Genomic DNA, 57671 nt, shown 5'->3' on the forward strand with positions numbered 1-57671 from the left:
TGTTTTCAGCATAATAAAAGAATTCATGTCGTGGTGAAGGTGCTTCTTCTGTTAACGTTGCTAATTGATTGTAACCATCAATATGTACTTTTTCGGCTTTTAATCGCTCTTTAAGGTCAGTGTCACCAACGGCTGCCATTAGTGTTGGCACCCAATCCTCAGAAGTCATTAATTCCCCCGTAAAGGTTCCAGCTTTTATTTTCTTAGGCCATTGTACTAACATAGGAACACGGAAACCGCCATCCCAGGTTAAACCTTTTTCTCCTCTAAATCCTGCCGTACCAGCATCTGGCCAATGGCTCATATTTACACCATTGTCCGATGTAAAGGCAATAATAGTATTGTCTTTAATTCCTAATTCTTCAACTTTATCTAAAACTTGACCAACAACCCAGTCTAATTGCATTAGTCCGTCTGCATATTCAGAATGGCCCGATTTTCCACGCCATTTTTCACTTACATGTGTTTTTTGATGCATACGAGTAGGACAGAACCATAAGAAGAAGGGGTCTTTATTTTTGTTAGCTTTTTCCATCCATTTAATTGCTTCTGCGCCAAATTCCTCATCAATATCTTCCATGCGCTTTGCACCTAATTGACCACGGTCTTCAATTTTTTGTTTTCCTATTTGTCCCCACCTTTTATCAATGGTGACGTTGTCTGTTGCGGTTGCCCAAGAACGAATTACATTCCTAGGAATTGCAGGATAATTTGGGTTTTTAGGAAATTCTGCTTGCTCAAAATGTTCCATCACATTTAAGTGATACAGCATGCCGTAGAATTCATCAAAACCATGTACCGTAGGTAAATACTCATTACGGTCTCCCATATGCCACTTACCAAACAATGCAGTTTGATATCCGTGAGGTTTAAGCAATTCTGCCAATGTAGGATCTTCCTTTTGCAGTCCTATTTTTTGCCCTGGTTGTCCAACTGATGTTAGTCCTGTTCTTATAGGGTATTGACCAGTAATCATTGCTGCTCTACCTGCAGTACAGCTAGGTTGCGCATAATAGTCGGTAATCATTAAACCATCATTTGCAATACGGTCTATGTTGGGAGTTTTGTACGTTGCTAAGCCTCTATGGTAGCAAGAAAGGTCAAAATATCCAACATCATCAACCATAATGAATATAATATTTGGCTTTTCTTGAGCATTAATAGTTGAGACAAATAAACCAAGCAATACTAATAGTGATAGGGCCTTTTTCATTCTAATTTATTTTTTTAACAGGAGGTGCAACATAAGATTGATCTAAGAAGGATTGCTCCGGGATATAAGATCGTAAAAACAAATTGAATGCACCATCTTTAGGTACAGGAAGCCAATTGTTTAAATGTTCTTCAGCAGGAGCGTCAGCTTGTAAATACAGTGTAAGTGAGCCATCATCATTATACTTCATGTTTTTATCGCTTCCTACTTTATAGATGTTTGCTTCATTTGACACTAAATTGAATTTGTCATTATACACCGTTAAGGACCAAAAACTTTTAGGTTGTGGCACTTGATTTTTTTCAAAATGAAGCGTGTATTTATTTGCGCCATGAAGCGTTTCTCCATTTTCATCGTGAAAACTTCTTAGTTTAGATGATTCTTCAATATGATGTTCTACAATACCAGAAAAGGCCTGTGGAGAAGCTCTACCTAAATAATCGAAATCTTGATGCATACGACCCCAGTTTTTTGCTCCATAGAACCAATTATTTTCTTTTTTTGAGTTACCAGTAATAGAACCACCAGCAATCGATACCTCTGACAACAATTTTGAACCATCTTTAGCAGCTCGCATAAGCCCTTTTTTAATTGCAGGATTTAAAGAATCAATTGGTTGCGTGGCATAAGGCCCCACACCAATTTGTGCAAAAAGCTGCATTAGAGTTTCATCTCGGTCTAATGGAGGATTCTCTTTCATTACCGCATTTAATGTTTTAAAAGCACCTAATGGGTCAGTCGGTGGAGCAGGATTTAAGACATCTCTATCATTTGGTGGTGTATAATCCGTTCCCCATTTTGTCAATGGTATTATTTTCATACCATCTTGAATCTTGTTCACAATTTTTAAATCTGCCTCCGTATTGTCCGTATAAGAACGACCTACAACAAACATCCAATTGGTAGGGCAGTGGTATACTTTTTTAAACCCTGTTGGTAATTTTCCTTTAAAATTAGGACCTACAACTAGGTAGTTGCCAGTTGGATTTCCTAAAGTTCTGGTGCCTATATAATCAAAAACATCAGAATACATATCTACAAGTTGTATTGCAAAATACCTATCATCTGGTAGCACTGGTACCGTAAATACCATGGGTTCATTTGTTAAATCTACAAAGGCCAAGGAATAAGGCGTATCTCTGTTTGGTGATCCGCCATATTGATGCTCTGGTACCGCAGACGTTCTAACATGATTATAATTATTTATGGGCATACTTACCAACCCTTGTGGTCTTTCTACCATCCCAAATCTAAGATTAGTATAATATATTGCAGGGTAGCCATAAATAAAGGCTTGTACTCCCATATGGTAGGCATATTCTTCTTGCCAATCGTAGTTATTTTCTTCTGATTTAGTTTCTACCGAATCGTTACTTTTTTCTGCTGTAGTATTTTCTTTTTTACATGATAAAAGCAAGGCAAATATCAAAGAAAGTAGTGCAAATTTGTTAGTCATCTTATTGATTTATTTAGGTATTTTTTTCAGCCATTAGCATACAAGGCTTAAAAATTTAATTATAAAAGTGATTTATATAACCTATATAAATCACTTTTATAATTAATGGTTAGGTTATATTAATACTTGTCTAAGAAGTATTGGTTCTTGTCTAGTTTTAATTATTTCCTCCAAAAGTGTAGGTTAATCTGCCTAATACTCTTCTTCCAATTTTTGGCATATTTGGAAATGCACGGTACTCATCATTAAATATGTTGGTCCCACTAACATCAATAGAAACACCATTTCCAAAAGCATATCCAATACCCATGTCAACTAAAGACTGGGCTTGAACGGTACCAGTGTATTGTCCGAAACCTGCTTCAAACGAACCGTTATACTGGTATCCTAAATTTCCTCTAAACCCTTTTTCTGGAGTAAGTCTAGCCCCAAAGCGTAATTTCTCTGTTGGTACACTTAAGTATAGGGTAAAAGTTTCGTCTTGACCAGTAATTTTTGGTTGAAAAACATTCTTGTTTATATGGGAAAAACTACCATAAAGGGTTAGGTTATCACTAACAAAGTAATTTACACCTAAATCTACACCAGTAAATTTATAGCCATCAAAAACACGGTATCCAGTAGTAAGGTGAGAAACACCATTGTCTGGCGCTTGATCGGCAGCAACTGTTGCATGGTATGGTAAAGCTTGTAGTACCTGTGTTAATGATAACCCATTGAATAATGGACTAGGCGTTGCCAAAGCACCAGCTCCACCTTGTGCATATGCACCAGCTATACTAGGTAATAATGCAGCAACGGTGCCTTCAGCTTGAGCCTGTGGCATACCCGCTTGCGTCATTAAAGCCTGTACTAAGGCTGGTCCTGCAGCATCACCTACAGCAGCTCCCAAATCTCCAGGAAGTGCCTCGTAACCAGTTAATCTATATGCAGGTGATATAGCCGTAAACCTAGACCCATTAGATACATCTTGGTGGTATACATCTAAAGACACGCTTAATTTATCACCAACTAATCCTTTATAACCAAGTTCATAGGTTGTGTATGTAGCAATGCCAGCTTTTCGGCTATCAACTAACGGTAATGCTGTGCCATCAAATAGATTAAATCCTTGACCTAGAGTACCTGTTGTTCCTGCTGGTTGAATACTATTCAATACACCTGTAATGATTGGTACTAATGGTGCTAATTGCGGATTTTGTCCTAAAGCAGCAGCCAAACCTTGTTGTACCTGGTCATTTACTAAAGCAAATGGAACAGCTAATGGTAAGCCGTCAACTAATGGTGTTCCATTTTCACTTACAGGTAAATTAGGTATTAAACCATTAAACCAAGACAATTCTGGATTGTTAAAAGAATACCCATTTTTTAAACCATGGTGCCATATATCAGCAGAACCTGGAATCACAGTATTTAATGGAAAATCTATATTTAAATCTAAAGTTTCATTTACTCTAGATGCTTGGTTATACGTTAATCGAAATGTATGTTTTTCTGTTGGTTTGTATACTAATGCAACTCTTGGAGCAAAAGAACCTTCATCTAAAAAGAAGAATTGATCATATCTACCTGCAGCAACTAGGTCTAATTTTTCACCTAACGCAAACTTTCCTTGTAAATAAGCACCAGCTAAATTATAATCATCATCATCTTCATTTCTACCATATAATAAATGAAAGGTTTCACTAAAAGATTGTCTGTAATCTGCACCAATGGTCCATTGTCCGTTAAGGAAATCAGGAGTGTCAAAATTATATTGTAATTGCCCTTCTAATTGCTTTCTACCAGCTGGCACTCTGTTTCCAGATTGGTATAAGAAAGTAGGTTTGTCTTCCGTACCACCATTATTATTAACATAAAAAACTTGACCAAAGAAGCCACCACTTTGCATTCTAAGCTGAGTCCAATACTCATCTTGTTGAAAAAGACCTTCACCTTGAGAATTGTAGAATACAGATTTAGCTGTATTAAAACCACCTGCTAAAAAATAAGTAGTTTTATCTGAAGGTCTAAATTCTAGGGTTGCATTAACAGATGAATTAAACCAATTATCAGACATCATATTGCCATCACCATCTGGATCTAAATCTTCTTCGGTTAAAAGTATTCTAGCATCAGCTGTGTTCGTAGCATCTACAAATGTTCCTGTTGGGTCTAAACCAGGCTGAATAATTTCATTTTGAAATCTGCTAAGTTGCGTAATAAAATTACCTGCTCCGTTAGTAACCCCTTCAGAACCATCTAAAGTAAATTCATCCCCTTCCTTATAATGAGCATTTATTTTAAATCCAAATTTGTCACTTACTTTGGTAGCATGTCTTATGGCTGCTCCCCATGTGTTAAGTTCTCCACCCATTAATTGTACTGTTGTACCAGGGTAGTCAATAGGATTTTTGGAAATAAAGTGAACAACACCCGAAGTAACATTTGGTCCGTATAACGCAGAGCCAGGTCCGCGAACAATTTCTACGCGTGCTAAATCTATATTGCTTATACCAGCAGCATCAGACTGAAAAGCACCAATACCAGGAGCAATTAGGTTTCTATAATCTAAAATTGGAAATACAGACGTACTAAATAATGAACTGGTTCCCCTCATTTCAATATTAATTCTCGCTGCTGATTGCTGTTGTATTGTAACACCAACCTCATTGTTAAGGTCTCTTAAAGGATTTTCATTGGTTGATACTTCCAGAGCTCTAGAAGAAATTACTGAAATAGAAGCGGGAGCTTCTTGTACTTTTTCTGCTCTTCTAGAGGCAGAAATTACAACTTCATCTAAAGCCAAACCTTCATCTAGCAGAATAATACTAGTGTCAGAAGGACTATTTACGGTAATGTTTTTTGAGTTATAACCAGTATAACTTACCACTAAGACAAAAGGCATTTCTTGTGAGGTTGTAAGGGAATAATTACCATCGAAATCGGCAATTACACCTTCCGTGGTCCCCTGAATATAGACACTTGCACCAGGTAAAGGCGATTGATCATTAGAATCCGCAATCTTACCATTTAGTGTGGTTTGCGAAAAACCAAAAAAACCTGTAAGCGCTAGTAAAAAAAGGCATACAGAATTTTTAAAAATTCTAGTAGTTATTTTCATAATACGATAATTAGTTTGTTAAGCTTTGGCTAAATTTATAAAAAAAAGTGACAATTGTGTCAATTTATGATTTAAATTTTTAGATTTATATAATTTTAAACCTTATAAATTGAGAATATGACAATGTCAAAGCGTGAATATAATAAGGCTAAAATGCGAAAACTTATTCTGGATAAGTCGCTTAATTTGTTTGCATACAATGGGTTAGATAATACATCTATTAGCGATATTGTTACAGCTTGTAAAATTGGAAGAGGTACTTTCTATAATTATTATAAAACTCCAAAGGATGTTTTTGAAGAAATTATAGATGTTCTTAACAAAGAATCTATGACAGCAATAAAAGAGTCACAGATAAACTCTACATCATTTTATGAATTTCTAAATAATTCTTTTAAGACGTATTTTGATTTACTAAGTACAGAGGAGTTAATCATGTTTCATAAAAATAATCAGAACTATATTAGGAGTATCTGTTATAGTAGTCCAAGCATTATAAGTATTGTAAGCCAATTGAGCGAAGATTTTTTAAAATTTGAAGAATTAGACTTAGATGAGAATAAAAGCAAAATGCTGAGTTTCTCTTTGGTTTCTTCGGCTGCTGAGCTATTTATTTGCAAACATCAGGGTTATTTTAATTCTACAAACGAAAAAATGGCTTCCTTTTTAGCAAAGCTTTATTCGCAAGGGGTAGGAATGCCTGTTGAAGTTTCCACCTTAAATATGGTAAATAATGACAAATAGATTTCAAACCCTATTTGATTCTCAAAAAGCTAATCAATACGTTATAGGAAATACTTCCTATAAGGATAGAATAAAAAAATTAAAAGCTTTAAAAAAGGCTGTAGAAGTAACCTATAGAGATGCTCTCCGCCAAGCTTTATATGATGATTTAAAAAAACCCAGCTTAGAAACCGATTTAACAGAGATTTATACCGTTACTGGAGAAATTAAGCATGTTATCAAAAATTTAAAAAGCTGGACCAGAAAGCAAAGAGCGCAAACACCTATTTCTTTATTAGGAGCTTCTTCATGGATAAAATATGAACCAAAAGGTGTATGCTTAATTATTTCGCCATGGAATTTTCCAGTACTTCTTACTTTAGCTCCATTAGTTTCTGCTATTGCAGCAGGAAATACAGCTATTATTAAGCCTTCAGAAATGACCCCAAATACATCTAGAGTATTGGGAGACATTGTTAAAAGTCTTTTTAATGAGAATGAAATTGTTTTGGTAGAGGGAGGAGTTAGTGTATCACAAGAATTATTAAAATTACCATTTAATCATATCTTTTTTACTGGTGCACCTTCTATTGGTAAAATTGTAATGAAAGCTGCATCAGAACATTTAGGATCAGTAACATTAGAGCTAGGCGGCAAATCGCCAACAGTAATAGACAAATCTGCAAACTTAAAATCTGCTGCAAAAAAAATTGCTTGGGGTAAGTTTATAAATAGCGGACAGGCATGCGTTGCGCCAGATTATATTTTAATTCATGAAAGTATTAAAGAAGAGTTTATAACTATCTTTAGAAAACAGCTAAAAGAATACTATGGCAATGATGCTATAAATTCCAATTCTTATTCTCGTATTGTAAATCAAAAACACTTTAACAGGCTAAAAAGTGCTTTGGATGAAGCAAAAAAGAAAAATGCAATTATAGAAATAGGAGGTAAGACAAAAGCAGAGGAGAATTATATGGAGCCTACTGTAATATCTAATCTATCCGAAGATACATCACTTTTACAAGAAGAGATTTTTGGACCTATTTTAGCAATAAAAACATATAGTATAATAGAAGAAGCAATAAACTATATTAATTCTAAAGAAAAACCATTGGCTTTATATGTATATAGTGGTAATAAAACTGTAGCAAATAAAATTTTGAATAATACTCGCGCAGGAAGTACCGCTATTAATAATAATGTAATACAATTTGGAAATCATTATTTACCATTTGGAGGTTCTAATAATAGTGGTATTGGAAAATCACATGGGTACTATGGCTTTCTAGAGTTTTCTAATTTAAGGGCGGTTATGAAGCAGAACTTTAAAGGAACCTTAGAAATGGTGTTCCCGCCATACAATAAGAAAAAGGAAAAATTGGTCGAAACTACAATAAAGTGGTTTTAATAAGACCTTGTTAAGAAATCAAAAAGCAAAGACAAAGACATCAAAATTTAGTTAATTGATTTTCCAGGTAACCTTTGTTACTTTATGGATTGATAATTATTCGTAAGTTTAAACTTCAATCTTAATTCTTTTCATGGAACGTCGTAAATTTTTAAAGAAAACCGCACAAACCTCTGCGTTTACCGTGTTGGGAATGGAAATTGTTTTTGGAAACAACATGCCTAAAGGATATACACCATTGGCATTACAAGACCCAGACCCGTTTAAAATGTTCCAAAAAGACCCGCAGATGGTTGTTTTGAATGACAAGCCTTGGAATATGGAAGCCCAAGCTCATTTGTTGGATGATGCTATTACTCCAAACAAATTTATGTTCATTAGAAACAATGGACTAATTCCAGAAAATATTGATGCTACAAGTTGGACAATCACTTTTGATGGAGAATCAATTTTAAAACCTAAAACCTACACCTTAGCAGAACTAAAATCAAAGTTCAAACAGCATACCTATCAATTAACATTGGAATGTGGTGGAAATGGGCGAAGCGAATTTAACCCACCAGCCAAAGGAAATCAATGGACAATTGGTGCTGTTTCCTGTGCAGCATGGACAGGCGTGCGTTTAAAAGATGTGTTGGATGATGTTGGTGTAAAAAGCGATGCTGTCTACATTGGCTATCATGCGGCCGATGTTCATTTGAGCAGAGACCCCAATAAAGAGCCTATTTCTAGAGGCGTTCCTATGGCAAAAGCCTTACAAGAAGAAACCTTGCTGGCCTTTAAAATGAATGGAAAAGACATTCCTTTAGCGCATGGATATCCTTTGCGTTTGGTAGCAGGAGGATGGCCAGCATCTGCATCTGGTAAATGGGTAGACGGAATTAGTATCCGCAATAAAGTACACGATGGCCCAAAAATGAAAGGTACGGCATATAGAGTACCTTGTAAGACTGTTGCTCCTGGAGAAAAAGTAGCCGATGAAGATATGTGCATTATAGAATCCATGCCCGTAAAATCGTTGATTACCTATCCAAAAACAGGAGCGGTGATAGAGCAAAACAAAGCCTTAAAAATTAGAGGTCATGCCTGGGCTGGAGAACTGCAGGTAAAGGCAATGCAATATTCCATAGATTTTGGCGCTACATGGAAAACCTGTAAAATAGAAGCTCCTGCAAACAGATTGGCTTGGCAGCGATTCTCAGCTACCATTACGTTTCCTAAGAAAGGGTATTATGAGGTTTGGGCAAAAGCAACCGACTCAAATGGGGTAGGGCAGCCCATGGTACTTCCAGGTTGGAACCCAAAAGGATATTTAAACAATGCCTGCCATAGAATCGCAATTAAAGTGAGTTAATGGAGGCGTCAGAAAACAAAAAATCTAAAAATAAGTTCATAGCCGTTTTGGGATTGTTGGTCATTCTTGCGATTGTGCTTTTCATTTTCATAAAACCCAAAGAGGCTACAGATGTTGAAATTTCTAGTGAAGAAGTTACAAGTGACGAAACTATTGATGGAGACCCAGATAAGATTGAAAACGGTATTCATGTTCGTACGGGTTTCGTAGCAGCAGAAGGACTTATGGAAGTGGTGCAAAACTGCACTACTTGCCATTCCGCTAAATTGGTAACACAAAACAGAATGAGTAAGGAACAGTGGCAAGCTACGATTAGATGGATGCAGAAGACTCAAAATTTATGGCCTTTGGGTGATAATGAAGAAATTATAATTAATTATTTGGCAACTCATTATGCTCCAGACAAAAAAGGAAGACGCCAAAACCTTACTGATGTTGAATGGTACACTTTGAATGATAACTAGTATGCAATGGAAAAATATGTAGACGCCTTTACAAATGCTTTTATGGGTTCCTTAGATTGGACATGGAAATCCATTTTGTTTGATGTACCTTGGTACACCAATTATTTTTGGGGGCTTATAGCAATTTCTTTATTGGTTTGGGGCTTGGAAATTTTGTTTCCTTGGCGAAAGGAACAATCTATTTTTAGAAAGGATTTTTGGTTGGATGCCTTTTATATGTTTTTCAACTTTTTTCTTTTTTCTATTGTAATTAGTGGATTTTATAAGGTGTTAGAGGTTTTGTTTAAAGAGGTAGGGATAACAGCCAAAAGCTTGTCCATTATAGAAATATCAGAATGGCCCATGTGGTCACAGCTGTTGGTGTTTTTTATTGTTTTGGATTTTGTACAATGGTTTACCCATGTTCTATTGCATAGGTTCCCTGTATTGTGGAATTTTCATAAAGTGCACCATAGTGTTAAAGAGATGGGTTTTGCAGCGCATTTACGCTATCATTGGATGGAAAACGTACTCTATAAACCTTTAAAAACCTTTGGGGTTATGATTTTAGGTGGTTTTGAGCCCGAACAAGCCTTTATTGTACATTTTATATCCATTGCTATTGGGCATTTTAACCATTCTAATATAAAGATTACATGGGGCCCTTTAAAGTATGTTTTTAACAATCCAGTAATGCATTTGTACCATCATGCCTATGCCTTACCAAATAAATACGGGGTGAATTTTGGAATAAGCCTAAGTCTGTGGGACTATATCTTTAAAACCAATTATATACCTGAGAATGGTGGTGAGATTGAACTGGGTTTTGCTGGTGAAGAAAATTTCCCCAAAGATTTTGTACACCAGAATTTATATGGTTTTTGGAAGTTCAAAAAGTAATGGTTTTGGAAAGTTTCGTTATCGCCTCGCTATTTGAAGTCCGGCTAATTTTAAGGAAATATAGCAAAATCGCCTGACTGTTATTTGAGAATTTATCTTTTTTGGGTGTTTGTGTCTCAAATAACAGGCCCTCAAGAAGGCCACAAAGTGGCCGTAAATTATGGATTTTGCGTTATTGGGAATGAAATTGGTCGACCTTCCGAGCGTAGCGAACACATGAATTCCTTAGAGAATAAACATGGTATGAATAAATTGAATGTAGCGTCCTGATATGTTGAGTGATTCATTCTTGGCGGCGTTCATGGCAATAGTTTTTTAATTATTTAAATGCTGTTCAAAGAGCATTATTTTTTTGCTTAATTCTTCTTTTAATTCATTATCAGAAATTTCATCTTCTGAAAAATTATCATAGAAATTTGGCAATGAAAAATCTGCAATTACATTACCTCCTAAGTATGGGAAATATGCCTTAGCAGATTGTAAGACAGTTGTGCCACCTCTACCACCAGGTGAAGTCGCCATTAAAAGCATTGGTTTTTCTCTCCAAATTTTCATATTTGCACGAGATAACCAGTCTAAAGTATTTTTAAATACCGCCGCATAAGATCCATTATGTTCGGCAAGAGATATTATAAAACCATCAGTCTTGTTAAATGACTCATCTAGCCTTTTAATTGCAGTAGGTATTCCATTTTCGGCTTCAAAATCAACTCCATATATTGGTAAGACATAATCGTTTAAGTCGATTGAAATAATTTCTACGTTTTCTAATAAACTAGTTGTATGGGATAGTAAACTTTTGTTGATAGATTTTTGACTATTACTCCCTGCTATTGTAATTATTTTTTTCATTATTACTGTTTTTTTGAAATTAAATTATCAATTGACCATGTTCCACTACCATTAACTATTATGGTTAAAGCTAGACCAATAATTAGAAGAGAGTATTCGTAACCTTCACCAGCTTGATTTCCGAACCAATTCATAAAAAAGCCATGTTCTAACTGAGTAGTATAAATGATACCCATGAACATTACTGCAAGTGATAATGCCCAAAACCTACTAATAAATCCTAGAATTAATGAAATAGAGCCAAAAAACTCAATCATTATTATTGAAAATGCTATAATGCCAGATAAGCCCATTTGAGTTGTGAAAAAATCCATTGTTGAGGAATAGCCGGAGCCTCCAAAAAGACCTAATAGTTTTTGTGCCCCATGAGGAAATATTACTAAACCAAGTGTTAATCGTGGAATGCTAAATCCAATATTTGGATTTGTTGTTAAGAGTGTTTTTACTAAATTTTTCATAATGTTTAAGATTTAAAATTGTTTATAAAGTTTTTCGGTAATACAACCCGAAAGATGATTTTTTTATAGGGTTCGCCCCATACTGGTCAAAGTCCAAACCAATTCCAAACTGATGTCCATTAAATGATATACCAGAACGTAATTGTAGAAAACTTCTAGAATGAGTTTTAAACTTATCCCATACGGTTAAAAACTGTCCGTTTAACCAAAGAGATACTTTTTTATTTATTGGTCTATTAAATTGAAACTGTGCAAACGTTTCGGCATAGCTAGCATCCTTTTGCTCTGAATGTGCTATCGTAGGAATAATTACAAATAATACTAGTGAATTTTTTACTGTGAACTTTGCAGACAAACGTTTTGAATACCCAGAAAAACTGTTGTAATATAAAGATGGACCAATTGAAATATTCTCATTAATATTCCAAAATAGCGTTGGTTGTACACCTGTCTCATCAAAGATTTGGTTTTCTTCATCTCTAAATTTTTGAAAAAATGCCAGAGCGTTAATACTAAGAGTTTTACTCTTATTAATTGTATAACTAGAGTATAGTGTAAAATCTGTTTTATCCAAACCAGAAAACAGTTCTACTTGTGTAAATTGCGCTTGTAAATAGTTTGCAAATCCAATCGTTAGAAAAGATGTAATGAATATTATTTTTTTCATGCTTCAAAAATCCGATAGAAGCACATGAAAAAAAATGAACTAGTTTAAGACTTTTACATTCTGTTGACTTTAGAAATAATTTTACTCATAAATTCTGGCGTAATGCCAATATAACCTGCTAGATCTTTTTGGGTAATTCTATTGACAATTTTTGGATATTTCTTTTTGAACTGGATATATCTTTCCTCTGCGGTTAAGGATATGCCATGGTTGGAACGTTGTATATAACTTATAAGTGACTTTTGATATAGAATGCGATAAAACTTTTCGAATTTTGGTATTTCCTGAAAAAGTAAATCATAATTAGCCCTAGATATACCTAATAATTCTGAATGCTCCATAGCCTTAATAAAATAACGTGTTGGTTCTTTGGTCATAAAACTAGCCATATCACCAGTCCAATAATCCTCTACCGCAAACATAGATATGTGAGGTGTACCATCTTTATTTAATGTGTAAACTTTTAAGCAACCTTTTGTTATAAAATACTCATATTTAGTAACATCACTAGCTTGCATTAAAAATGCCTTCTTTTTTACTTTTATTTCAGTAAGTAAAGAGAGGTATTTTTGCTTTTCTAACTCGGTTAAATCAATAAACCTTGCTATATTATTAAGTATTAGAGTATGTGATTCTTTATAGTGCAATTCACGCTTAGTTTGAATTAGTTACCTTGATTTATATCGGTTGATAACGAAGTTAGCACTTCATTTTTTTAGATTCAAGACCTAGGATAACATCTTTATAAAGATGTTATTAACTTAAAAGAAACCAAGAAAAAATACTATTGAGAACCATTGGGAAGAGGTTGGCCACAGTTAGGGCTCCATAACTTTTTTTAATTCTATAACCCTCCAGTTTTCATTTTCTTTAATGAACAACTCGAACATTGCCACGTGACTGGAACCAGCCAAAACCATGATTCTTTCATCTGACTTTTCTACCTGTTTTTGAATAAAAGACCACATATAGATATTTCTTTTAAACCACTCGGATGTTAATAAAGCTCCAGAAAAATCTGTTGGAGCACCTGCTAATGGTATTATGTTATTATGTATGTTGTTAGAAAAATAACGCATTTCAGGACTATTGGAGTAATAGGTAAGCTCAATAAGTGAAGCTCCAGAATCAATTTTAGAATCAAAATCTGCAGTAAATTTAGCTATACCATCTTCTATTTTTGCTTTAAGCTCTATCTGATTATTTTTTTCAATATCGTTCATAACATCTTCAAATGGGAATGAGGTTGAATAGTCTATACCATACACTTTTTTTAGGTTATTTTCTTTTGCTACTCTAAAGGCTAGTTGAAAAATTTCATTTTTTAGATAAAAGTCAGAAAGACTGTCATTTTTAAAATATTGCCCTTTTGTATATAGTTGATACAAAGAATCCAATTCCTTTTGTTCATTATAGGGCCATTCCACAAAAATTTTGGTGGGATTGTATGTCTTAATATTCTTTGAAATTTCTTGAAGTTCTAGTTGGGATTTTTCACTTAGAATGTCAAAGGATTTGGTCTTGGCAACATCAGCTCCTGGATTGTTATAATGGAATGTTCCAATAAGTAATACTTCTTTCGCCGTTGTGGCTTCACTAGTTGTAGGTACTTTGTCTTGTTCTTTTTTGCAACCAAAGATTAGAAGCAAGAGTGTAAAAATTAGAGCGTTTTTCATATTTAAATATCCAGGATTTACAAGGTTTATAGTCTAACCATTATATACTAGACGTTTAAATTTCATAAAGGGTTGCCTAGTGATGGCTATAAGTGTTAAACCTTTCTTAATCATGTAACATTTTGGTTTTTATAACGTCCTATGAATGTGTATATAAGGGTGCTTATTGCGCCCATCACAATAGATTATTAAAGAAGTAAAATATGAAACATACAAAGCAAAAAAACAAAGAAAACGAAAGCAGTGTGGATTGGCAATTAACACGTCATGAGAGTTGGAGAAATAACCGAAGACATACTGGAATAAAATTAATCCGTTTTTCTTAAAGATTAAGAATTTTAGAAAAGAAAAAGAGGGCTTTCGCCCTCTTTTTTTATTCCTATATACTGAACAATAGTTATTTAGAAACTTGTATTAATGTATTATTTTTTCTTTGTTTTCACCACTACAACACCATTGGGAGCATTGTATTTTTCTATAGCACGTTATTTAATTCATAGGAACTTCAAACACCATAATTTCAGATTCTTGAATAACATTAATTGTGATGGTATCTACCTCTTCAACTCCTATTTCATCTTTTTCTCGTAGTTCAATTCCATTCACTTTGATTTCTCCTGCTATCACTTTAATAAATGTTCCATTATTAGAATCATTTAGCGTATACGTAGTCTCACTATTTTCATGTAAAATCCCATAATTTAAATAGGAATCATTGGCAATTTTTAGCGATTTACCTCTACCTGTTGGAGAAAGTAATTCAACAAGCTTCCCTTGATAATCATTTGAGGCTAACTCCCATTTCTGATAATTGGGTTTAATCCCTTTCTCTTTGGGATGTAAAAACATTTGTATACCCTTAAATGGCTGTTCTTTTGAGAAGTTATATTCTTCGTGCATAATGCCTGTTCCTGAGGTAATTAGTTGAACAGCCTTTGCTTTAGTAACACCGATATTTCCGCTGTTATCTTCGTGATGCCCTTCGCCTTCTAAAAATAGTGTTACTACTTCCATATCTCGATGGGGATGCATTCCAAAACCTCTCGAATTAGGAGGCATTTCGGCATCATCTAGATTATAAAGTATCCCAAAGTTATTTCTTTTGGCTTCAGGAAAATTTGGTCGAAAGCTGAAATGGATTCCAATAAATCCCATGTCTTGATAAATCCGTTCCTCTCTTGGATATTCTGTTATTTTCATAATATTTTGTTTTTATAGTGAGTGTTATTTATTCCATAACACTCACCAATTTGTTCATTTAGGATAAAATTTGAGGTAAATATTCTTGGGTAATTAACCCGATTAGCTTGCCTCCATCTTCGGATGACCAATCAGATGCCAATTCTGATAGTAATGTTAATGTTGAAGTAAGTACAACCCCTTCATTTTCCATTCTTCTCAACGCAAGGTCATCTGATACTTTAGTTGGTGACCCAGATGCATCTGGTATGGCAATTACATTAAATCCTTCTTTTACGGCACTTATTGCAGGATGAACCAAACAAACATCTGTTGTAATACCTGCCATAATTAAATTTTTTCTACCTGTTTCTCTCGCAGCATTTGCAAAAGCAGGGTCATCCCAACAGTTGACAATTCCTCCTCTTAAAATTCTCTGGTCATAAGCCTCAGGCGCTACATTTTGTAAATCTTCATAAAGCGGTCCTTGTGGTGCGTCTTCCATACTACTTGTAAGGATTAAGGGAATATCTAGAGCTTTGGCAGCTTTGGCCAATACCGTAGTATGAAGTTTTATGCGCTCTAAATCATCTGAACGAACCCATCCCATAGTTCCAATTTGGTGGTCTATTAATAAAATTGCCGTGTTTTTTGATGTTAATTTTTCCATGTTTATATTTTTTTTATGATTTATTGATACAAAGGTATTTTAGACGGTAGTCTTAGGATTGAGATTAGACGACAACAAATTAGGGAATTGCGACAGCTGACGCTTTTCGCAATTTATTTGAATGACGAAGTTGATTTTCCCGTCCAGTTTTTAAATTGATTTACAAATGTGCTTGCTTCAGAATAGCCTAAAAACCAAGCAATTTCATTGATATTTAGCTTATTCTCCTTAATATGTTTAATGGATTCCTCTTTTCTTACACTTTCAAGAACACTACTATAGCTTGCAGATTCTTGTTTGAGTTTTCGTTGTAATGTTCTTCCACTAATACTTAATTGTTTAGCTATTTCAGAAAGGCTAAGCGCCTGGTTAGAAGTATAAAAATAACTTCTTATCAAAGCTGACACTTGTTCTGTTAAACAGTTTTCTTGTATCAGAAAATGCAAATCCTTTTTGGCCAATGAATCAATATGCTCAAGTATTTTTGGGTCTCTATGTATAAGCTTGCAATCAAGTGTTCTGGATTTATACTCAATGGCATTTCTTCCTTCATTAAAAATGAGTGGGCATTTAAAAAAAGGAGTGAATTTTTCTAGATTATCTTTCGAAACAGGAAAATCTAACCATACCTTTTCTGGTTGGTGTTCCTTGCCTGCAATGTCTTGAATAGTTTTGGTCAATAATACCGATTGGCACTGTAGAATATAATTGGGTTTAGGATGATTTTTTTCAATTGTAAATTCAATAGTTTCACTGTCTGCCATTGGATTAGCATGGAGGCTAATTTTAAGAAAGTCTGAAAGCAACATATTGTAACTTATCTGTTTTTCTAATGCCTCTCTAATAGTTGCGCTATAAGTAAAGAACATTCCGGTTAACCCAAGCTCAGAGATATTGATTCTTGAGCCCAGTGTAAGTCCAAGAAATTCATTTTGGGCCTTCCGATTCATTACTTTCCAAAATTGGCGAATTTGTTCATCGTCAATTCTGTAATCGGGGTTAGAAAACAATTCCTTAGAAATATGGGCTTGTTCTAAAATAGAATTCATATCAATTTCATCTTTTGTTAGCGCATTAAGTATTGCTCTAAATAAATGGGATGATATGCTATGTTTTTGGTTCAATACTTTTGGTGATTGGTTAATGTCTCCATGTTAAGATACGAATACATTTCAACATAGAATTTTGTGCAGTAGCGCTGATTTATATCTGCTGATATTGAACAATCCCGATAGTTATGAGGGCAGGACAGAACCTGTAACGAAGTTAGCACTTCATTTTTTTTAGACTCAAGACTTAGGGTAACGTCTTTATAAAGATGCTATTAACCTCAAAAAAAAACAGAAAGCATGTCATTTCGAACTTCCAGAAAGAGAAATGTAGTAGTTTGTTTATTGAGGGAGTTTATTTTAGAGATTGCTTCGCTTCGCTCGCAATGACCTATTTTCATATAACCAAAAACCCTTAAAAAGAATCTCCTAGATTATCTTGGTCAAATTGGTATAAAAAAGACCCTTTTTTGGAAGAGCTCATATCTTTTTCCTCAAGTCGTTTTAGAATGTTCATTCCATTGATTTTACTCACAAAATTTCGTTTGTCCAGCTTTGTATTAAAAATGGCTTCATTTAATTTTTGAAGCTGAAGCATTGTAAATTTTTCTGGTAAAAGTTGAATCGTGTTAAGTTGTGTGCTTGCTTTATATTGCAATCTTCTAAGTGCCCTATCCACCATTTTATTATGGTCAAAAATTAAAGTGGGTAAACTGTTTATTGAGAACCATTTTGCTTCATAATCAGTTTTAAGGGCGTTATTCTTTAATTGCGTATTGACCATTGCGGAAAACGCTACCGAAATTGTTCTTTCAACGGGATCCCTATCAATCTCACTGTAAGCTTCCAATTGCTCTAGATAAATATTATCCAAACCTGTTAGGTTTGTCAATACTCTATTTGCAGCCTCGTTTAGGGTTTCATTCTTTTTTAAAAACCCGCCCATAAGGGACCACTTTCCCTTTTCAGGCTCAAAACTTCGTTTTACCAATAAAACACTAAGTTCTTCATTATCAAAACTAAAGACAATACAGTCTACAGCTACAATGAGCTTGTCTTCATTTTTATAATTATATATACCCAAATTTATTTTTACAAATTGAATGTTAGATTGGCAACAAGATAATCTTATTTTCTTTTTAATCTCACCATTAAAATATCATGGCCCTCAATAGTTGCTTTAAGATGGTCTTTGGTAGTGCCCATATCTTGCTTTTTAAAGAGATTGCGAATTTGGTAAGTAAATTTTTCCACATCAAGATTTCGGTTTACTGTATTGTCTCCGATATGCTCTTTTTTCCAATCAAAATCTAACTCTTTTTTAGATTTACTCATATTAATAAAACTAATGGCCCATTCATCATTTGCTAAAGGTTTTATCCATATTTCAATATCATTTTCGTTCATAAACCTAAATCCTTGAATTCCAAGGGCATCTTGGTTTACTGCAATAACCTCTTTATTGGTTAATATTTCTAACGTCTCTTTTGATGCGGTTCTTAAATCATTCCCCATGATTAATGGCGATGCCAAAAGGGACCACATGCCAAAGTGCACTCGGTCTTCAGCTTGGGTCATACCATTACCAACTTCCATCATATCAAAATCGTTCCAATGCCCAGGACCAGATGCGCCTCTAATACCTTTTCTCATGTTAATAATTTTCCATATTCCCCATGAAGACCAGTTGCCGTGACCTAACTCACAGTCCCAACAAGGAGTTATGTCTCCAGTTACTCTCCAAAGGTGCCCTACATCTTTACCCCATTTCCAAGGCTCATTATCTCCCCATTCACAAATACTAAAAACCACAGGCCTTTTAGCTATTTTTAGTGCGTCTCGCATAGTTGTATAAGCCTCTTGTGCATTTAGTTTCCCTGTATTGCACCAATCATATTTTAAATAATCTACATCCCAAGAGGCATAGGTTTGTGCATCTTGGTATTCATGACCGCGACTACCAGGGTATCCTGCACAAGTTTTTGAGCCTGCACAGTTGTACAATCCAAATTTTAAACCTTTAGAATGAATATATTCTGCAAGGGCTTTCATACCAGAAGGAAACTTCTCTGGATCTGCAATCAGCTCCCCATTTTCACCCCGTTCTCTAGTAGACCAACCATCGTCCAAAACAATATATTCATATCCAGCATCTTTTAACCCTAACTCAATAAAGGCATCGGCAATATCTTTTACCAGTTGCTCATTAATGTCCGTTGCAAAGGTGTTCCAGCTGTTCCAACCCATTGGAGGAGTCTGGGCAAGGTTATCAAATTTTTGAGACTGAATTAAATTGAATAACAGTATAAATGAAAGAAAGGTTAGTTTTCTCATAGTTTTTTGTATTTTTATAAGTGTAAAAATAACACTTATAATTTACTTCCATGAAACTACCAATTAAATTTATCAAGTTTTTCTTCTTTATTTCATTGTATGCTGGCTTTGGGCAGAGTGCTACCGTCAATATTACAATTACTCCAGAAACAGCAACTGATACAATCAGCAGGCATATTTATGGCCATTTTGCTGAACATTTGGGTCGTTGTATCTATGAAGGTCTATATGTTGGAGAAGAAAATAAAATTATACCAAATACAGAAGGTGTGCGGAACGATATCATTGCTGCGCTAAAAGAGCTAAACATTCCTAATCTTCGTTGGCCAGGAGGTTGTTTTGCAGATACATATCATTGGAAAGATGGTGTGGGACCAAAGGAAGAAAGGCCAACCATAGTAAACCGTTGGTGGGGTGGCGCAACAGAAGACAATAGCTTTGGCACCCATAATTTCTTGAATTTGTGCGAAGTGCTAGATACGGAACCCTACTTGTCTGCAAATGTGGGTAGTGGTACAGTGCAAGAATTAATTGATTGGGTGCAATACACAAATCATGACGGTATTAGCCCTATGGCAGATTGGAGGCGAGAAAATGGTAGAGAAAAACCGTGGAAAGTAAAATATTGGGGTGTAGGGAATGAAACTTGGGGATGTGGTGGTAACATGACGGCGGAGTACTATGCGGATATTTATCGACAGTATGCCACGTTTATGCCAGGGTGGTCTGGTGATACAAAAATTTATAGAATTGCTTCTGGAGCTTCGGAGGATAATTATCATTGGACAGAAACTCTAATGAAAAATGTGCCTCATGAATTAATGGAAGCTGTTGCTCTACACGATTATGCGGTGTTCGATTGGTCGGACAAAGGACCTTCGGTGAATTTTGATGAAGAGATTTATTTTAAGACCATGAAGCAGGCATTGAACATGGAGGAATATGTGACCAAGCACATTGAAATTATGGACAAGTATGATCCAGAGGGGAATGTGGACCTTTTTGTTGATGAATGGGGCGGTTGGTACGATGCCGTTCCTGAAGTAAAGAAAGGAGTCTTGTATCAACAAAATACAATTCGGGATGTAATGATAGCCGGCACGGTCCTTAATACCTTCAACAACCATGCAAGACGTGTAAAAATGGCCAACTTGGCACAAATGGTAAATGTTTTACAGGCGGTAATTTTAACCGATGAGGAGAAAATGATATTAACGCCTACCTACCATGTAATGAATATGTACAAGGTGCACCAAGATGCTCTTTTGTTACCTTCCAAAATTGAGAACAATTTGGAATATAGGGAACTACCTGTGATTTCTATATCCGCATCAAAAGATGGTGAGGGCAACAATAATATCTCACTGGTAAACATAGACCCAAAGAAAAGTGTAGCCGTGGAGATTGATCTAAGTGGTTTAGATATAAGTAAGGTGTCAGCTTCAATTTTAACTTCGGAGAAATTACAAGACCATAATTCTTTTGATAACCCTAATAAAGTAAAACCAGAAGCTTTTAAAAAGTTCAAATTAAAAAAAGGAATCTTATCTGTTGAAACACCTCCGTATTCATTAATAGTATTTAAAACAAACTAAATATGAAAGTGCATTCTAGAATTGTTTATGGGGCTATTTTTATGATTTTTTTTGCCTCTTGCAAAGAAAAACAGGCAGAAGTAACTAACCATAAAGTTGAAAAAAAAGGGTATAAAAATAGCCCAGTAAATATTCAGAATGTAAAACTCACTGATGATTTTTGGTTACCCATAATTCAAAGAGTGCAAGAAATTACGATTGATTATGCCATAAAAAAGTGTGAAGAGGAAGGAAGATTGAATAATTTTTTGATTGCTGGTGGACAAATGCAAGGGGAGACCAAAGGAGAAATGCCTTTTGATGATACAGATGTCTATAAAATAATTGAAGGTGCCTCCAATTCTTTAATAAGTGCACCCAATAAGTCGTTGGAGCAAAAATTAGATTCTCTAATTTCTATTGTTGCCGTTGGGCAAGAAGCTGATGGATATTTAACCACCTGGCGCACTATAAACCCTGCAAAACCCCCTGCCGATTGGGTTGCTGTAGGTGATGGTAAACGTTGGTCTTCACTAGATGCTAGTCATGAACTATATAATGCGGGACATATGTATGAAGCAGCCGTAGTACATCATCTTGCAACTGGGAAGAATAATTTTTTGGATATAGCTCTTAAGAATGCTGATTTTATGGTAAAAACCTTTGGTGATGGAGAGGACCAGGTGGCCAATGTTCCTGGACATCAAATTATAGAAACAGGGCTTATAAAATTGTTTCAGCTTACAGAAAAGCAGGCTTATTTTGATTTGGCAAAATATTTTTTGGACAATCGAGGTAATCCAGAGCATCATAGATTAATGGATAGGCATAGTTATAACTATTTTCAAGACCACATTCCAGTTATAGAACAAAAAGAAGTAGTAGGTCATGCAGTGCGTGCTGTATATATGTATGCTGCTATGACTGATGTCGCAGCTATAAATAATGATAGCGCCTATTTAAATGCTGTAAATGCCCTATGGGACAATATGGTTGAGAAAAAAATGTACATCACAGGAGGAATTGGCTCGCGACATGATGAGGAAGCCTTTGGAGATAATTACTCATTGCCAAACCTAACCGCCTATACAGAGACTTGTGCATCTATAGGTGATGTGTATTGGAATCATAGATTACACAATCTTACGGGTGATGTTAAATATTTTGATATTATAGAACGTACACTGTACAATGGACTTATTTCTGGTATTTCGTTAGATGGCACTAAATTTTTCTACCCAAATGCATTAGAGTCAGATGGAAAGTTTGAATTTAATAAGGGTTCTTGTACACGTCAATCTTGGTTCGATTGCTCTTGCTGTCCAACTAATGTGATTAGGTTTTTGCCTTCTGTGCCAGGTTTGGTATACTCAAAGACCGATGATGAAATATACGTGAATCTCTATGCATCTAATGAGGCAAATATTCTTCTTAAAGAAACAGTAGTTGAATTATCTCAAAGAACAAATTACCCATGGAATGGAAAAGTAGCTATTGATGTAAATCCATCTTCAGAATCAAACTTCAGTTTAAAATTACGAGTTCCAGGATGGGCTAGAAATGAAACTTTACCTGGGAATTTATATCATTATTTGAATAATGAAGCGAGTAAATATGTAGTAAGAGTTAATGGAGAAAATATTTCTGCTAACGAGAATGGGGGATATTTTACGATTACAAGAAATTGGAAAGAAGGAGATTCTATTGAAATTGATTTTCCAATGGAAGTAAGAATGGTAGAAACTAATGATTTGGTAGAAGAAAACAGAGGTATGGCCGCTTTGGAATATGGACCAGTTGTCTATGCTGTTGAGGAAATTGATAACCCAAATATTGATAAAATTGCCCTTAATAAAACAGATGTTTTCAATATAACCATGGAAAATGATCTTTTAAAAGGGGTAAACACCTTGACCAACGAAAAATTGACTGCAATTCCATATTACGCTTGGTCCAATAGAGGGGTTGGGAAAATGAAAGTTTGGTTGGATTATAATGAATAAAATGAATACTATGAAACACCTAATACTTAAGGTATATATTACAAGTTGTTTTTTAGCTATGATGGTTTCCTGTGGGGAGGAAAAGCCTGTACAGGAACAGGGAACGGTCAACTTAGTGGTAGATGCTAACTCAATTGCCAAAATACAGCCGACCATGTACGGTATCTTTTATGAGGACATCAATTTTGCTGCAGATGGTGGACTATATGCCGAACTGGTAAAGAATGGTTCGTTTGAGTTTCCTGACCCCAAAATGGGTTGGGAAGAGACCAATAGTTTAAAATATTCCCTCAATAAGAATTCTGGTTTTGGAAATATTACCAAGTATATAGATGCCCAAAGCAATAAGCGTTATTCCCATTTTGTAATTCACCAAGCTGATAATTACCAAATAATCAATGAAGGTTTTCGGGGAATTGGTGTAAAAGAGGGTAAAAACTATGACCTTTCCTTTAAAATGGGCAATGTCAAGGGAATTGATAAAGTTAATTTTATACTGATCGATTCATTGGATAATACGTTGGCATCTGCAAGTTTTGCTCTCGATTCCGAAGATTGGAAGACTTATGAAGCTATTTTAACTCCTAATAAAACAAATGCCAAAGCCAAATTAAAATTGACTTTTAAAGGCAATGGAAGTGTGGATATGGATATGGTATCCCTATTTCCACAAGAAACATGGAAAGGCAGAAAAAAGGGGCTTCGTAAAGATTTAGTGCAGTTGCTGGATGATTTAAACCCAGGGTTTCTGAGGTTTCCTGGAGGCTGCATTGTGGAAGGAAGAACCCTTGCTCAACGATATCAGTGGAAAAAAACAGTGGGTACACTAGATCAAAGAGAATTGCTGATAAATAGATGGAACGATGAGTTTGACCATAGGCCGACTCCAGATTATTATCAAAGTTTCGGCTTGGGCTTTTTTGAATATTTTCAATTAGCAGAGGATATGGGAGCGGAACCCTTACCTATTTTAGGCTGTGGAATGGCATGCCAGTTCAATACAGGGGAATTGGTACCTCTAGGTGAATTGGACCCATATGTACAAGATGCCCTCGATTTAATAGAATTTGCCAATGGAGGTTTGGATACCCAATGGGGAAGTGTAAGGAACGAAATGGGCCATCCCGAACCTTTTAATATGAAATATTTGGGCATTGGTAACGAGCAATGGGGACCAGAGTATTTCAATCGCTATAAAATATTTGCGGATATAATTTCAGAAAAGTATCCAGATATTGAGCTTGTTTCTACCCCTGGACCATTTCCTGAGGGAGATATGTTCGATTATGGTTGGGAACAAGTAAAAGAATTAAATGTGCCTATAGTGGATGAGCACTATTACCAAAACCCAAAGTGGTTTTTAGAAAATGCAGATCGGTACGACAACTATGATCGTAATGGCCCCAAAGTTTTTGCTGGTGAATATGCCGCCCAAAGTGTGCAAACTGTAAGTCCTGAAAACAGAAACAATTGGGAGTGTGCTTTGGCAGAAGCTGCTTTTATGACGGGATTGGAAAGAAATGCAGATGTGGTTTATTTAACATCCTATGCACCATTAATGGCACATGAGGAGGGCTGGCAATGGAAACCAGACCTTATTTGGTTCAACAATTTGGAGTCTTATGGCTCGGCCAATTATTATGTTCAAAAACTATTTAGCAATCATAGCGGAACCGATTTAATTTCCATAACTCAGGATGGTAAACCCCTCATAGGGCAAGATAAAATTTATGCTTCTGCCGTAAAGGATATGGAGACCAATGAGCTAATTGTAAAACTGGTGAATACTTCGGTTGTAAATAGAAATGTAGACTTGAATCTAGGATTGGAAAATTTGACCAAAACAGGGGAACTTGTATTATTGACAAGTCCAAACCTTACCGATGAAAACTCTTTTGAGAACCCTAAAAATGTAAGTCCGGTATTAAAAGAGTTCAATGTTGAACAGGGAGTTGTAAAATATGCAATGCCTCCGTATTCGGTTTCAGTTTTAAAAGTAAAAATGTAATGGGCAATTATGTCATAGGATTGGATTATGGAACGGATTCAGTGAGGGCCGTTTTAATAAATGCTGATAATGGAAATGAATTGGCAAGTAATGTACATTGGTACAAACGTTGGAAAGAAGGCCTGTACTGTGATGCTGCTAAGAATCAATTTAGACAGCACCCTTTGGACCATATTGAAGGTTTAGAAACTACGATAAAGACCATAGTACAAAAATCTGGTGTAAATGCAGGTGAGGTTAAGGGAATCTGTATAGATACCACAGGTTCGTCACCTATTCCTGTAAACAAAAAAGGAATTTCTTTAGCTGAAACCACTGGTTTTGAAGAAAATCCGAATGCTATGATGGTTTTGTGGAAAGACCATACGGCGATTTCGGAAGCAGAAGAAATCAACCAATTGGCCAAAAATTGGGGTGGGGAAGATTTTACCAAATATGAAGGCGGTATCTATTCTTCCGAGTGGTTTTGGGCAAAAATAGTACATGTTTCCCGCGAGGATAAAAAAGTAAAAGATGCTGCCCATTCTTGGATGGAGCATTGTGATTATATGACTTTTTTGTTGACCGGAGGCGAATTAAAAGATTTTAAACGAAGTCGATGCGCTGCAGGTCATAAAGCCATGTGGCATAAAAGCTGGGGAGGATTGCCCAATGACGCCTTTTTATCAAAACTTGACCCCTGTTTGGTTGAACTAAAAAAGAATTTATATACGGAAACCTATACGTCCGATAAGACTGCGGGTAGATTATCTAAAACGTGGGCCAAAAGAGTGGGACTCACAACGGATACGATTGTTGCCGTAGGTACTTTTGATGCCCATGCAGGAGCAATAGGCGCAGAAGCGGAAGAGAATACATTGGTACGGATCATGGGAACATCTACCTGTGATATTATTGTGGCCTCCAACAATGCTGTGGGGGATAAGACCGTAAAAGGAATCTGTGGACAAGTTGATGGGTCCGTTATTCCGAATAAAATTGGATTGGAAGCAGGACAGTCTGCTTTTGGAGATGTGCTCGCATGGTTCAGGAATGTATTGGTGGAACCATCTACTGCGATAATCAAAAAATCATCAGGTATTGATGAACACCAAAAAGAAACAATCATTGAAGAATTAAAAGACAATCTAATTGCAGAATTGACCAGCCAGGCAGAAAAACTTCCTATGGAAGAAAGTGTTCCGGTAGCGTTGGATTGGATAAACGGAAGACGAACCCCAGATGCGAATCAGGCATTAAAGTCGGCCATTATCAACTTGAATCTTGGCACGAAGGCTCCCCATATTTTTAAAGCTTTGGTAGAAGCTATGTGTTTTGGTTCCAAAAAGATTGTGGACCGTTTTGAGAGTGAAGGGGTCAAAATAGATGAGATTGTTGGGATTGGTGGTGTGGCCAAAAAATCACCTTTTGTAATGCAGACCTTGGCCAATGTAATCAACAGGCCCATTAAGATAGCGGTATCTGAACAGGCCCCTGCTTTGGGAGCGGCCATGTATGCCTCCGTTGCGGCTGGAATACATAAATCTGTAGAGGACGCCATAAAAGCAATGGGCAATGGTTTTGAAACCACCTATTACCCAGAAAAAGAGAAGGTAACAGTTTATCAGCAATTGTATAGAAAGTATGAGAATTTGGGTGAGTTTGTTGAAAAAAATACAAAGCAGGAACTAACTAATGAATCTAAATATCAAGCTTTAAAAGAGGAATGTTATGAAGCCAATATGCAATTAAATGAGCTGAATTTAGTAGTGTACACTTTTGGTAATGTAAGTGCGGTAGATAGAAAAAATAAGGTTTTTGCAATTAAACCCAGCGGTGTTCCTTATGAAGTTCTAAAACCTGAGGATATTGTTATTGTAGACTTTGATAATAATATTATTGAGGGTACAATGCGGCCTTCATCAGATACTAAAACCCATGCATTTTTATATAAGAATTGGGAGCATATAGGTGGTATAGCTCATACACATGCAACATATTCTGTGGCTTGGGCGCAAGCCAATAGAGATATTCCAATTTTTGGGACTACGCATGCAGACCATTTAACGCAAGATATTCCATGTGCTCCACCTATGAAGGATGAACTCATAAAAGGAAATTATGAATACAATACAGGCATTCAGATTTTGGATTGTTTTAAAGAGAAAGGTTTGTCTTATGAAGAGGTACAAATGATACTTATTGGTAATCACGGTCCATTTGCATGGGGGGAAAATGCAGCAAAGGCAGTGTACAATAGTAAGGTCCTAGAAGAAGTGGCAAGAATGGCATTTCTAACGCTTCAAATTAATCCCCATGCGACACGATTAAAAGATTCATTGATTGAAAAACATTATAATCGGAAGCATGGGAAAGATGCATATTATGGACAATAAGAGATAGTTTTAATGATAGATATCACACAAAAAGAGATTTGGTTTGTAACGGGGAGTCAGCACCTTTATGGTGATGAAACTTTAAAACAAGTTGCAAACAATTCAAAAGAAATTGTAAAGGGTTTAAGTGCTTCAAATCACATCCCAATTCAAATAATTTTTAAACCTACTGTAAAAACACCCGATGAAATAACAAGTATTTGCATAGAAGCAAACGGCAATGTAAATTGTATTGGAATCATCACTTGGATGCACACTTTTTCTCCAGCTAAAATGTGGATAAAAGGCCTAAGCTTGCTAACAAAACCATTATGCCATTTACATACGCAATTCAATGCTGAAATTCCTTGGAATAGTATTGATATGGATTTTATGAATTTAAATCAGTCGGCACATGGAGACCGTGAATTTGGTTATATGATGACCCGCATGAAAAAACGTAGAAAAGTGGTTGTTGGTCATTGGCAAGACAGTAAAGTTCAATATCAAATTGGGGTATGGTCACGAGTAGTTTTGGGTTGGAATGAACTTCAAAATTTAAAAGTAGCTCGTATAGGAGATAATATGCGAGAAGTTGCTGTTACAGAAGGGGATAAAGTAGAGTCGCAAATGCGTTTTGGCTTTTCAGTGAATGGTTTTGGCGTTGCTGAGGTGGTAAAACATATAGATTATGTAGATGACAAAGCCATTGCTGATTTGGTTAAAGTCTATGAGAACGAGTACAATATGACAAATGCACTAAAAGAAGGAGGAAATCAGCGTACTTCCTTAGTGGAAGCTGCCCGAATTGAATTGGGATTGCGATCCTTTTTGGATACAGGAGGTTTTAAAGCGTTTACAGATACTTTTGAGAATTTAGAAGGCTTTAAACAACTTCCTGGGATTGCTGTACAGCGACTTATGGCTGATGGTTATGGTTTTGGTGCAGAAGGAGATTGGAAAACTGCGGCCTTATTGCGTGCTATTAAGGTAATGAATGTTGGTTTGGATGGTGGAACTTCTTTTATGGAGGACTATACGTATCATTTTACACCAACAAAATCTTATGTGTTAGGCTCTCATATGTTAGAAATCTGTCCAACAATTGCCAACACAAAACCTTCATGTGAAGTCCACCCTTTGGGAATAGGTGGTAAAGAAGACCCAGTACGTTTGGTTTTTGATTCTCCTGCAGGTGACGCCATTAATGTTTCGCTCATTGATATGGGAAATAGATTCCGTCTTATCGTAAATAAAGTAGAAGCTATGGAACCAAAAGAAGAATTGCCTAACTTACCTGTTGCAAAAGTATTGTGGGAGCCAAAACCAAATTTAGAGGAAGCGGCAACAGCATGGATTTTAGCGGGAGGAGCTCACCATACAGTGTATAGCCAGGCAATTACGACCGAATATATGGAAGACTTTGCGGAGATAGCAGGAATTGAATTGGTAGTGATAGATGAAAAAACATCAATTAGAGAATTTAAAGAGAAACTAAATGCAAATGAAGTGTATTACCATTTGTTTCAAACTAAAATGTAACAAACAACTAGCAACTAAAGTATAAATAAAATGAATCAGATTAAAAGAATTACGGCTTGCTTCCTTATTTTTAGCATCGCCTTGGTAACTACACAATGTAAAGATGTAAAAAAGGAAGAAAAGGTTAATACAGACGAAATGATGAATAAAGTTGATATTTCAACAATAGAGAAAAGTGAATTTGGAACAACACCCAATGATGAGGTAGTGGATTTATATACCCTTACCAATGGAAATGGAATGGTTGTTAAGATTATGAATTATGGTGGAATTATAACACACTTAACTGCTCCCGATAAAAATGGAGAGTTTAAAGATGTTGTATTGGGCTTTAACTCTTTGGAAGAATATTTGGATGGCAATCCATTTTTTGGTGCTTTATTGGGTAGGTATGGTAATAGAATTGCGAATGGAAAATTCTCTTTGGATGGGGTTGAATATACTTTGGAGACTAATAATGGTCCAAACCATTTACATGGTGGTTCTAATGGTTTTGATAAGGTAATTTGGAATGTTTTGCAGGCGGATGTTGTTGATGGAAATATTATTTTAAAATTATCCTATGTAAGTAAAGATATGGAAGGTGGTTACCCTGGGAATGTGAAAGCGATAGTAACTTACACCTTGGATAATGATAATATGTTGGCAGTGAATTATGAAGCTACTACGGATAAGAAAACCATTTTAAATATGTCCCAACATTCCTATTTCAATTTATCTGGTGATTTTGGACAAAGCATTCTAGATCATGAAGTAGTGTTGCATGCAGACCAGTTTGTTCCTGTTGATGAAACACTTATTCCTACAGGAGAATTGGCATCAGTATCCAATACTCCTTTTGATTTTAAAATTGCTAAAACTATAGGGAAAGAAATTGATGCGGATCATGACCAAATTGTAAAAGGTGGCGGATATGATCATTGTTGGGTTTTAAATGACCAAGATAATGGAATTCGGTTGATTGCCTCAGCCCATCACCCTAGTAGTGGAAGGTTACTCGAAGTATTTTCTGATCAACCAGGGGTACAGTTTTACACAGGTAATTTTTTAGATGGATCGATCACTGCAAAAGATGGTAGCACATATGGCAAAAGAGGCGGCTTCTGTTTAGAAACACAGCATTATCCGGATTCTCCTAATCAGCCTTCTTTTCCGTCAACTATTTTGAGTCCAGGAGAAAAATATTCTACTACTACGTCATTTAAGTTTTCGACAAAATAATATAGTTGATATGTATACTAAAAATCCGCACAGTTTTATGGTAAAGATTTGTGCGGTTTTTTTTATGCTATTTTTTTTATGGCATTGTAAAGAAAAAGAAAAGCATAAGGAAAAAGATATAGAGAAAATAGCTAATGATATGCTAATTGTTGAAAAACCAAATGGAATTGCAACGCCAAAGAATATGGTTTGGATTCCTGGAGGAGAGTTTCTACAAGGCGCGGTTCCTCAGGACCAAATGGCTATGCAACATGAAAAACCTGCTCATAAGGTAACTGTTGATGGTTTTTTTATAGATGTGCATGAAGTCACCAATGCACAATTCTCCCAATTTGTTGACGAGACTGGGTATGTAACAATTGCTGAAAGAGAAATTGATTGGGAAGAACTAAAAAAGCAAGTGCCACCGGGAACACCTAAACCTCATGATTCCATCTTAAAGCCAGGTTCTTTAATTTTTAAAAAGGCCAAATCAGAATTACCCAATCTGTATGATTTTTCACAATGGTGGCAATGGAAAATAGGAGCCAACTGGCGCCACCCCAAAGGTCCAAATAGTTCAATTGATGGATTGGACATTCATCCCGTAGTTCATATTGCTTATGAAGATGCCTTGGCATATTGTAAATGGGCAAATAGGCGCTTACCTACTGAAGCGGAATGGGAATATGCGGCTAGAGGAGGATTAAAAAACATGACGTACCAATGGGGAAATGATGTGACTGAGTTAGAAAAAAAAGCAAATACATGGAATGGAAAATTCCCCCAAATTAATACCCTTGAAGATGGATATGAGCGCACTGCACCCATACAAAGTTTTGAAGTTAACGGGTATGGTCTGTATGATATGGCTGGGAATGTTTGGGAATGGACAAGTGATTGGTACAATACTAAATATTACCAAGAATTATTGTCTTTGAATGCAACATCTAAAAACCCAAAAGGCGCTAAAGAATCTTTTGTGCCAAACAACCCTTATGTTCAAGAAAAAGTAATAAAAGGCGGTTCTTTTCTTTGCAATGCTTCTTATTGCGCAAGTTATAGAGTGTCTTCTAGAATGGGGTCAAGCGTAGATTCTTCACTGGAACATTTAGGTTTCAGAACTGTTGTTGATGCATCCATGCTACAACAGGAATCAAAATGATTTTACTATAGTATTATAACAACTTTTGATAACTTTTAAAGTAAGTTTTTTATCAAAAAGCCTACTTTTGTTTAGTTACTCTTTAAATGAAGAAAAAGATTATGTCTGAACAAATAGAACGAATAAAAACATTGATTATAGGGTCTGGACCTGCTGGTTATACAGCTGCTATTTATGCTGCAAGGGCAGATTTAAAGCCAGTGCTGTATACGGGAATGGAGCCTGGAGGCCAATTAACGACTACTACAGAAGTAGATAATTTCCCTGGGTATCCAGAAGGTATTGATGGACCTACCATGATGGTACAGTTACAGCAACAAGCGGAGCGTTTTGGTACGGAAGTACGTATTGGTATGGTAACTGCTGTTGATTTTAACAAAGAGATTGGTGGTATTCATAAAGTCACTGTTGACAATGATAAGGTTGTTGAGGCCGAAACGGTCATTATTTCTACAGGAGCCACAGCAAAGTATTTAGGTATTCCAAGCGAACAACGCTTACGAGGTGGAGGCGTTTCTGCCTGTGCCGTTTGTGATGGATTTTTCTATAAAGGTCAGGATGTGGTAATTGTTGGTGCTGGTGATACAGCTGCGGAAGAAGCTTCCTATTTGGCCAATATTTGTAATAAAGTGACTATGTTGGTTAGAAAGGATTACATGAGAGCTTCCAAAGCTATGCAACATAGGGTAAACAGCTTATCAAATGTAGATGTTCGTTATAATACGGAAGTTGATGAACTATTAGGAGAACAAGTTGTAGAAGGTATTCGTATTGTGAACAATGTTACTGGAGAAAAAGAAGAAATTCCTGTGACAGGATATTTTGTGGCTATTGGACATAAACCCAATACAGATATTTTTAAAGGACAGTTAGAAATGGATGATACTGGGTATCTTATTACTAAAGGAAAATCTACAAAAACGAGTATACCGGGAGTTTTTGCTTGTGGTGATGTCCAAGATAAAGAATACAGACAAGCGGTTACTGCAGCTGGTACGGGATGTATGGCAGCTTTAGATGCAGAACGCTATTTGGCAACCGTAGAGACTGAAGCTACGGTCTAATTAATTTAGCGGATAAATAAAAAAAGGGCAATGTTTCTAGACATTGCCCTTTTTTAAATGGTATTTGTAGTGTTTAGTCGAGTCTTTTATAATTTTCTGAAAAAAGTCTATTTCCCTCATCGTCAAGATTTATCTGACTGTAAAAGTCCTCGCTAAGAATCAATTCAAGTTCAAAAACCAATAAGGTGTCAGATATTTTCATGATGGCGGCAGAACCAAATTCCAATCTTTCTTTTAACCTACCCTCAGATGTTTCATAGGATCCGTATCCAAACCATTCTGTAGAATCTTGTGGTACATATTTGGCCCACATAACTTTACCATTGTAGAACATTTTAACCTGTCTAAGGTTTTCGTTGGCAAGAACAGTGTCCGTAACTTCATTGTTGTCATAATTGTAATGACTAACAAGTTCCCAAGTCCCCTCAATGGACTTTTTTGCGTGCGGCTTTGGTGAGGTCATTTCCGTTGCAGAAACCAGAAACAACATCAAGAAAACCAATCCAAGTACTTTTCTCATGGCTAATTGTTTTAAAGTTGTTTAATTTTTAAAAGATACAATATATTTTGTTAAATTTCACAAATATTTAACTTAATTGTTGTCAAATTCATAAAATAAAATATATAATTATGAGAAGTAGGTATTTATAGTATTGACTAAATATTGTACATCTTCTTTCAAATGTGAAGCATTTAGTACAATTCTGCTCATTAAAGTGGCTTCTTCAGTTGGGTAACTAAAATCCGTAACTAGAATGCCATTTGTTTCCAAATGTTTGGTAAGTCTTGTGTTGGAATAACTAAATGTAGGGTGGTTTTCTATAAGACTAAATTTTTGAATTAAATGAACGTTTTGGACAAAGTAGTCAATGTGTTCTTTTAACACCCCTCTTCTTTTTCTATAAATCTCATTTGCAGAAAGTAATGCAGCCATACTTGCTGGGGTTGCTGGACTAGCGCCACCAAAGAAATTGGTATTTTTTAGCTGATTTATTCTTTCTTGCTCTCCAAAAATGGCTCCTGCTTGTACGCCAAATCCTTTTCCCAAGGAACAACAGACTATAAGTTCTTTTGGTTTAAAACCAGTAAGAATTTTATATACTCCTTGACCATTTTCTCCAACAATTCCGATGCCATGAGAATCATCTGCCACAAGGATTATCTTATCCAAAGGCAATGCTTTGAGCTCAATGAAATTGGGAAAATTACAGCCCGAAAAGTCAATGGAATCCATAAACACTACTGGAACAGCCTTTTTTACCTTTAGATGCTCCCTAACCGCAAGATTTAATGCTTCATAGGTAGTATAAGGTTTTGCTTGGGATTGATATAAGGCTGAATGTGTATTTGGGGCATAAAAAAGTGTGTAATTAGAATCATTGAAAAACTGACTTACTAATTGACCAGCCAAATACCCTGATGATAGTGTAATGGAGCTTGCACTTTCAACCAAACCTGCTAAATATTTTTCAGCCTTATTAAAGATGGTAATACGTACATTGGATTTTCTTGAAGCTCCATAATTGGTACCGTATTTTTTAATATTGTCAATGAAGATTTGTTGAAAGGCTTCATCAGTTTGTAAGCCTAAATACGCAGTGCCACCAAAATATAAATGCTTTTTATTATTTATGATGATTTCTCTACCCGGAAATGAATCTATATAATGCGCCATTACAAAAGAGTTACACCACTACCTCCAAGTGTAGAAAATTCAACTTGTCCATTGCTCAAAATTTTTACGCCTTGAGCAATGTCTTTTTTTAAGAGCATGGCACCATCCATATCCACATAGTCCAATTGTGGTAAAAGCTGTGCAATTGCAGAGATGCCAACGGAAGATTCTGTCATACAACCTACCATAACCTTAAGGCCTATTTCTTTCCCTTTTTTTATCATACGAAGGGCAGGAGTAAGGCCCCCACATTTAGTCAATTTTATATTGATGCCGTTAAAATGCAATCCACATTTTTCAACATCAGTTTCTACAATACAACTTTCATCTGCTATAACAGGAAGTACACTGTAATGCATTACTTTTTCCATACCTTCCCAATCATCTGCTTTTAGGGGTTGCTCAATAAATTCTACACCCAATTCCTTAAGAAGAGGTGCATTTTTTATGGTTTCATCCGCTGTCCATGCACAATTGGCATCAATTCTAAAAATAGCATCAGTGTGTTTTCTCAACCCTTTTATAATAGCAATGTCATCACTAGTTCCCAGTTTAATTTTGTAAATGGGCCATAGCTGCTCTTTCATTTTGGATACCATTACAGCAATACTATCAAGGCCAATAGTATAATTGGTAATGGGATATGTATTGATTGAGGTTTTCCATATTTTATAAAGTGGTTGATTTTGAAGTTTACCATATAAATCCCAAGCAGCTAAATCCAATGCGCATAGTGTAAAATTGCTCAGTCCAAGATTCACTAAAAAGTTATAAAAGGTCTCGGGCGAAGAAAACTCATAACTTTCAATTTTAGATTGTACGTCTTCAATTTCTGTAATCATACTTTCTACGGTAATACCATAGTATGAGTTCGATGTTGCTTCACCATATCCAGTTTCCTTATCCAAAGAAAGAGAGACAATTAAAGTATTCTGAAAATCATGTGACTCTCTTGAAATACTAAAGGTGTGTTTTAGGTGAAGCCTGTGCTTTTTTAACTCAATTTTCATTCCCATCAATTTTAAGTTAAATATAGAGAAACGGAAATTGGTATAAAATGAAAACCCATCAATAATTTGATGGGTTTTTAGTTAGGTCGTAAAACAACCTAGATATTTAGCTTCAAATAATTTTAATATTTATGCACGCTACCAGAAGCCGATTTCTTGGCTTGTACATTGGCATCTCCAGAATATTTTATATCTGCTCCACTACTGGCATCGGCCACTAAGGATTCTGATACGTTTACTGTAATGTCTGCACCACTGCTGGCATCTGCATTACAGGTTTTAGTAGTAAGCTCACTTGCTTTAATATCTGAGCCACTGCTAGCATCTGCATAAAGCACATTGGTTTCTCCAGATAATCTAATATCCGCCCCACTACTTGCATCGGCAGATACTTCATCGGCAATCACTTCTAATTTTAAATCCGCTCCACTGCTAGAGTTTAAAGATAGCTTGTCAGTTCTTATGATATTTGTGGCAATTAAATCTGCCCCACTAGAACTATTTAATCTTGTAATATCTGGCATAGAAACATATACTTTTTTAGTAGCTCTACCAATGTTCTCAATGGCATGGATTCGTAGTTTACCATTTTTAATGTCTGTGCCAATAAGGTCAATAATATTTTCATCGGCCTCCACATCAATACTGAAACTCTCAGCTTGTGTTACATAAACATCCAAACCTTCAGAAGCTGAAACTTCTGTAAATTCTTCATAAACTTCTCTTGTTTCCTCTGCAACTACTCCGTTGCCATGTTTTCCGCTTCCAAAATTAATATCAAAGGCACAGGAAGACATAAGGAGTGCCATTAATAACGCAAGTGCAATTTTTGCTAGTGTTGTCATGATTGTTGTTTTTTAAGATTGATTAAAATTCTTGTTTTTTGTTTGATGTTTAAAGTATAATATACTGAACTGTTGAATGCTAGGTCTGAATTGTAAATTGCTTTAATCCTTGGTGATGGTCTTCTTGGTTGTAACCCCATCTTCTTCAATTTTCATTTCAAATTTACCTTCTTCACTATCAATATTGATGTCTACCTTGTCCTCATCATTATCTGTTGCTTTAATTTGAACTCCATCTTCATTAATTTTCATTTTAAAAGATTCCCCGTCACCATTATCATTTATGTTAATGTCTATTCCTTCTCCATTAATTCTAATTCTGTTTTCATCATCATCATTCCAATTTTTTTCTATTTTTTCTGGGCAATCCTGGCATTTTAACTCTCCATCACTTCCCATTTTCCAAGTATATTCATCTATATCGCACCTACTAACGTTTCGATCGTTATTGGTACTCCAATTACAATTGGGAGTTTCTTCAAAATCTACCACCATATCTTTTGGTACAAATAGATTTATTCTAACCTCTTGATCGTTGAATTTACTTTTTTCCCTTACAGTTAAAAAATCGTTTAGAATTAGAGTATTGCCTTCAACGGTATACTCGTACTCTATTTTATCTGCCGTATCTCTTGCATCTTTTATAGATGAACCATTGGCTTCTTTTCTAACTTCTATTCGCATTACGGAATCATTGGATTTTTTTATGCGGAACCTAACATCATCAGAAATCAACGTTTTTACACCGTCTTCATCAAACGTCATAATCATATCGTTCATTCTAACATTGCCTCTTGCATCCCACAAGTCCGAGGATGCCAATGAAATGTTCAAGGTATCTGGATTAGAAATGTAAAGTTCATTTTTTGTTGTTACACTCCCTGAGTATGCATGTGCTGCGGCTTCCCGGACACTTAATATAATCAAGGTGATTATGGAGATTATCCAAAGCCCCAATAAGGAAAACTTAGCGATATTACCAATGGATTTTAAATTGGTTATCAATATTTTTAATCCTAGATAGAGTAGGAAGAAAAATGGAATCCCAATTGCAAAGAAAGATAATAATGATACTAACCAAATAGGAGCATTTATTGAGTTTACAATAAAACTGTCAAAAACTGGAAATTGAACCCAATCCAAAGTGCCAACGGTCAATAGCCCAACAAAAAGGCCAATTAATGTGGCTGCACCTATAATGATTAATAAGATTCCGATAAATTTTCCGAAGACTTTAAAAAGAAATAAAATAATGTCCCCTATGGTGTCAAAAAAAGTTTTGGAGCTGCTCTTTACTTTGTTGCCCATGCCTTCATAGTCAACACTTTTAACCTTTTCAGTAACATCATCAAACCCCTCTTTAACTTTGCGTTCTATATTGCTGATGTTGATAGGCTTTCCCGTCATATCCAATTTCTGGGATGTAGTGACCGCTTCTGGGACCAAAATCCATAAAAGGATGTAGGCTATAAACCCGAAACCTGTAAAAATTCCTAAAAGAAGGAAAATAATACGTATCCAAAGAGCATCAAAACCCAAATAGTGTTCCAAACCAGCACATACACCACCAATATATTTATGGTCCATATCTCTATATAGTTTCTTAACTCTACCTGCTGGAGCGGATGTTTTGGCTTTTGGTTCATCTTCAAAGATGTCCTCATCTACCATATAATCCTCTGGCTGCCCCATAATATTAATAACTTCTTCTACTTCTTTTGTGGTAATGACCTGCCTTTCATTTTCCATTTTTTCATGGAATAATTCGGCCACTCTTGCTTCAATATCAGCAATGATTTCGTCGCTTCCAGGTGTACCGGAAAATGAACGTCTTATAGATTCTAGATATCGTTGCAATTTGTTGTATGCATTTTCATCAATATGAAAAAGCATATTTGCGAGATTTATATTTACTGTCTTGTTCATTACTTCTGTTGTTTTGTATTGGTTACCAAGTTCACTGCTGTTCTAAGTTCATCCCAGGTAGTGTTTAATTCTTTAAGAAAAATTTCACCCGTTTCGGTAAGTGCATAATATTTACGTGGTGGTCCAGAGGTTGATTCTTCCCAACGGTAGTTGAGCAGTCCCGCATTTTTAAGTCGCGTTAAAAGCGGATATATTGTTCCCTCCACCACAAGCATCTTGGCATCCTTTAAGGTGCCCAGTATTTCGGAAGCATATTTGTCTTCACCATTTAAGATGGAAAGAATGCAATACTCCAAAACGCCTTTGCGCATTTGTGCTTTTGTGTTTTCTACATTCATAGTTTCATGATTCTAATAATTTGACTGTTCGTTTTTTGATGATTCATTTGATTGATGATGATTGATGAATAACTCCTGTACTATTTAATAAAATTGATTGTAAACGGATATTTAAAAGTTTGCCCTTCGTTTGTTCTTATCGTTGCCAAAATGGTATAAACAATATTAATAAGTGTAATGGCAGCTTGCACTAGCCCTGTAATTCCCAAAGGCCAAATAAATGGAAAATGGTCACTATCAAAACGTAGGTTAAAACTGTCGTGATGAAAATCGTTCCAACTAAAAATTCCTCCATTGAATAAATCTGGTAGAAACCCAATAAAGAAAGGAATACTAATGGCTCCAAGAACAATAGAATAAAGAAACATACTAATTTGAAAATTTAAAGCTTGCTTTCCATTATAGTCCACAAACTCATAATCTTTTTTGTTAGCTGTCCATAATATTAATGGTAGTATAAAGTTTCCAAACGGAATAAAATACCTGCTAAAGGTTGATGCATGGATGATTGCAGATAGGTTTCTTTCGTGCTTACTTAATGATTCTGTCATGGCTTTTTTTGATTGATGATTTCAATAACATAATATCTTCCTATGCAAATATATGTCTTAAAGAAGGTATTATGCAAAACATAATACTAATATTTAACATAATATTAACATTTCATACGTCAATTATTTTCTATACTTTTAAAGAAAATATAATAGACTATGTCTAAAGAGACCAGTAAATACAATACTTTCACGTTTTTTAAGCTTCCGGCTGCTTGGTGGTGTGGAGTACGGTTAAAATATATTGATGAATGCAAAGCTATAGTTACTATTAAGTACAAATGGTTTAATCAAAATCCGTTTAAAAGCATGTTTTGGGCCGCACAGGGGATGGCTGCAGAGTTTAGTACTGGTACTTTGGTGATAGACCAAATAAAGAATAGCGGCAAAAAAATATCTATGCTGGTGGCTAGCAACAAAGCTACATTCTCTAAAAAGGCCACAGGCAGAATTACCTTTACGTGTGTGGATGGTCATCTAATTAAAGATGCAATTGATAAAACTGTTGCAACCGGAGAGGGTCAAACGTTTTGGATGAAATCGGTTGGGGTTAATGAAGATGGAATAGTGGTCTCCACTTTTGAATTTGAATGGACGGTGCGATTGAGAAGTTGAAATTTGTTTTTTTTTAGTAATTTAAAACACTGTAACTGTAATATAATTTATAATGGGAAAATTTGAAATAAAGACTACCAGTTCTGGAAAAACAATGTTCAACCTAAAAGCTGCAAATGGGCAAGTAATCTTGACCAGCCAATCGTATGCCGGTATGGATGGTTGTAAAAATGGTATTGAATCGGTTAAAAAGAACTCTCAGTCTGATGGGCAGTTTGAAAGAAAGATCGCCTCGGACGGGAGCCCGTACTTCACCTTGAACGCCACCAATGGCCAAGTGATAGGAAAAAGTGAAATGTACAATAGTACAGCAGCCATGGAAAATGGAATTGAATCCGTCAAAAAAAATGCTCCAGATGCGGAAGTGGTAGACAATTCATAAATTATATAAATCTAATTTATATCAATTTGATTTAAGGCAACCGAAAGGTTGCCTTTTTTTTATCAAATTAGGCAATAGAAAAAAAACATTTAAGGATTGTAACAAAATCCCTTTTTTTGTTACCAATTAATGTCAATCAAAAAAATAGAAAAATGAACGCACACGAAATAGACTACGAAATTTATGGGGAGGAAATGCAGTATGTGGAAATAGAACTAGACCCACAGGAAGCAGTTGTTGCCGAAGCTGGCACCTTTATGATGATGGATACAGATATCCAAATGAATACTATTTTTGGAGATGGTTCCAATCAAGATAATAGTGTATTGGGAAAAATATTCTCTGCTGGTAAAAGGGTTTTAACAGGTGAAAGCCTTTTTATGACTTCTTTTTTAAATATTGGACATGGGAAGAAACAAGTAAGTTTTGCATCTCCCTATCCAGGTAAAATTATACCCATTGATTTGTCAGAAAAAGGAGGGAAGTTCATTTGCCAAAAAGATGCATTTTTGTGCGCTGCCAAAGGCGTCTCCGTTGGAATTGAGTTTTCAAGAAAACTAGGAAGAGGCTTTTTTGGTGGAGAAGGTTTTATTATGCAAAAATTGGAAGGAGACGGAATGGCCTTTGTACATGCTGGTGGAACTATGGCAAAGAAAGTTCTTGGAGCAGGAGAAGTTCTAAAGGTAGATACAGGATGTATTGTTGGTTTTTCCCAAACAGTAGATTATAATATAGAATTTGTAGGGGGGATAAAGAACACAGTATTTGGAGGTGAAGGACTGTTTTTTGCAACCTTAAGAGGTCCAGGTACTGTTTATATTCAGTCGTTGCCCTTTAGCAGATTAGCCGGTAGAGTATGGGCCGCTGCACCAAGAGGTGGTGGAAAAGACAAAGGAGAAGGCAGTATTTTAGGTGGATTGGGTGATTTGTTGGATGGAGACAATCGATTTTAATTTTAAGAAATGTAATGTTATAGGGAGTATGTCTTGCAATCTGAGTCGAAACCTATTTTTAAGTATTAATTATAATAAAAAAATATTATGACAAGTAAAAATAAAATTATGACAGCCATATTATGGGCTTCAGTGATTATAGCAAATGGTATTGTGACCGGTAACAAAACAATGTTTATGATTTTAGTTGTATCAGCTTCAATGAATATTCTGTTGCCAACAAGAGACAAGGCCTCAAAAGTTTGTGCTAAAAACTAATTTAATTTATCCGATGCTGGTAGTAGTCTTGCACTTAAATCTGGGTCTTCCATGTCCTTATCTAAAGGATACATAGGCCTTTTAATACGTTTGTAACCGAGTCGTTCTAAATCTTGGTCTACACCTCCTGGTGTTAGAGCCATAATCCAATCGGCACGCATATCATATAGTTCAGGAACCAGATATCCTATTTTAACTACAACAATATCCGTTTCCCTAGGATTAAGACCAAGATGGGTAAAGTCCATTTCTTTATGGTAGGGTTTACGTTTTTTGGTAACAATTATAGATATACTACCAACTCTAACAACAACCTCTGTTTCGGCATGTACATCTCCATGTCCTATTGCTGTAATGGTACCTGTTAATTGTAAAGGAGGAGCAAAACGATGGTCTATACTGGCACCAGCAAAGGCCGATATTTTTCCACCAACACCTAATTCAATAGCTTCTTCCACAAATTGAGGCCCAGGAATAGAGGCGTAAATTAACGAAGGTCCATTTTCCGATTTAAATTCTGGTCTGGCCAATATTTCTTGAAGCGTCCAAGTAACATCCCCAGCACCACCAGCGGTAGGGTTATCACCCATATCACTAATCATAAACGGTTTTTTGTCACTTGATATAGCCATATCCATACTTTCTTTAAATGTTGCAACTGGGGCTACAAATTCAAATTGATTACGAACATCCCAAAAGCTTTGAGCTAGTTTTTCTGCACTTTCTATTACTTGTTGCTCATCATCACCCGTGACCATTACTACGGCATGATTTCTGGGCTCATCGGCCCATGCATATCCAATCCAAATTGCGGCATCTATAACACCTTCCTGATTGGTAATAGATGGAATTTTTGCATAAAGGCTTTTGCCTGGCTCTATACGTGTACTTGTTTTTTCGCCTGGTAATAAAATAGGGACAGGAATCCATGCTTTATATTTTGGTTTCCCTTTTCTGCTTTCTAGGCGTTCCAATAGGTTGTCCACAGCTCTTTTTTTAGATTCCATGGCATCTTCATGCGGTGCCATACGATAGCAAGTGATTAAATCTGAATGTTCTGCCAAACGTTCAGAGACGTTGCCATGCAAGTCCATTGAGGTAGAAATCATGGTTTTGGTTCCTATAACCTCTCTTATTCTGGCAATTAAATCCCCCTCAGGGTCGTCTATTCCAACAACGCTCATTGCTCCGTGAATATCAAAAAAGAGCCCATCATAGGGACCACTTTTAGTAAGCATTTTTAATGTTCTCTCCACTAAAGATTCATAAGCTTCACGTGTTACTATGCCACCAGGCAACGATTTTCCCACGAGAGTTGGCACCCATTGAGCACGGTTACGATTCAATGAATCCACAGCTAGAAAAGGATATCGCATAAAGATGGAATCTCCAATTTTGGCATGAAAAGCTTCTTCGGTGCTTTGGGCAGGGGAAAAAGTACTCGATTCAATACCAAGACCGGCAATGGCAATTCGCGGAAGGTTTTCTGGTGGTTCACTATTATTTTTTGATTGTTCTTTACAACTAAAAGAAAATAACAATAGCAGCGCAATAATTTTCAAATGCTTCATGGGTAGATTATTTGGCAAAATTCAATGTTTAGAAATCCTTATAAATACAATAAATATAACCATATCTATGGAATAATTGTTTTTAAGATTGATTGAAACTGGCATAAACCATACCTTTATTTTTTATAAAAAAACTAGTTTGAAAAACGGAAAAGTAAAAAACATAAAAAAGGAGCTGTTGTCCGACAATTGGTATACGCTCAATAAAATCACATTTGACTATCAAAAAGAGGATGGTACATGGGAGACCCAACAAAGGGAAGCTTATGATAGAGGCAATGGAGCTGCAATTTTGTTATATAATAAGGAAAAAGGCACTGTTGTACTTACAAGACAATTTCGAATGCCTACATATGTAAATGGAAATAAAACAGGTATGATGATTGAAGCTTGTGCGGGACTATTGGATGGCGACCATCCAGAGGATTGTATCAAAAAAGAAGTAGAGGAGGAGACGGGCTACAAAATCAATAAAGTTGAAAAGATACTTGAATCCTATATGTCACCAGGTTCAGTCACTGAAATCCTGTATTTTTTTATTGGTGCTTACGAGGAAAAAATGAAAGTGAACGAAGGTGGTGGTGCCGATGATGAAAGTGAAAATATAGAAGTTTTAGAAATGTCTTTTGATAAAGCGTTGGATATGATAAAATCTGGTGAAATAAAGGATGCAAAAACTATAATGTTATTACAGCATGCACAGATAAACAAATTGCTTAGCTAGTAGGTATCCCTAATTTGTTCAAAAATAGATTGCATTTGTTCCTTTACTTTAGATGTTGGTTTTTTATAGTGATTGTTCATAAAACTAAAAATTAGTGTTTTTCCAGATTTGGTCAATAAATAACCACTAAGGCAATAAACATTACCTAAAGAACCAGATTTAGCATAGATATAGGGTTTTGGATTGTCTTTGTACCAATTTCTCAGGGTGCCTTCATCTCCTCCAGATGGAAAAATTGCAAATAGCCTGTCTTTTGGCACCTCCATATACAATCTATTTAAAACATCTATCAAGGACTCTGGTGAAATTAAGTTGTATCTAGAAAGGCCAGAGCCATCAACCCATCTTGGAGGCTGTCTAAGATTGGCTAAATCATTTTCCAAAATATGGTTTATTGTTTTTGAGCTGGTCAGTGTATCCGAAAGCGCAGAAGACCCCAATATCAAAAGTTGGTCTGCAATAAAATTATCACTTAGATACATCATTCTTTTATACAAGGAATCAGATGGGGTGCTATAAAGTGTTTTTTTATCCCCTTGGGGCATCTTATCTACTATTGATATTTTTTTATGGATTACTTCTTCTAACAACTTTTTTGTAAGCAAAGAGTCTATTATATAGGGTACTTCTAAAGTGTCCTCTCTGGTGGGGTCAAAAAAGAATTCATTGGAATAAAAACTCTTATTCTTTGGATTTGCTATTACAGAAACCTTATCTTGGAAATAAGTTGGAATTACATTTAATGAATCTTTCTTAAAAATTGTGACCACATTACCATACAAAGGAAGGCTACTTCGTTCAGGAGAAAAATAAAGGTCATAATCCTCCCATGCCCAACCTGGACCATACTTTTCATCCTTAAAATTATTGAAATGAAAAGAAATATTGTTATACTCCTTTAGAAAATTAATGGATGTGCTGTCCTTAAAATAAGAGTGAAGCATGGATGGGTCTCCAGTGCCTTCGGCATATAAGGTATCATTTTTAATCAAGTATTTAAGTGCAGGAATACTATCGGGCAATAATTTTAATGAGGCGTAAAGTGTAAAAATTTTAGTATTACTGGCTGGGGTAAAATATTTATTGCTGTTGTGTTTGTGTAAGGTGTCTTTTGTTACTGGATTAAAAAGGATGAACCCAGTAAATGAATTATCGAGTAATTGTTCATTTATTGAATGGGCAATATTTTTTTTCGCCGACCTGTTTTTTGATGAAGCACAGGCCTGTAGAAGAGCTAAACCTAATAAGACAAGAAGTGATTTTTTTGTAAAATGCACGAATTCAGTGGGTTTTGTTCTTTGTTAAACAATTTTAACATGAATTTATCCAATTTTTAACGAATGACAAGCAATACTTTATTTCTTTTTTTGTTAAATTAGAGGACACAACCTAATCAATTTAAATTCTTTGAAATATGGCGAGAGCTATGCTAGATTACACCAAGACCGTACTGCAAAAAGTAAGTTTTGATGCCAAATTATTCACTAAAGAACTAAAAAAAGCAATTTCTAGATTATTGCCCAACGAAATTGAAGAACTAAAAATCTGGTTAAAACATTTTATAAATGATAAACCAGAATTGCAACAAAGCCTTGTTTACTTAAAGGCATAAAAATCTAAGACCGCTTTTAAAGCGGTTTTTTTATTTATAAAAAGCAACCTTTTCTATTTTTTTTCTTCTTATAGAAAACATTAAATATTATGAGAATATTAGTGCTTTTTTTATGTTTATTTCTTTTTGCATGCAATAAGAATGACAATTTTGATGTTGATGAATCAGTTGGTCTTACAGTAGCTAATTTGGCAGGTACATGGAAGTTGGAAAAAAGTAAGGTGAGTCCAGGAGGATTGGCAGAATGGACTTCTGTAAAAAACGGAAGCGAATTTACTTTTTTAGAAAATGGCACTTATACTTTTATAGATAAAGAAAATACATCAGGTAATCAAACTGGTACTTTTTCGGTTTCTACAGAGGGCTTTGGCGATGTTTTGAGTTTGAGTTATCAACAAAATGGTGAAGCCTTAACTTTTGACTACTTTGTGACAATAGGAACAAAGACAATGATTATTGCAAACAGTGGCTGTATAGAAGAATGTTCTTATGGATATAGAAAAATCAAATAATTCATTATTTATTTAATGGACTAATAATTTTTACATCCTGAAACTTAATTGCTCCTCTTACAATACCAGAAATTACATCCCTAAGTGCTTCCGTTATTTGTATTTTAAGCTCATTTTTATGATAAATAAGGCTAATTTCCCTTGCTGGTGATGGGCTTTCAAATAGTTTTAGATTCTTCTTCTTATTATCATCTAGTTCTAAAGTGTTTAAGTAGGGTAGAAGTGTCATTCCCAAACCTTCATTAGATAAGTTTACCAATGTTTCAAAACTACCACTTTGTAATTGAAAGTGCTCATCTTCATGCCTCCTAGGTGTGTTGCATAAATTAATGACTCCGTCCCTAAAACAGTGTCCATCTTTTAATAACAATACATCTTTTATATCCAAATCTTCCGGGGTGAGTAATTTTACATTTTTTAGCCTATGGTTATTGGGAACATAACCAACAAATGGCTCGTAATATAATGGTCTTTCCTTAATAAATTCAATTTCTAAAGGTGTGGCTACAATGGCACCATCAATATGACCATCTTGTATATTTCGGATAAGACTTTCTGTACTTTGCTCTTTAATAATGAGGTTTACTTTAGGGTATTTATTAATAAAAGTCTTTAAAAACATGGGTAAAAGCGTCGGCATAACGGTAGGGATTATCCCAAGAACATATTCACCACCAATAAATCCTTTTTCCTGATCTACAATGTCCTTTATTCTATCAGCTTCATTTACAATATTTTTTGCCTGCGCAACTATTTTCTTTCCAACCTCTGTTACCTTAATTGGCTTTTTACTTCGGTCAAAAATCTGCACATCCAATTCATCTTCAAGCTTTTGTACCTGCATACTCAAAGTTGGTTGTGTAACATAACTTTTTTCAGCAGCTAAAGTAAAGTTTTGGTACTCCGCTACTGCCAAAACATACTGCAATTGAGTAATAGTCATAAGTGATAATTTTAGCTGATAAATGTATAAAAACTATCAATAAAATTTATACAAATTAACTATTTATATTCAATAAATTTATAGTGAATTAATAATTAAAAGAAAATGAAACTAAATAGTATAGGGTTAAGTGCAGAAAAATCACAAATGTTAAGTAGTGATTTAAATGAATTGTTGGCAAATTTTCAAAGGTATTATCAAAATTTAAGAGGTATACATTGGAATATTAAAGGGAAACGTTTTTTTGACTTGCATGTAAAGTTTGAAGAACTATATACAGATGCAAATATGAAGGTAGATTTAATTGCTGAGCGTATTCTTACTTTGGGTGGTATGCCCTACCATACTTTTGAGGATTACATTAAAAACTCTAAAGTGCCTGTAGGTAAAGAAGTAAGTCAAGATGAAAGTGCAATTAGATTGATTGTAGATTCCCTTAAAGAATTGTTGTTGATTGAAAGAAGAATTTTAGAAGTATCAGATGAAGCAAATGATGAGGGGACCAATTCTATGATGAGCGATTTTATCTCTGAACAAGAAAAAACGGTTTGGATGATGAAAGCTTGGTTGGCGGAGGATATTTAATAATAAGTAGAGAAGGGGAAATCCAATATATTAATACTTAATTTTTATATTTATATGCATTAGTGAATTGGTATGAATAAAACCCAGCTGAACCAAATTACCTCCTTTCTTTCTGAAACGCCTTTTTTTTCTGAAGTTTCCAGGTCTTCATTAGAACATCTATGCCTGGATTTAAACATGAAAACTTACGGTAGCAAGGAGACCATTTTTGAGAAAGGAGATGAAGGGAATGAGATGTATGTTGTACTTAGTGGTAAGGTTAGGATACATGAAAAAGAACATATATATGGTTATTTAACGAAGGAAGATTGTTTTGGGGAATATGCACTCATAGACAATCAAACTAGGTCTGCATCTGTTACCACTGTTGAAGAAACAACTCTGTTGAGAATTACTAGAGCACATTTTATGAGCTTAATGACCTCAGACAAAGGATTTGCGCAGGGTATTTTAGCCGTAATGATTAAGCGGCATAGAGAATTGGATGTGATACAAGAACGCTTGGCAGCTTCAAAAGAAGAGTTAGTTCTTGCAAATTCAAAAATGAGCGGACTTATTAATGGAGCGATGGACTCTATAATTATGTTCAATAAGGATTTTAGAATTGTATTGACCAATCCTTCTGCCAATATATTGTTGGAGAATGATGATGTTTTACAACGTAATATATTATTCTTTTTTAATGAAGAAAGTGCCAACTTAATTGAATCTATTGTCAAAGAAGAATTAAACGGTGGAGAAAAAGCATTAAACAATCATTTGCCCAGCCTTGTAAAGGTTATTGGTTCCAACGAAACTGAAACTTTAAACGAAGGTACTATTAGTAAGTATGGTACGGAGTCTGAATCGTTTTATACGCTAATTCTTAGAAATATTGAGGAACAACTGATTGCTGAGAACAAAATAAATTCCCTTACCAATAAGACGCAATATTTAGAGAAGGAGATACAAGAGTTAACCAACAGTTACGGTATTATTGGTCAGCATATGAGCATGGTTAATTTAATGACCTTAATAAAACAGGTTGCTAAAACCGATGCCACTGTTTTAATACAAGGAGAAACAGGGACCGGAAAAGAGTTGGTGGCAAGGGCTTTACATAATGCTAGCAATAGGAAGGACAAACCATTGATTCGGATAAATTGCGGATCGATACCAACAAATTTAATAGAGAGCGAACTTTTTGGACACCAAAAAGGAGCTTTCACAGGAGCTACAGCAGATAGGAAAGGCCGATTTTCACTTGCAGATGGCGGAACCATTTTTTTAGATGAAATAGGTGAAATGCCTTTGGATTTGCAACCCAAGTTACTACGAGTTATACAAGAAGGGGAATTTGACCCTGTAGGTAGTTCAGAAACTATTAAAGTAGATGTTAGGGTTATCGCGGCAACACATAGAGATTTGTTGGCAGCTTCTGCTAAAGGAAAGTTTAGAGAAGATTTATACTATCGTTTAAATGTTTTTCCAATTAAAGTGCCGGCTTTACGGGAAAGAGGAGAAGATGTTGTGTTAATTGCAAAGGAAATGATTCGGGGTTTTTCTTCGAAATTAAACAAACCAGCGATTAAGCTTTCTGATGTTGATGCTACGCTGTTCAATGAATACAATTGGCCAGGAAATGTACGCGAACTTCAAAATTTAATAGAACGTGCCGTCATTGTTTCCAATAAAGGAAAAATTGATTGGAATACAATATTACCTGCTAGTATTGAAGAGGTAAATGTTACTCCCCTTGTTATTGAACAAAAAATTCTTACTGCTTCGGAAATCATAGAAGTGGAAAAAGAAAACATATTAAAAGCCCTTAAAAAAACTAGGTGGAAAATTTCTGGTGAAAAAGGCGCTGCTTCATTACTAAAAATGAAACCCACGACACTTACTTCAAAAATAAAGGCGTTAGGTATTGTAAGACCTATTTAATTCACGAATTTTCATAATATTTATTACGAAATAATAAAAATTAACGAAATATCGTTAATAGTATTATGTAGGGATGTTAGGTTAGTTAATTGATAATCAATTTATTATAAAGTTTGGCATGACGATGGCTATATACTTGACGGCAATGAAGCCAAGCAATTATAAAACTTAGTAAAATGATTACAACAGCAAATGTTAAAAACGGAGTAAATGTAGATCAATTAATGGACACCATTGGAGCAGTTCAAGGAAATCCAGAATTGGCAAAATTTGAATTCAGAACTAAAACAAATTGGATTACAGGTGGCCACTGTGCTACAAGTGCAAAAAGCTTTTATGGTGTGGGTGCAGAAGATACTACACGAGAAGAAACTTTTACCATGGAAGCTGATCACCCTAATGTATTGTTAGGTGAGGACAAAGCCGCAACACCTGCCGAAATTGTTCTTCATGCTTTGGGTTCTTGTTTAACTGGAGCCATGGTTTACCATGCAGCCGCTCAAGGAATAGAAATTGAGGGAGCTGAATCTACCCTTCAAGGTGGTGCTGACTTACAGGGCTTCTTGGGACTTGACCCCGAAGTAAGAAAAGGCTTTGACGGAATCAAAGTGAAATTCAAAGTAAAGTCCGATGCTTCTGAAGAGCAGTTGGAGAATTTAGCTAAGTTTTCTCCAGTATTTGATATGCTTACCAATCCAACTCCTGTTTCAATTGAATTTGAAAAATAATGTTGGCTATAAAAATGGCCGGTCAAGAAATGAATAATGACCGGCCATTTTAATTTCAATAATCAAATACTTTCATCATCCATCCAATGAAAACTTCCCGACAAATACTTGTGACCGCAAATGAAGCAGTTGCCCAAATTGCATACAAGACTAACGAGGTTTGTACTATTTATCCAATTACTCCAGCTTCTCAAATGTCTGAATTGGTAGAGGAATGGAGTGCTAACCAGCATAAAAATATTTTTGGTAGTATTCCTTCAACATTTGAAATGCAGAGTGAGGCCGGCGTAGCTGGTGCTATGCACGGCTCATTACAAACAGGCTCATTGTCAACCACTTTTACTGCATCACAAGGATTATTGTTGATGCTTCCCAACATGTATAAGATTGCGGGCGAATTAACGCCAAATGTAATTCATGTTGCTACTAGAAGTATTGCTACCCATGCTTTATCCGTGTTTGGAGACCATAGCGATGTTATGGCTGTTCGGGGTTCTGGTTATGCACTACTCGCTTCAGCGTCTGTGCAAGAGGCCATGGATTTTGCTTTAATTTCTCAAGCAGCAACTTTGAAATCTAGAATTCCATTTCTACACTTTTTTGATGGATTTAGAACCTCACACGAAACCCAAAAAATTGAAAATATTCCTGATGAAGTTATTACAAAAATGATGAGTAATAAACACATTAGCTTACATAGAAATAGGGCTTTAAATCCTAACTCACCCGTAATTAGAGGAACATCACAAGCTGCTGACACTTTTTTTCAAAGTAGAGAAGCAATTAATTCTTTTTATGATGAGTGTCCTCAAATTGTTCAAAACGAAATGGATTCTTTTGCGGAATTAACGGGTAGGCAGTATAAGATAATAGAATATATAGGTGATAGTAATGCTGAAAAAGTAATTGTTGCCATGGCTTCGGCAACGGAAACTATCGAGGAAACCATAAAACATCTTAATACTACTGGTGAGAAAGTGGGGTTGCTAAAGGTTCGGTTATTTCGTCCTTTTAGCAAAGAACATTTAATTGAAGCATTACCAAAAACATGTAAGGCTATTGCTGTGTTAGACAAAACGAATGAGCCTGGTTCCGTTGGTGAGCCTTTATTTTTAGATGTCAATCAAGCCATAGTGCTAGCATTCAATAATTACGATATTTCTTTCCTTCCTAAAATAGTTGGAGGCCGTTATGGTTTGTCTTCCAAAGAATTTACGCCAAGTATGGTGAAAGCGGTTTATGATAATCTAAATCAAGACCAACCTGAAAACAATTTTACTATCGGAATTGTAGATGATGTAACCAATTTAAGTTTACAGGTAAAAGCTGAAATAGATTTACAGAAAGATAATTTTCAAGCACTTTTTTATGAAACCAAATCAAAAACCAACGCATCATACTTTAAGTCTTTGGTTAACAATATTGGGGCTAGCGATTCAAATTATGTTCAAGCATATACCGAATGTGATTATAAAAAGTCAAACCCAAGACATGTATCCAATCTACGTTTGTCAAAACAAGTGATAAAAGCACCTTATTTAATAGAAAATGCTGACTTCATAGGGTGTGAATCTATTAATTTTTTAGAAAATGACAATGTGCTTACCCGAATAAAACATGGGGGAACACTGGTAGTTGGAACAAAGAATGATGAACAATTATTTTGGAGTGAATTATCAATGAGTGTTCAAAATTCTATTAGATATAAAGAGTTGAATCTTTATATTTTTAATAATAAAAATGTTGAAATAGCAAACACTTTCATCAAATTAAACCCTCAATGGACAAGTGATTGTTTGTTAGTTACAGAGGTGGATATTACTCCAGTAGATTATTCTAAATATGATATAGTGGCCTCTAAGGAAGAGCCTTCTGATTTTGCCAATACATTATTAGGAAAACTGTTGGCAAACAAAGGTCATGATTTACCCGTGAGTGTTTTCCCTGTTGATGGAACTTATCCCACCGATACATCAAAATTTAATAAAAATAGGTTAGGTGCTGAACTTCCTACATGGAATCCCGAGGCTTGTATTCAATGTGGAGCCTGTAGTATGGCCTGTCCACAAGGGAGCTTACGAATTAAAGTTTATGATGACACCAATTTAGGTGAAGCACCAAACGAATTTAAATATGTAGAAGTAACGGAATTGGGTTATGATTTTGATTTATTGAATTATACCGTACAGGTACACCCAGAACAATGTACTTCTTGCAATAATTGTGTTGATGTCTGCCCAGCAAAGGCATTGGTTATGAAAAAGCCCGAAACTGTTTTAGAAACAGAAACAGAAACAGAAACAGATAACTGGAATTATTTTGAAACTATTCCAGAGTTCGATAGAGCTAAAATTGATGTAACTAAAGTAAACCAACAACAATTACAAGAGCCTTTATTTAAATACGCATTGGGCGATGATGGATGTGGTGAAGCCCCCTATCTAAAATTGATTTCTCAATTGTACGGTGATAGAATGATGGTGGCAAATGCTACTGGAGCAAGCTCAATTTTTGGAGGAGCTTTGCCCACCACACCATGGTCCAAAAACAAAGAAGGCAAAGGACCTGCTTGGTCAAACTCATTGTTTGAAGACAATGCCGAGTTTGGCTTGGGCTATAGATTATCATTAGACCAGCAAGAAATTCAAGCAAAGAAGTTATTGGGGGAGTTGGCTAATAAATTGACCCCTGAATTAATCAAAGCTATTTTAAACGCACCGCAGTTCACTGAGTATGAAATTATTGAGCAACGTAAGCGTGTAAGCATTCTAAAAGAAGATTTAAAGAAAGTAAAGGGCGATAAAGCAAACCAACTTTTGAACATTGCTGATAGCTTGGTCAAAAAAAGTGTATGGATTGTTGGTGGTGATGGTTGGGCATATGACATTGGCTTTGGTGGACTGGATCATGTAATTGCATCTGGAAAGAATGTAAACATTCTGGTTTTAGATAACGAAGTGTATTCAAATACAGGTGGTCAAATGTCTAAAGCCACTCCTTTTGGGGCAAGTGCAAAGTTTGCTGCACTTGGAAAATCAAAACAAAAGAAAGATTTAGGCGCTATAGCAATGACTTATGATGATGTTTATGTGGCATCAGTCGCCATGGGAGCTAACCAAGAACAAACTCTAAAATCATTTGTTGAAGCAGAACAGTTTGATGGCCCTTCTATTATCATTGCTTATTGTCATAGTCCAGCACATGGCATAGATATGAGGAACCCAAGTCAGTATCATAAAGCTGCTGTAAGTTCTGGGCAATGGTTACTGTATAGAAATGACCCAAGAAGAGTAGAAAAGAATAAAAATCCGTTTCTATTAGATTCTGATAAGCCCAGTATACCAATTGAAGATTATTTACTAAAAGAAAAACGATTTTCAAAGCTTTTTAACGAAGAAGGAGATAACTTTACTTTAAGGATGCTAGAAAAACAGAAAAAAGTAGATAAGAAATACAATAAGTATTCATCTCTGTTGAATATCAATTCAGGTCATGAATTTGTACAATAATTTGCCTAGCAATCATTAAACCTAAAAAAGTAATGAAAAATACCAGGGAAACACCAATTGAAATTAGTGACCAAGAATTTAAGGAATCGGGTAATAAACTTATCGAGAGCATTATTAATTTTAATGGAAACATTGCGAGTAAGGGCATAACAAAGGGAGAAAGCCCACAACAAATTCAGGATCTGTTAGGAAATAGGTCATTGCCGAAAAATGGAACTTCTGTATCGGATTTAATTTTAAATACAACTGATTTGTTATACAATCATTCACTTTTAAATGGGCACCCTAAGTTTATGGGGTACATTACTTCATCGGCTGCACCCATTGGAGCCTTGGCAGATTTGTTGGCCGCATCGGTAAATCCGAACGTGGGGGCATTTGCCTTAAGCCCCATGGCGACTGAAATTGAAAAACAAACCATACAATGGTTGGCGGAGTTTATTGGTGTGCCAAATACGTATGGAGGTATATTTGTTAGTGGTGGAAATATGGCAAATTTCACCGCTTTTCTTGCAGCCAGAACAGCAAAAGCTCCTACTAATTTTAAAGAAGATGGACTTGGTTCAACCCAAAAATTAATAGCCTATTGTTCTAAAACTACACATACATGGATTGAAAAGGCAGCTATTTTATTTGGACATGGAACTAAGTCAGTGAGATGGATTCCTACAGATGATTCGAATAAAATAGATGTTTTTGCTTTGGAAGAGACTATAAAAAAAGATTTAAAAGCTGGGCATAAACCTTTTATGGTAGCTGGTACGGCAGGTGATGTTAGTACTGGAGTGGTTGATGACCTTGAAACTCTGGCTACCATTTGTAAATCGTATGACTTGTGGTTTCATATAGATGGAGCTTATGGTGTCCCAGCGAATATTATCCCAGAATTAGAACAAACCTTTAAGGGGATTAAAGAAGCCGATTCTATTGCTATTGACCCGCATAAGTGGTTGTATAGTCCTTTAGAGGCAGGATGTACATTGGTTAAAAACCCAAAACATTTGGTCGATGCATATAGCTCACATCCCGAGTATTATAATTTCGGCACTGCGGATTCTGAACAGAATTTTTATGAATATGGACTCCAAAACTCTAGAGGGTTCAGGGCTTTAAAAGTTTGGTTAATGCTCCAACAAGTTGGAAGAAATGGATATGTAAAAATGATAGCTGAGGATATTGAACTATCTAAATTATTATTTCAGTTAGCTGACCAACATCCAGAACTGAAAGCCATTACTCAGAATCTAAGCATTACAACATTCAGGTATGTGCCTGCTAATAGTACTAAGAACGAAACGTACTTAAACCAACTGAACGAAGCTTTAGTTAACAAAACACAAAAAGAAGGCAAAGTGTTTTTGTCCAATGCGATTGTTGATGATAAATATTGTTTAAGAAGTTGTATTGTAAATTTTAGGACTTCAAAAAAGGATATCGAAGAAATTATCGAAATTGTTGTAAATGAGGGTAGGGGAATTCATGAAAAGTTATCTAGGGAAAAGTAAATTTCTAAAGAATTTTATTTCTCTTTTATAACGTTTACTAAATCCCAATCTTTTGGAGTTCCAGAAATGGTGTATTCTGCAGATTTAGTCATAAAATATTTAGCCACATAATCTTTTGGATTTTTACTTAAAACTGAATCGAAAGCTGCAGAAGCTTTGGGAAATTTATTGCTAAAAAAATGTTTCAACCCTTTTTCAAACTCTTTCAATGTATCTTTTTTAAGAGCTATAATTTCTGGTTCATCTCCATTAAAACATTCATAAATACCAACTACTTTATCTTTTCCTTTAACTCTTACTTCTCCTAAATACCTAAAATTATAATCATTTTTATTTTCAATAGTTTGTAAGCTATCTTCACTAATAATAATATTGGCACCATAATACTTTGTTACTCCTTCCATTCTAGATGCTGTGTTTACAGTATCAGAAATAATAGCGGTATCATTTCTTCGCATATCTCCAATAATTCCCATAATTAATGGTCCTGTATGTAAACCCATACCCACAGAAATAGGAACAAAGCCTTCATGAATTCTTCTTATATTATATTTTTGAAGTGCTTTTTGCATGTCTATAGCAGACTGTAGGGCATGTTCTGCTTCATGTGGAAAGAGAGCCATAATACCGTCTCCTAGATATTGGTTTACAAAGCCTTTGTTTTCTTGAATTAAAGGCCCCATTTTACCCACGTAGGCATTCACAAATTTAAAATTTTGTTTTGGAGTCATTCCTTCTGCAAGATGAGTGTATTCTCGTATATCAGTAAATAAAACAGTAACATCTTTTTCTACATGATCACCCAAAACCACATCTGTAATTGTTTCTCTACCAACAGACTTTATAAACTCTGAAGGTACAAACTTACTCGTGGCTTTATGAATTCCATTTAAGTTTAGATGCGTTTTAATACGACTCAAAAGCTCATTTTTTGAAAAGGGTTTGGTTAAATAGTCATTGGCGCCAGCATTGAAACCTGTTACCAAATCGCTAACCTGATTTTTAGCAGTTAGCAATATTATTGGCAATTCACTTGTTAAATGATTTTTTCTTATTTGTTCACATACCTCAAATCCAGATATCCCTGGCATCATTACATCCAGTAAAATTAAATTAAAAGGATTTCCTTTTTCAAAAAGAGCAAGAGCTTCTTTACCATTATTAACCTCTGTTACAATATACCCAGCGACTGTTAAATGATTTTCTAGAACTCGCCTGTTTATAGGCTCATCATCTACAATTAATATGTTTGACTTACTATTATTAGTGTTTATAAGAGCACTGGTATTGACCTTTTTCTCACTTAAGTCATTCTGAACTTTACCAATAATTTCACGAAACTCACCCTTGTTTTTTGAGACAGTTTCTTTAGTAACAGTACTCAAAGGAAGCGAGAAGGTAAATGTAGAGCCTTTACCTATTTCAGATTGAACTTCAATGGTACCACCATGTAATTCCACAAGTTGCTTGGATACAGATAGTCCTAATCCCGTCCCTCCATATTCACGCTCGGTAGAAGTATCTGCTTGTTCAAAAGATTCAAAAATAGTTTCAAATTTTTCTGTTGGAATTCCTATTCCTGTATCAGAAATAGAAACAGAAAGGGTGTCATTTTTTTTTATTGCGCTTATTTCAACTAATCCCTGTTCAGTAAATTTAATTGCATTCCCAATTAGGTTATGTAGTATTTGCTGCAATCTATTTTCATCAGCTTCAACTAATGGAATATTTTCAGGAATTGAATTTATCAGTTTTAGATTTTTGTATTGAATTAATGGTTTTGTAAGCTGTAATACAACATCCACAATGGTATGAAGATCAGTTGGCAATATTGAAAGCGACAAATCTTTGTTTTTCAATTTTGAAAAATCCAAAATATCATCAACCAAATAGGCTAGCCGTTTTCCGCTATTGGTAATCATATCTAAATTTTCTATTGCCTTTGAAGGTAATTTACCTGCAACACCGTCTTTTAGTGATTCTGTAAGCCCAATAATACCATTTAAGGGAGTTCTTAATTCGTGGGAAGTGTTGGCAAGAAACTCATCTTTTAGCTTGTCAATTTTTGTTAATTCTTCTATTCTCTTTTTTTCGATTTCTGTCTTTTGCTGTTCTTCTTTAACTCTTTGTTTAAACTTGTATCTATTAAATAATAGAAAAGACAATAGAATTACCCCAAGTGCTAGACCGACAATAATATTTCTAAATGTGGTTTGTCTTTTTAGTTTTAATTCTGCTATTTCTGCATCTTTTTCTAAAGTATTAATTGCATCTTGCTGTTTTTCTGTATCAAATTTTACTTGTAACTCCTGAATCTGTCTAGATTTTGTTTCATTAAAAAGACTATCTTTTATTGAGATAGATGCTTCTTTAGCTATAAACGCCTTTTTATAATCCCCCTTTCTTTTATATACTTGAGAGAGTAATTCATATGCATTTTGAATTTGAGATTTGGCACCAATCTCCTCAGCTATATTTTTTGCTTTATCACCATGAAACAAGGCCAAATCATATTTTTTAAGGTTAAGATAATCTATTCCTATATGGGTATGACACTCCGCTAGTTCCCTTTTTTGTTGAAGTTGTTCCCGTACTTTTAATGCGTTTAAGTGTACTGATAGTGCTTGTTGATAATTTTCTTGTAAACTATATATTTCACCAATCGCTTCATAATCGTAGGCCATGCCCCATAAACTTTCAATTTCTGTATCAAGTAATAACGCTTTGTTTAAATGATGTAATGCTTCATCGTAGTTTTTTCTAATTGAATAAACACCTCCAATATTAAAATATGCATTGGCCATATCCGCCTTCTCATTTAAATCAGCGAAAATTTTCAGAGCTTGGGAATAGTTGCTCATCGCTTCATCTAATTTATCCGTTTTTTTGAGTAGGTCTCCTAAGGCATTTTGTATGGTTCCAATACTGTATTTGTCATTTTGCTGTTCGTAAATTTTTATTATCTCATAATATATTCCCGAGCTTTTATCATATTGCCCCTTATCATCATAAATAATTGCATTTTGATATAGGCCATTGGCAACCTGAAATGTATCCTTTTTTTGTTTTGCATATTCTATATAGATATTAATATGGTTGAGTGCTTTG

Annotated in this window: 50 protein-coding genes (1 of these 50 running past the window's edge); 26 read left to right on the plus strand and 24 right to left on the minus strand. The window is 35.3% G+C overall.

All coding sequences use genetic code 11. From position 1 onward, the window contains the following. The 3 genes from AC000W_RS08395 to AC000W_RS08405 form a co-directional block, all read right to left on the minus strand. A partial coding sequence (locus tag AC000W_RS08395) for an arylsulfatase (RefSeq protein ID WP_474747527.1) occupies positions 1 to 1213 on the minus strand: 1213 nt, incomplete at its 3' end. Position 1214: 1 nt separating this feature from the next. Continuing rightward, positions 1215 to 2669, minus strand: coding sequence for a DUF1254 domain-containing protein (locus AC000W_RS08400; protein ID WP_474747528.1), 1455 nt, complete (start codon positions 2667 to 2669; stop codon positions 1215 to 1217). 157 nt (positions 2670 to 2826) lie between these two features. Then, positions 2827 to 5772, minus strand: a complete 2946-nt coding sequence (locus AC000W_RS08405) for a TonB-dependent receptor domain-containing protein (protein WP_474747530.1) — start codon at positions 5770 to 5772, stop codon at positions 2827 to 2829. Positions 5773 to 5925: 153 nt separating this feature from the next. On the opposite strand from AC000W_RS08405, the gene AC000W_RS08410 reads away from it, so the two are divergent. The 5 genes from AC000W_RS08410 to AC000W_RS08430 all read left to right on the plus strand — a co-directional run bounded on the left by AC000W_RS08410 (position 5926) and on the right by AC000W_RS08430 (position 10603). Continuing rightward, on the plus strand, positions 5926 to 6516 hold the full coding sequence (locus AC000W_RS08410) for a TetR/AcrR family transcriptional regulator (RefSeq protein ID WP_474747532.1): 591 nt from the start codon (positions 5926 to 5928) through the stop codon (positions 6514 to 6516). After that, positions 6506 to 7906 (plus strand): aldehyde dehydrogenase family protein, encoded by a 1401-nt coding sequence (locus tag AC000W_RS08415; protein ID WP_474747534.1) that lies wholly within the window; start codon positions 6506 to 6508, stop codon positions 7904 to 7906. The genes AC000W_RS08410 and AC000W_RS08415 overlap by 11 nt, the downstream gene beginning before the upstream one ends. 133 nt (positions 7907 to 8039) lie before the next feature. Then, positions 8040 to 9260 carry a sulfite oxidase gene (locus tag AC000W_RS08420; RefSeq protein ID WP_474747535.1) on the plus strand — a complete coding sequence of 407 codons (1221 nt, stop codon included), beginning with the start codon at positions 8040 to 8042 and terminating at the stop codon, positions 9258 to 9260. Further along, entirely contained in the window at positions 9260 to 9724 is a 465-nt protein-coding gene (locus AC000W_RS08425; protein WP_474747537.1) for a monoheme cytochrome C, read from the plus strand. Before AC000W_RS08420 ends, AC000W_RS08425 begins: the two co-directional genes overlap by 1 nt. A 6-nt stretch (positions 9725 to 9730) precedes the next feature. After that, positions 9731 to 10603, plus strand: coding sequence for a sterol desaturase family protein (locus AC000W_RS08430; RefSeq protein WP_474747538.1), 873 nt, complete (start codon positions 9731 to 9733; stop codon positions 10601 to 10603). Positions 10604 to 10918: 315 nt separating this feature from the next. Here the strand turns inward: AC000W_RS08430 and AC000W_RS08435 are convergent, their stop codons facing one another. The 5 genes from AC000W_RS08435 to AC000W_RS08455 form a co-directional block, all read right to left on the minus strand. Continuing rightward, positions 10919 to 11455 carry an NADPH-dependent FMN reductase gene (locus tag AC000W_RS08435; RefSeq protein ID WP_474747540.1) on the minus strand — a complete coding sequence of 179 codons (537 nt, stop codon included), beginning with the start codon at positions 11453 to 11455 and terminating at the stop codon, positions 10919 to 10921. A gap of 2 nt (positions 11456 to 11457) precedes the next feature. Beyond that, positions 11458 to 11913, minus strand: coding sequence for a DoxX family protein (locus tag AC000W_RS08440; protein ID WP_474747541.1), 456 nt, complete (start codon positions 11911 to 11913; stop codon positions 11458 to 11460). A gap of 22 nt (positions 11914 to 11935) precedes the next feature. Then, positions 11936 to 12580, minus strand: coding sequence for a hypothetical protein (locus AC000W_RS08445; protein ID WP_474747543.1), 645 nt, complete (start codon positions 12578 to 12580; stop codon positions 11936 to 11938). 53 nt (positions 12581 to 12633) lie between these two features. Further along, positions 12634 to 13227, minus strand: coding sequence for a Crp/Fnr family transcriptional regulator (locus AC000W_RS08450; RefSeq protein WP_474747544.1), 594 nt, complete (start codon positions 13225 to 13227; stop codon positions 12634 to 12636). Positions 13228 to 13398: 171 nt separating this feature from the next. Next, the gene (locus tag AC000W_RS08455; RefSeq protein WP_474747546.1) at positions 13399 to 14256 is read right to left on the minus strand and encodes a DUF5694 domain-containing protein; all 858 of its coding nucleotides are present in this window, start codon (positions 14254 to 14256) and stop codon (positions 13399 to 13401) included. Positions 14257 to 14459: 203 nt separating this feature from the next. Here AC000W_RS08455 and AC000W_RS08460 point away from each other — a divergent pair, with 203 nt between their 5' ends. Next, positions 14460 to 14582: a hypothetical protein gene (locus tag AC000W_RS08460; protein WP_474747548.1), complete on the plus strand. Its 123-nt coding sequence runs from the start codon at positions 14460 to 14462 to the stop codon at positions 14580 to 14582. 163 nt (positions 14583 to 14745) lie between these two features. Here AC000W_RS08460 and AC000W_RS08465 read toward each other — a convergent pair whose 3' ends face one another. The 5 genes from AC000W_RS08465 to AC000W_RS08485 form a co-directional block, all read right to left on the minus strand. After that, complete coding sequence (locus AC000W_RS08465) at positions 14746 to 15456, minus strand: pirin family protein (protein ID WP_474747550.1); 711 nt, start codon at positions 15454 to 15456, stop codon at positions 14746 to 14748. Between the two features lie 58 nt (positions 15457 to 15514). Beyond that, on the minus strand, positions 15515 to 16105 hold the full coding sequence (locus tag AC000W_RS08470) for an isochorismatase family protein (protein WP_474747551.1): 591 nt from the start codon (positions 16103 to 16105) through the stop codon (positions 15515 to 15517). 113 nt (positions 16106 to 16218) lie between these two features. Then, complete coding sequence (locus AC000W_RS08475) at positions 16219 to 17154, minus strand: AraC family transcriptional regulator (RefSeq protein WP_474747553.1); 936 nt, start codon at positions 17152 to 17154, stop codon at positions 16219 to 16221. Positions 17155 to 17569: 415 nt separating this feature from the next. Further along, on the minus strand, positions 17570 to 18238 hold the full coding sequence (locus tag AC000W_RS08480) for an NUDIX hydrolase (protein ID WP_474747555.1): 669 nt from the start codon (positions 18236 to 18238) through the stop codon (positions 17570 to 17572). 44 nt (positions 18239 to 18282) lie between these two features. Further along, positions 18283 to 19488: a glycoside hydrolase family 27 protein gene (locus AC000W_RS08485; RefSeq protein WP_474747557.1), complete on the minus strand. Its 1206-nt coding sequence runs from the start codon at positions 19486 to 19488 to the stop codon at positions 18283 to 18285. A 50-nt stretch (positions 19489 to 19538) separates the two neighbouring features. Here AC000W_RS08485 and AC000W_RS08490 point away from each other — a divergent pair, with 50 nt between their 5' ends. The 8 genes from AC000W_RS08490 to trxB all read left to right on the plus strand — a co-directional run bounded on the left by AC000W_RS08490 (position 19539) and on the right by trxB (position 32398). After that, positions 19539 to 21083: an alpha-N-arabinofuranosidase gene (locus AC000W_RS08490; RefSeq protein ID WP_474747558.1), complete on the plus strand. Its 1545-nt coding sequence runs from the start codon at positions 19539 to 19541 to the stop codon at positions 21081 to 21083. Between the two features lie 2 nt (positions 21084 to 21085). Next, positions 21086 to 23065, plus strand: a complete 1980-nt coding sequence (locus AC000W_RS08495) for a glycoside hydrolase family 127 protein (RefSeq protein ID WP_474747560.1) — start codon at positions 21086 to 21088, stop codon at positions 23063 to 23065. Positions 23066 to 23075: 10 nt separating this feature from the next. Further along, a complete protein-coding gene (locus AC000W_RS08500; RefSeq protein ID WP_474747562.1) occupies positions 23076 to 25073 on the plus strand; it encodes an alpha-L-arabinofuranosidase C-terminal domain-containing protein in 1998 nt (665 codons plus the stop codon). Then, positions 25073 to 27448: a ribulokinase gene (locus AC000W_RS08505; protein WP_474747563.1), complete on the plus strand. Its 2376-nt coding sequence runs from the start codon at positions 25073 to 25075 to the stop codon at positions 27446 to 27448. The genes AC000W_RS08500 and AC000W_RS08505 overlap by 1 nt, the downstream gene beginning before the upstream one ends. A 12-nt stretch (positions 27449 to 27460) precedes the next feature. Further along, positions 27461 to 28969, plus strand: coding sequence for an L-arabinose isomerase (gene araA, locus AC000W_RS08510; protein ID WP_474747565.1), 1509 nt, complete (start codon positions 27461 to 27463; stop codon positions 28967 to 28969). A gap of 30 nt (positions 28970 to 28999) precedes the next feature. Continuing rightward, on the plus strand, positions 29000 to 30190 hold the full coding sequence (locus AC000W_RS08515; protein WP_474747567.1) for an aldose epimerase family protein: 1191 nt from the start codon (positions 29000 to 29002) through the stop codon (positions 30188 to 30190). Positions 30191 to 30227: 37 nt separating this feature from the next. Then, positions 30228 to 31334 carry a formylglycine-generating enzyme family protein gene (locus AC000W_RS08520; protein ID WP_474747569.1) on the plus strand — a complete coding sequence of 369 codons (1107 nt, stop codon included), beginning with the start codon at positions 30228 to 30230 and terminating at the stop codon, positions 31332 to 31334. Between the two features lie 101 nt (positions 31335 to 31435). Then, the gene (trxB, locus tag AC000W_RS08525; RefSeq protein WP_474747761.1) at positions 31436 to 32398 is read left to right on the plus strand and encodes a thioredoxin-disulfide reductase; all 963 of its coding nucleotides are present in this window, start codon (positions 31436 to 31438) and stop codon (positions 32396 to 32398) included. Positions 32399 to 32471: 73 nt separating this feature from the next. Here trxB and AC000W_RS08530 read toward each other — a convergent pair whose 3' ends face one another. From AC000W_RS08530 to AC000W_RS08560, 7 genes are all read right to left on the minus strand, one after another. Beyond that, complete coding sequence (locus tag AC000W_RS08530) at positions 32472 to 32918, minus strand: hypothetical protein (RefSeq protein WP_474747570.1); 447 nt, start codon at positions 32916 to 32918, stop codon at positions 32472 to 32474. A 108-nt stretch (positions 32919 to 33026) separates the two neighbouring features. Then, on the minus strand, positions 33027 to 34073 hold the full coding sequence (locus tag AC000W_RS08535) for an aminotransferase class I/II-fold pyridoxal phosphate-dependent enzyme (RefSeq protein WP_474747572.1): 1047 nt from the start codon (positions 34071 to 34073) through the stop codon (positions 33027 to 33029). Beyond that, positions 34073 to 35083, minus strand: a complete 1011-nt coding sequence (locus tag AC000W_RS08540; protein ID WP_474747574.1) for a dipeptide epimerase — start codon at positions 35081 to 35083, stop codon at positions 34073 to 34075. Before AC000W_RS08540 ends, AC000W_RS08535 begins: the two co-directional genes overlap by 1 nt. 122 nt (positions 35084 to 35205) lie before the next feature. Further along, positions 35206 to 35928: a head GIN domain-containing protein gene (locus AC000W_RS08545; RefSeq protein ID WP_474747576.1), complete on the minus strand. Its 723-nt coding sequence runs from the start codon at positions 35926 to 35928 to the stop codon at positions 35206 to 35208. A gap of 102 nt (positions 35929 to 36030) precedes the next feature. Beyond that, a complete protein-coding gene (locus AC000W_RS08550; protein WP_474747577.1) occupies positions 36031 to 37854 on the minus strand; it encodes a PspC domain-containing protein in 1824 nt (607 codons plus the stop codon). Then, the gene (locus AC000W_RS08555; protein ID WP_474747578.1) at positions 37854 to 38192 is read right to left on the minus strand and encodes a PadR family transcriptional regulator; all 339 of its coding nucleotides are present in this window, start codon (positions 38190 to 38192) and stop codon (positions 37854 to 37856) included. The genes AC000W_RS08550 and AC000W_RS08555 overlap by 1 nt, the downstream gene beginning before the upstream one ends. A gap of 80 nt (positions 38193 to 38272) precedes the next feature. Further along, positions 38273 to 38743, minus strand: a complete 471-nt coding sequence (locus tag AC000W_RS08560) for a DUF4870 domain-containing protein (protein WP_474747580.1) — start codon at positions 38741 to 38743, stop codon at positions 38273 to 38275. Positions 38744 to 38902: 159 nt separating this feature from the next. On the opposite strand from AC000W_RS08560, the gene AC000W_RS08565 reads away from it, so the two are divergent. The 4 genes from AC000W_RS08565 to AC000W_RS08580 all read left to right on the plus strand — a co-directional run bounded on the left by AC000W_RS08565 (position 38903) and on the right by AC000W_RS08580 (position 40951). Then, positions 38903 to 39358, plus strand: a complete 456-nt coding sequence (locus AC000W_RS08565) for a DUF4442 domain-containing protein (RefSeq protein WP_474747581.1) — start codon at positions 38903 to 38905, stop codon at positions 39356 to 39358. 52 nt (positions 39359 to 39410) lie between these two features. Next, the gene (locus AC000W_RS08570; RefSeq protein WP_474747582.1) at positions 39411 to 39740 is read left to right on the plus strand and encodes a YegP family protein; all 330 of its coding nucleotides are present in this window, start codon (positions 39411 to 39413) and stop codon (positions 39738 to 39740) included. A 152-nt stretch (positions 39741 to 39892) separates the two neighbouring features. Continuing rightward, entirely contained in the window at positions 39893 to 40693 is an 801-nt protein-coding gene (locus AC000W_RS08575; protein ID WP_474747584.1) for a TIGR00266 family protein, read from the plus strand. Positions 40694 to 40780: 87 nt separating this feature from the next. After that, positions 40781 to 40951, plus strand: coding sequence for a hypothetical protein (locus AC000W_RS08580; RefSeq protein ID WP_476658671.1), 171 nt, complete (start codon positions 40781 to 40783; stop codon positions 40949 to 40951). Here the strand turns inward: AC000W_RS08580 and AC000W_RS08585 are convergent. Further along, a complete protein-coding gene (locus AC000W_RS08585; RefSeq protein WP_474747587.1) occupies positions 40948 to 42522 on the minus strand; it encodes a M81 family metallopeptidase in 1575 nt (524 codons plus the stop codon). The two genes, AC000W_RS08580 and AC000W_RS08585, sit on opposite strands and share 4 nt — an antisense overlap. A gap of 139 nt (positions 42523 to 42661) precedes the next feature. On the opposite strand from AC000W_RS08585, the gene nudK reads away from it, so the two are divergent. Next, the gene (gene nudK / locus AC000W_RS08590; RefSeq protein ID WP_474747588.1) at positions 42662 to 43246 is read left to right on the plus strand and encodes a GDP-mannose pyrophosphatase NudK; all 585 of its coding nucleotides are present in this window, start codon (positions 42662 to 42664) and stop codon (positions 43244 to 43246) included. Here nudK and AC000W_RS08595 read toward each other — a convergent pair. Then, positions 43243 to 44523, minus strand: a complete 1281-nt coding sequence (locus AC000W_RS08595; RefSeq protein WP_474747590.1) for a D-alanyl-D-alanine carboxypeptidase — start codon at positions 44521 to 44523, stop codon at positions 43243 to 43245. The genes nudK and AC000W_RS08595 overlap by 4 nt on opposite strands. Positions 44524 to 44660: 137 nt before the next feature. Between AC000W_RS08595 and AC000W_RS08600 the strand changes: the two genes are divergently transcribed. Continuing rightward, positions 44661 to 44858, plus strand: coding sequence for a hypothetical protein (locus tag AC000W_RS08600; protein ID WP_474747591.1), 198 nt, complete (start codon positions 44661 to 44663; stop codon positions 44856 to 44858). Between the two features lie 89 nt (positions 44859 to 44947). Continuing rightward, complete coding sequence (locus tag AC000W_RS08605; RefSeq protein ID WP_474747593.1) at positions 44948 to 45370, plus strand: lipocalin family protein; 423 nt, start codon at positions 44948 to 44950, stop codon at positions 45368 to 45370. A 4-nt stretch (positions 45371 to 45374) separates the two neighbouring features. On the opposite strand, the gene AC000W_RS08610 is transcribed toward AC000W_RS08605, so the two are convergent. Further along, on the minus strand, positions 45375 to 46313 hold the full coding sequence (locus AC000W_RS08610) for a LysR substrate-binding domain-containing protein (protein ID WP_474747594.1): 939 nt from the start codon (positions 46311 to 46313) through the stop codon (positions 45375 to 45377). A gap of 105 nt (positions 46314 to 46418) precedes the next feature. Here AC000W_RS08610 and AC000W_RS08615 point away from each other — a divergent pair, with 105 nt between their 5' ends. From AC000W_RS08615 to AC000W_RS08635, 5 genes are all read left to right on the plus strand, one after another. Then, entirely contained in the window at positions 46419 to 46898 is a 480-nt protein-coding gene (locus tag AC000W_RS08615) for a Dps family protein (RefSeq protein WP_474747595.1), read from the plus strand. A gap of 72 nt (positions 46899 to 46970) precedes the next feature. Continuing rightward, positions 46971 to 48821, plus strand: coding sequence for a sigma 54-interacting transcriptional regulator (locus tag AC000W_RS08620; protein ID WP_474747597.1), 1851 nt, complete (start codon positions 46971 to 46973; stop codon positions 48819 to 48821). Between the two features lie 176 nt (positions 48822 to 48997). Then, positions 48998 to 49549 carry an OsmC family protein gene (locus AC000W_RS08625; protein ID WP_474747598.1) on the plus strand — a complete coding sequence of 184 codons (552 nt, stop codon included), beginning with the start codon at positions 48998 to 49000 and terminating at the stop codon, positions 49547 to 49549. Positions 49550 to 49635: 86 nt separating this feature from the next. Next, positions 49636 to 53058: a 4Fe-4S binding protein gene (locus tag AC000W_RS08630; protein ID WP_474747600.1), complete on the plus strand. Its 3423-nt coding sequence runs from the start codon at positions 49636 to 49638 to the stop codon at positions 53056 to 53058. A 32-nt stretch (positions 53059 to 53090) separates the two neighbouring features. Further along, positions 53091 to 54563 (plus strand): pyridoxal phosphate-dependent decarboxylase family protein, encoded by a 1473-nt coding sequence (locus AC000W_RS08635; RefSeq protein WP_474747602.1) that lies wholly within the window; start codon positions 53091 to 53093, stop codon positions 54561 to 54563. 14 nt (positions 54564 to 54577) lie between these two features. Here AC000W_RS08635 and AC000W_RS08640 read toward each other — a convergent pair whose 3' ends face one another. After that, positions 54578 to 57671 carry the 3' portion of an ATP-binding protein gene (locus AC000W_RS08640; protein WP_474747604.1) on the minus strand. The gene runs 266 nt beyond the window's last position, so 3094 of the gene's 3360 nt are visible here — the last part of the coding sequence; its start codon lies off the right edge, out of view; its stop codon occupies positions 54578 to 54580.

The sequence above is a fragment of the Saonia sp. genome (assembly GCF_056326165.1).

Bases quoted from the DNA above. Each gene is read 5' to 3' on its own strand.
- AC000W_RS08400 (WP_474747528.1), bottom strand. From the start codon at position 2,669: ATGACTAACAAATTTGCACTACTTTCTTTGATATTTGCCTTGCTTTTA.
- AC000W_RS08405 (WP_474747530.1), bottom strand. From the start codon at position 5,772: ATGAAAATAACTACTAGAATTTTTAAAAATTCTGTATGCCTTTTTTTA.
- AC000W_RS08410 (WP_474747532.1), top strand. From the start codon at position 5,926: ATGCGAAAACTTATTCTGGATAAGTCGCTTAATTTGTTTGCATACAAT.
- AC000W_RS08415 (WP_474747534.1), top strand. From the start codon at position 6,506: ATGACAAATAGATTTCAAACCCTATTTGATTCTCAAAAAGCTAATCAA.
- AC000W_RS08420 (WP_474747535.1), top strand. From the start codon at position 8,040: ATGGAACGTCGTAAATTTTTAAAGAAAACCGCACAAACCTCTGCGTTT.
- AC000W_RS08425 (WP_474747537.1), top strand. From the start codon at position 9,260: ATGGAGGCGTCAGAAAACAAAAAATCTAAAAATAAGTTCATAGCCGTT.
- AC000W_RS08430 (WP_474747538.1), top strand. From the start codon at position 9,731: ATGGAAAAATATGTAGACGCCTTTACAAATGCTTTTATGGGTTCCTTA.
- AC000W_RS08435 (WP_474747540.1), bottom strand. From the start codon at position 11,455: ATGAAAAAAATAATTACAATAGCAGGGAGTAATAGTCAAAAATCTATC.
- AC000W_RS08440 (WP_474747541.1), bottom strand. From the start codon at position 11,913: ATGAAAAATTTAGTAAAAACACTCTTAACAACAAATCCAAATATTGGA.
- AC000W_RS08445 (WP_474747543.1), bottom strand. From the start codon at position 12,580: ATGAAAAAAATAATATTCATTACATCTTTTCTAACGATTGGATTTGCA.
- AC000W_RS08455 (WP_474747546.1), bottom strand. From the start codon at position 14,256: ATGAAAAACGCTCTAATTTTTACACTCTTGCTTCTAATCTTTGGTTGC.
- AC000W_RS08460 (WP_474747548.1), top strand. From the start codon at position 14,460: ATGAAACATACAAAGCAAAAAAACAAAGAAAACGAAAGCAGTGTGGAT.
- AC000W_RS08465 (WP_474747550.1), bottom strand. From the start codon at position 15,456: ATGAAAATAACAGAATATCCAAGAGAGGAACGGATTTATCAAGACATG.
- AC000W_RS08470 (WP_474747551.1), bottom strand. From the start codon at position 16,105: ATGGAAAAATTAACATCAAAAAACACGGCAATTTTATTAATAGACCAC.
- AC000W_RS08475 (WP_474747553.1), bottom strand. From the start codon at position 17,154: ATGAATTCTATTTTAGAACAAGCCCATATTTCTAAGGAATTGTTTTCT.
- AC000W_RS08485 (WP_474747557.1), bottom strand. From the start codon at position 19,488: ATGAGAAAACTAACCTTTCTTTCATTTATACTGTTATTCAATTTAATT.
- AC000W_RS08490 (WP_474747558.1), top strand. From the start codon at position 19,539: ATGAAACTACCAATTAAATTTATCAAGTTTTTCTTCTTTATTTCATTG.
- AC000W_RS08495 (WP_474747560.1), top strand. From the start codon at position 21,086: ATGAAAGTGCATTCTAGAATTGTTTATGGGGCTATTTTTATGATTTTT.
- AC000W_RS08500 (WP_474747562.1), top strand. From the start codon at position 23,076: ATGAAACACCTAATACTTAAGGTATATATTACAAGTTGTTTTTTAGCT.
- AC000W_RS08505 (WP_474747563.1), top strand. From the start codon at position 25,073: ATGGGCAATTATGTCATAGGATTGGATTATGGAACGGATTCAGTGAGG.
- araA (WP_474747565.1), top strand. From the start codon at position 27,461: ATGATAGATATCACACAAAAAGAGATTTGGTTTGTAACGGGGAGTCAG.
- AC000W_RS08515 (WP_474747567.1), top strand. From the start codon at position 29,000: ATGAATCAGATTAAAAGAATTACGGCTTGCTTCCTTATTTTTAGCATC.
- AC000W_RS08520 (WP_474747569.1), top strand. From the start codon at position 30,228: ATGGTAAAGATTTGTGCGGTTTTTTTTATGCTATTTTTTTTATGGCAT.
- trxB (WP_474747761.1), top strand. From the start codon at position 31,436: ATGTCTGAACAAATAGAACGAATAAAAACATTGATTATAGGGTCTGGA.
- AC000W_RS08530 (WP_474747570.1), bottom strand. From the start codon at position 32,918: ATGAGAAAAGTACTTGGATTGGTTTTCTTGATGTTGTTTCTGGTTTCT.
- AC000W_RS08535 (WP_474747572.1), bottom strand. From the start codon at position 34,073: ATGGCGCATTATATAGATTCATTTCCGGGTAGAGAAATCATCATAAAT.
- AC000W_RS08540 (WP_474747574.1), bottom strand. From the start codon at position 35,083: ATGAAAATTGAGTTAAAAAAGCACAGGCTTCACCTAAAACACACCTTT.
- AC000W_RS08545 (WP_474747576.1), bottom strand. From the start codon at position 35,928: ATGACAACACTAGCAAAAATTGCACTTGCGTTATTAATGGCACTCCTT.
- AC000W_RS08550 (WP_474747577.1), bottom strand. From the start codon at position 37,854: ATGAACAAGACAGTAAATATAAATCTCGCAAATATGCTTTTTCATATT.
- AC000W_RS08555 (WP_474747578.1), bottom strand. From the start codon at position 38,192: ATGAATGTAGAAAACACAAAAGCACAAATGCGCAAAGGCGTTTTGGAG.
- AC000W_RS08560 (WP_474747580.1), bottom strand. From the start codon at position 38,743: ATGACAGAATCATTAAGTAAGCACGAAAGAAACCTATCTGCAATCATC.
- AC000W_RS08565 (WP_474747581.1), top strand. From the start codon at position 38,903: ATGTCTAAAGAGACCAGTAAATACAATACTTTCACGTTTTTTAAGCTT.
- AC000W_RS08570 (WP_474747582.1), top strand. From the start codon at position 39,411: ATGGGAAAATTTGAAATAAAGACTACCAGTTCTGGAAAAACAATGTTC.
- AC000W_RS08575 (WP_474747584.1), top strand. From the start codon at position 39,893: ATGAACGCACACGAAATAGACTACGAAATTTATGGGGAGGAAATGCAG.
- AC000W_RS08580 (WP_476658671.1), top strand. From the start codon at position 40,781: ATGACAAGTAAAAATAAAATTATGACAGCCATATTATGGGCTTCAGTG.
- AC000W_RS08585 (WP_474747587.1), bottom strand. From the start codon at position 42,522: ATGAAGCATTTGAAAATTATTGCGCTGCTATTGTTATTTTCTTTTAGT.
- AC000W_RS08600 (WP_474747591.1), top strand. From the start codon at position 44,661: ATGGCGAGAGCTATGCTAGATTACACCAAGACCGTACTGCAAAAAGTA.
- AC000W_RS08605 (WP_474747593.1), top strand. From the start codon at position 44,948: ATGAGAATATTAGTGCTTTTTTTATGTTTATTTCTTTTTGCATGCAAT.
- AC000W_RS08610 (WP_474747594.1), bottom strand. From the start codon at position 46,313: ATGACTATTACTCAATTGCAGTATGTTTTGGCAGTAGCGGAGTACCAA.
- AC000W_RS08615 (WP_474747595.1), top strand. From the start codon at position 46,419: ATGAAACTAAATAGTATAGGGTTAAGTGCAGAAAAATCACAAATGTTA.
- AC000W_RS08620 (WP_474747597.1), top strand. From the start codon at position 46,971: ATGAATAAAACCCAGCTGAACCAAATTACCTCCTTTCTTTCTGAAACG.
- AC000W_RS08625 (WP_474747598.1), top strand. From the start codon at position 48,998: ATGATTACAACAGCAAATGTTAAAAACGGAGTAAATGTAGATCAATTA.
- AC000W_RS08630 (WP_474747600.1), top strand. From the start codon at position 49,636: ATGAAAACTTCCCGACAAATACTTGTGACCGCAAATGAAGCAGTTGCC.
- AC000W_RS08635 (WP_474747602.1), top strand. From the start codon at position 53,091: ATGAAAAATACCAGGGAAACACCAATTGAAATTAGTGACCAAGAATTT.